The 57,671-nt window shown below is 70.4% G+C and carries 43 protein-coding genes, 1 tRNA gene and 1 pseudogene (2 of these 45 cut by a window edge); 17 read left to right on the top strand and 28 right to left on the bottom strand.

Annotated features, from left to right (window positions below):
* Positions 1-55: the beginning of a LacI family DNA-binding transcriptional regulator gene (locus ACFYWS_RS19065; protein WP_389277545.1), read on the bottom strand. The gene continues 974 nt to the left of window position 1, outside the view; 55 of the gene's 1,029 nt are visible here — the first part of the coding sequence; it begins with the start codon at positions 53-55; its stop codon lies off the left edge, out of view.
* 427 nt (positions 56-482) lie between these two features.
* On the opposite strand from ACFYWS_RS19065, the gene ACFYWS_RS19070 reads away from it, so the two are divergent.
* Positions 483-1,061 carry a hypothetical protein gene (locus ACFYWS_RS19070; protein WP_389277548.1) on the top strand — a complete coding sequence of 193 codons (579 nt, stop codon included), beginning with the start codon at positions 483-485 and terminating at the stop codon, positions 1,059-1,061.
* Positions 1,062-1,064: 3 nt separating this feature from the next.
* Here ACFYWS_RS19070 and ACFYWS_RS19075 read toward each other — a convergent pair whose 3' ends face one another.
* Positions 1,065-1,274, bottom strand: a complete 210-nt coding sequence (locus ACFYWS_RS19075; RefSeq protein WP_389277551.1) for a DUF4287 domain-containing protein — start codon at positions 1,272-1,274, stop codon at positions 1,065-1,067.
* A gap of 175 nt (positions 1,275-1,449) precedes the next feature.
* On the opposite strand from ACFYWS_RS19075, the gene ACFYWS_RS19080 reads away from it, so the two are divergent.
* Together ACFYWS_RS19080 and ACFYWS_RS19085 are read left to right on the top strand one after the other, a co-directional pair.
* The gene (locus tag ACFYWS_RS19080) at positions 1,450-3,702 is read left to right on the top strand and encodes an ATP-dependent RecD-like DNA helicase (RefSeq protein ID WP_389277554.1); all 2,253 of its coding nucleotides are present in this window, start codon (positions 1,450-1,452) and stop codon (positions 3,700-3,702) included.
* Between the two features lie 184 nt (positions 3,703-3,886).
* Positions 3,887-5,197 (top strand): citrate synthase, encoded by a 1,311-nt coding sequence (locus ACFYWS_RS19085; RefSeq protein ID WP_389277557.1) that lies wholly within the window; start codon positions 3,887-3,889, stop codon positions 5,195-5,197.
* A 540-nt stretch (positions 5,198-5,737) separates the two neighbouring features.
* Here ACFYWS_RS19085 and ACFYWS_RS19090 read toward each other — a convergent pair.
* From ACFYWS_RS19090 to ACFYWS_RS19110, 5 genes are all read right to left on the bottom strand, one after another.
* Positions 5,738-8,050: a heavy metal translocating P-type ATPase gene (locus tag ACFYWS_RS19090; protein WP_389277560.1), complete on the bottom strand. Its 2,313-nt coding sequence runs from the start codon at positions 8,048-8,050 to the stop codon at positions 5,738-5,740.
* 60 nt (positions 8,051-8,110) lie between these two features.
* The gene (locus tag ACFYWS_RS19095) at positions 8,111-8,416 is read right to left on the bottom strand and encodes a heavy-metal-associated domain-containing protein (protein WP_389277563.1); all 306 of its coding nucleotides are present in this window, start codon (positions 8,414-8,416) and stop codon (positions 8,111-8,113) included.
* Positions 8,417-8,469: 53 nt separating this feature from the next.
* Complete coding sequence (locus tag ACFYWS_RS19100; protein ID WP_389277566.1) at positions 8,470-9,417, bottom strand: PrsW family intramembrane metalloprotease; 948 nt, start codon at positions 9,415-9,417, stop codon at positions 8,470-8,472.
* Between the two features lie 145 nt (positions 9,418-9,562).
* Positions 9,563-9,760 carry a helix-turn-helix transcriptional regulator gene (locus ACFYWS_RS19105; RefSeq protein ID WP_389277569.1) on the bottom strand — a complete coding sequence of 66 codons (198 nt, stop codon included), beginning with the start codon at positions 9,758-9,760 and terminating at the stop codon, positions 9,563-9,565.
* Positions 9,761-9,997: 237 nt separating this feature from the next.
* Positions 9,998-10,909, bottom strand: a complete 912-nt coding sequence (locus ACFYWS_RS19110; RefSeq protein ID WP_389277572.1) for a sugar phosphate isomerase/epimerase family protein — start codon at positions 10,907-10,909, stop codon at positions 9,998-10,000.
* A gap of 143 nt (positions 10,910-11,052) precedes the next feature.
* On the opposite strand from ACFYWS_RS19110, the gene ACFYWS_RS19115 reads away from it, so the two are divergent.
* The 5 genes from ACFYWS_RS19115 to ACFYWS_RS19135 all read left to right on the top strand — a co-directional run bounded on the left by ACFYWS_RS19115 (position 11,053) and on the right by ACFYWS_RS19135 (position 17,946).
* Positions 11,053-11,991 carry a deoxyribose-phosphate aldolase gene (locus ACFYWS_RS19115; RefSeq protein ID WP_389277575.1) on the top strand — a complete coding sequence of 313 codons (939 nt, stop codon included), beginning with the start codon at positions 11,053-11,055 and terminating at the stop codon, positions 11,989-11,991.
* 15 nt (positions 11,992-12,006) lie between these two features.
* On the top strand, positions 12,007-12,813 hold the full coding sequence (gene iolB / locus ACFYWS_RS19120; RefSeq protein ID WP_389277578.1) for a 5-deoxy-glucuronate isomerase: 807 nt from the start codon (positions 12,007-12,009) through the stop codon (positions 12,811-12,813).
* Positions 12,810-14,693: a 3D-(3,5/4)-trihydroxycyclohexane-1,2-dione acylhydrolase (decyclizing) gene (gene iolD, locus ACFYWS_RS19125; RefSeq protein ID WP_389277581.1), complete on the top strand. Its 1,884-nt coding sequence runs from the start codon at positions 12,810-12,812 to the stop codon at positions 14,691-14,693. Before iolB ends, iolD begins: the two co-directional genes overlap by 4 nt.
* Before the next feature lie 39 nt (positions 14,694-14,732).
* Positions 14,733-16,241: a CoA-acylating methylmalonate-semialdehyde dehydrogenase gene (mmsA, locus tag ACFYWS_RS19130; protein ID WP_389277584.1), complete on the top strand. Its 1,509-nt coding sequence runs from the start codon at positions 14,733-14,735 to the stop codon at positions 16,239-16,241.
* A 313-nt stretch (positions 16,242-16,554) separates the two neighbouring features.
* Positions 16,555-17,946 (top strand): APC family permease, encoded by a 1,392-nt coding sequence (locus ACFYWS_RS19135; RefSeq protein WP_389277587.1) that lies wholly within the window; start codon positions 16,555-16,557, stop codon positions 17,944-17,946.
* 76 nt (positions 17,947-18,022) lie between these two features.
* Here ACFYWS_RS19135 and ACFYWS_RS19140 read toward each other — a convergent pair whose 3' ends face one another.
* From ACFYWS_RS19140 to ACFYWS_RS19165, 6 genes are all read right to left on the bottom strand, one after another.
* Positions 18,023-19,339 (bottom strand): Gfo/Idh/MocA family oxidoreductase, encoded by a 1,317-nt coding sequence (locus ACFYWS_RS19140; RefSeq protein ID WP_389277590.1) that lies wholly within the window; start codon positions 19,337-19,339, stop codon positions 18,023-18,025.
* A 5-nt stretch (positions 19,340-19,344) separates the two neighbouring features.
* Positions 19,345-20,364 (bottom strand): LacI family DNA-binding transcriptional regulator, encoded by a 1,020-nt coding sequence (locus tag ACFYWS_RS19145; protein WP_389277593.1) that lies wholly within the window; start codon positions 20,362-20,364, stop codon positions 19,345-19,347.
* A gap of 113 nt (positions 20,365-20,477) precedes the next feature.
* Positions 20,478-21,068: a hypothetical protein gene (locus tag ACFYWS_RS19150; protein ID WP_389277596.1), complete on the bottom strand. Its 591-nt coding sequence runs from the start codon at positions 21,066-21,068 to the stop codon at positions 20,478-20,480.
* A 5-nt stretch (positions 21,069-21,073) separates the two neighbouring features.
* On the bottom strand, positions 21,074-21,925 hold the full coding sequence (locus ACFYWS_RS19155) for a carbohydrate ABC transporter permease (RefSeq protein ID WP_389277599.1): 852 nt from the start codon (positions 21,923-21,925) through the stop codon (positions 21,074-21,076).
* 2 nt (positions 21,926-21,927) lie between these two features.
* Entirely contained in the window at positions 21,928-22,896 is a 969-nt protein-coding gene (locus ACFYWS_RS19160) for a carbohydrate ABC transporter permease (RefSeq protein ID WP_389277602.1), read from the bottom strand.
* 46 nt (positions 22,897-22,942) lie between these two features.
* On the bottom strand, positions 22,943-24,232 hold the full coding sequence (locus ACFYWS_RS19165; RefSeq protein WP_389277605.1) for an ABC transporter substrate-binding protein: 1,290 nt from the start codon (positions 24,230-24,232) through the stop codon (positions 22,943-22,945).
* Positions 24,233-24,597: 365 nt separating this feature from the next.
* Between ACFYWS_RS19165 and ACFYWS_RS19170 the strand changes: the two genes are divergently transcribed.
* Together ACFYWS_RS19170 and ACFYWS_RS19175 are read left to right on the top strand one after the other, a co-directional pair.
* A complete protein-coding gene (locus tag ACFYWS_RS19170) occupies positions 24,598-27,333 on the top strand; it encodes an alpha/beta fold hydrolase (protein ID WP_389277608.1) in 2,736 nt (911 codons plus the stop codon).
* Entirely contained in the window at positions 27,330-28,223 is an 894-nt protein-coding gene (locus ACFYWS_RS19175; protein ID WP_389277611.1) for an ABC transporter permease, read from the top strand. Before ACFYWS_RS19170 ends, ACFYWS_RS19175 begins: the two co-directional genes overlap by 4 nt.
* 79 nt (positions 28,224-28,302) lie before the next feature.
* Here the strand turns inward: ACFYWS_RS19175 and ACFYWS_RS19180 are convergent, their stop codons facing one another.
* The gene (locus tag ACFYWS_RS19180; RefSeq protein WP_389277614.1) at positions 28,303-28,770 is read right to left on the bottom strand and encodes an SCP2 sterol-binding domain-containing protein; all 468 of its coding nucleotides are present in this window, start codon (positions 28,768-28,770) and stop codon (positions 28,303-28,305) included.
* 141 nt (positions 28,771-28,911) lie between these two features.
* Here ACFYWS_RS19180 and ACFYWS_RS19185 point away from each other — a divergent pair, with 141 nt between their 5' ends.
* The 3 genes and pseudogenes from ACFYWS_RS19185 to ACFYWS_RS19195 all read left to right on the top strand — a co-directional run bounded on the left by ACFYWS_RS19185 (position 28,912) and on the right by ACFYWS_RS19195 (position 32,603).
* Positions 28,912-29,526 carry a TetR/AcrR family transcriptional regulator gene (locus tag ACFYWS_RS19185; protein ID WP_389277617.1) on the top strand — a complete coding sequence of 205 codons (615 nt, stop codon included), beginning with the start codon at positions 28,912-28,914 and terminating at the stop codon, positions 29,524-29,526.
* 127 nt (positions 29,527-29,653) lie between these two features.
* Positions 29,654-31,584: pseudogene (locus tag ACFYWS_RS19190) on the top strand (AMP-dependent synthetase/ligase).
* Positions 31,585-31,694: 110 nt separating this feature from the next.
* The gene (locus tag ACFYWS_RS19195; RefSeq protein ID WP_389277620.1) at positions 31,695-32,603 is read left to right on the top strand and encodes an SPFH domain-containing protein; all 909 of its coding nucleotides are present in this window, start codon (positions 31,695-31,697) and stop codon (positions 32,601-32,603) included.
* Between the two features lie 45 nt (positions 32,604-32,648).
* On the opposite strand, the gene ACFYWS_RS19200 is transcribed toward ACFYWS_RS19195, so the two are convergent.
* The 4 genes from ACFYWS_RS19200 to ACFYWS_RS19215 all read right to left on the bottom strand — a co-directional run bounded on the left by ACFYWS_RS19200 (position 32,649) and on the right by ACFYWS_RS19215 (position 36,019).
* Positions 32,649-33,425, bottom strand: a complete 777-nt coding sequence (locus ACFYWS_RS19200) for an ABC transporter permease (RefSeq protein WP_389277623.1) — start codon at positions 33,423-33,425, stop codon at positions 32,649-32,651.
* On the bottom strand, positions 33,422-34,414 hold the full coding sequence (locus ACFYWS_RS19205) for an ATP-binding cassette domain-containing protein (RefSeq protein WP_389277626.1): 993 nt from the start codon (positions 34,412-34,414) through the stop codon (positions 33,422-33,424). The genes ACFYWS_RS19200 and ACFYWS_RS19205 overlap by 4 nt, the downstream gene beginning before the upstream one ends.
* Before the next feature lie 148 nt (positions 34,415-34,562).
* On the bottom strand, positions 34,563-35,405 hold the full coding sequence (locus ACFYWS_RS19210; RefSeq protein WP_389277629.1) for a DUF4097 domain-containing protein: 843 nt from the start codon (positions 35,403-35,405) through the stop codon (positions 34,563-34,565).
* A 95-nt stretch (positions 35,406-35,500) separates the two neighbouring features.
* Positions 35,501-36,019, bottom strand: a complete 519-nt coding sequence (locus ACFYWS_RS19215; protein ID WP_389277632.1) for a toxin-antitoxin system HicB family antitoxin — start codon at positions 36,017-36,019, stop codon at positions 35,501-35,503.
* A 205-nt stretch (positions 36,020-36,224) separates the two neighbouring features.
* On the opposite strand from ACFYWS_RS19215, the gene ACFYWS_RS19220 reads away from it, so the two are divergent.
* A complete protein-coding gene (locus ACFYWS_RS19220; protein ID WP_389277635.1) occupies positions 36,225-36,998 on the top strand; it encodes a LamG domain-containing protein in 774 nt (257 codons plus the stop codon).
* 146 nt (positions 36,999-37,144) lie between these two features.
* Positions 37,145-37,732 (top strand): sigma-70 family RNA polymerase sigma factor, encoded by a 588-nt coding sequence (locus tag ACFYWS_RS19225; RefSeq protein ID WP_389277638.1) that lies wholly within the window; start codon positions 37,145-37,147, stop codon positions 37,730-37,732.
* Between the two features lie 3 nt (positions 37,733-37,735).
* Here the strand turns inward: ACFYWS_RS19225 and ACFYWS_RS19230 are convergent, their stop codons facing one another.
* The gene (locus ACFYWS_RS19230; RefSeq protein WP_389277641.1) at positions 37,736-38,680 is read right to left on the bottom strand and encodes a hypothetical protein; all 945 of its coding nucleotides are present in this window, start codon (positions 38,678-38,680) and stop codon (positions 37,736-37,738) included.
* Between the two features lie 211 nt (positions 38,681-38,891).
* Here ACFYWS_RS19230 and ACFYWS_RS19235 point away from each other — a divergent pair, with 211 nt between their 5' ends.
* A complete protein-coding gene (locus tag ACFYWS_RS19235; protein WP_389278823.1) occupies positions 38,892-43,283 on the top strand; it encodes an FtsK/SpoIIIE domain-containing protein in 4,392 nt (1,463 codons plus the stop codon).
* 93 nt (positions 43,284-43,376) lie between these two features.
* Here the strand turns inward: ACFYWS_RS19235 and ACFYWS_RS19240 are convergent, their stop codons facing one another.
* The 9 genes from ACFYWS_RS19240 to ACFYWS_RS19280 all read right to left on the bottom strand — a co-directional run bounded on the left by ACFYWS_RS19240 (position 43,377) and on the right by ACFYWS_RS19280 (position 56,613).
* A complete protein-coding gene (locus ACFYWS_RS19240) occupies positions 43,377-44,765 on the bottom strand; it encodes a hypothetical protein (protein WP_389277644.1) in 1,389 nt (462 codons plus the stop codon).
* 39 nt (positions 44,766-44,804) lie between these two features.
* Complete coding sequence (locus tag ACFYWS_RS19245; protein ID WP_389277647.1) at positions 44,805-45,245, bottom strand: SUKH-3 domain-containing protein; 441 nt, start codon at positions 45,243-45,245, stop codon at positions 44,805-44,807.
* A 25-nt stretch (positions 45,246-45,270) separates the two neighbouring features.
* Positions 45,271-49,800 carry a DUF6531 domain-containing protein gene (locus tag ACFYWS_RS19250; RefSeq protein WP_389277650.1) on the bottom strand — a complete coding sequence of 1,510 codons (4,530 nt, stop codon included), beginning with the start codon at positions 49,798-49,800 and terminating at the stop codon, positions 45,271-45,273.
* Positions 49,801-49,858: 58 nt separating this feature from the next.
* Positions 49,859-50,161, bottom strand: a complete 303-nt coding sequence (locus ACFYWS_RS19255) for a hypothetical protein (RefSeq protein ID WP_389277653.1) — start codon at positions 50,159-50,161, stop codon at positions 49,859-49,861.
* An 11-nt stretch (positions 50,162-50,172) separates the two neighbouring features.
* Entirely contained in the window at positions 50,173-54,675 is a 4,503-nt protein-coding gene (locus ACFYWS_RS19260) for a DUF6531 domain-containing protein (RefSeq protein WP_389277656.1), read from the bottom strand.
* 25 nt (positions 54,676-54,700) lie between these two features.
* Positions 54,701-55,426 carry a hypothetical protein gene (locus ACFYWS_RS19265; protein ID WP_389277659.1) on the bottom strand — a complete coding sequence of 242 codons (726 nt, stop codon included), beginning with the start codon at positions 55,424-55,426 and terminating at the stop codon, positions 54,701-54,703.
* 35 nt (positions 55,427-55,461) lie between these two features.
* A complete protein-coding gene (locus ACFYWS_RS19270; protein ID WP_389277662.1) occupies positions 55,462-55,776 on the bottom strand; it encodes a hypothetical protein in 315 nt (104 codons plus the stop codon).
* Between the two features lie 76 nt (positions 55,777-55,852).
* Complete coding sequence (locus ACFYWS_RS19275; protein WP_389277664.1) at positions 55,853-56,152, bottom strand: WXG100 family type VII secretion target; 300 nt, start codon at positions 56,150-56,152, stop codon at positions 55,853-55,855.
* A 388-nt stretch (positions 56,153-56,540) separates the two neighbouring features.
* Positions 56,541-56,613: transfer RNA gene (locus tag ACFYWS_RS19280), tRNA-Arg, on the bottom strand.
* Between the two features lie 333 nt (positions 56,614-56,946).
* Here ACFYWS_RS19280 and ACFYWS_RS19285 point away from each other — a divergent pair.
* Positions 56,947-57,671: the 5' portion of a dynamin family protein gene (locus tag ACFYWS_RS19285; RefSeq protein WP_389277667.1), read on the top strand. 919 nt of this gene lie beyond the right edge of the window; the window shows 725 of its 1,644 coding nt (coding positions 1-725); the start codon lies at positions 56,947-56,949; its stop codon lies off the right edge, out of view.

The following is a 57,671-nucleotide window of genomic DNA, read 5'->3' on the forward strand; positions in this document are numbered from 1 at the left end:
AGACCGTGGCGACGGAGACCCCGGCCGCGGCCGCGACATCCTTGATACTCGCCATCGCCGCCACCTCCTTGTGGCTACGTGGAATCGATTACACGGAGGATTGGAATCGATTACACGGGGCGGGGGCAAGACCCTCCGGGTGGTCGTGACACGATCGTGATGGGGGCGGATGCCGCCCCGCTCACGGGGCTCCGCCCCGGACCCCGCTGCTCAATCGCCGCAGGGGCTTGATTTGTTCACCGGCGGGGCTTGATCTATCAAGCCCCGCCGGCGATTGAGGCGCGGGGTCCGGGGCGGAGCCCCGCGGCCGCAACCACGTCGCGGGGTCCGGGGCGGAGCCCCGCGGCCGCAACCACGTCGCGGGGTCCGGGGCGGAGCCCCGTGGCCGTAACCACGTCGCGGGGTCCGGGGCGGAGCCCCGAGGCCGTAACCACGTCGCCGGGCGACCGGGATTGTCGGTGCCGCGTGCGAAGGTGGTGGGCATGAATCACGCGCAGCTCACCGCACTAGGCCGCGCCCTCCGCGTGCTCGGCGAGCACGGCGAGAAGCTCACCGGCGACACCCCGGACGACGTGCTGCACGAGCTCCGGGGCGACCTGACCCGCGCACTCGCCCAGCTCGACGACGCGGTGTCGGGCGACAAACCCACGACCCGCTGCAAGGAGCACCCGTACGGCCCGGTCGAGGAATCCGCCCCTGACCTGTGCCTGTTCTGCGAGACCCGCCGCCGCAAGGCCCGCCGCTCGCAGGTCTCGGGCGACCCGGGCCCGGCCGCCCGCCCCACGGACGAGCGCCCCGTGCTCTCCCGTTACGGCACGCGCGAGGACCGCCCCCAGCCCCAGCAGCGCTGGATCCCGGAGATGTGGAACGGGCAGGTGTGGCAGCTCTGCGGCACCCCCCGCCACGACCGGCACGAGGCGGACCTCTACCTGGCGGCCCAGCGCCGCCGCCCGGACGCGGCGATGGCGTACCGCCTGGTCCACGAGTTCACGGACTACGAGGTCGTCCGGGTGTGGGGCACGCCGCTGCGGGTGGACCCGGAGCCGATGGGCGGGATCTGAGCGTTACGCCCCGCGGCCCTCGGCCAGCGTGTGTGCCACGAGAGCGTTGGCGTGCCCGTGGCCCAGGCCGTGCTCGGCCTTCAGCCAGTTCACCAGCTCCATGTGCTTGGCGAGGGGTGAGGAGCGGATGAGGTCCTGCCAGTGGGCGACCGGTTCGCCGTACTTCTTCTCGATGGCGGGGAAGTAGGAGGCGGGACCCTTGGTGGCGGGCATGGTGTGCTCCTGTCTGCGGGGTGCCGAGATGTCGCCGATAAGACGTGGCAAGGGCCCGGAAGTCATCGCGGCCGCGAGGTGATCCAGCTCACTGCGCACGGCGGGCCCGGTACGGACCGGGTCAACCCTGACCGGCCCCTCCCGCATTGTCGGACCCTCCCGCTACCGTCGGATCATGTCCAACCAAGCGACGGGGCGGCCGATGGCGGCGCTCGAGGGCGTCCTCGAGCGGATCACGTACGCCAACGACGAGACCGGGTACACGGTCGGCCGGGTCGACACCGGCAGAGGCGCGGGGGATCTGCTGACCGTCGTCGGCTCGCTGCTCGGGGCGCAGGTGGGGGAGTCGCTGCGGATGGAGGGCCGTTGGGGCTCCCACCCGCAGTACGGCAAGCAGTTCACGGTCGAGAACTACACGACCGTCCTCCCGGCCACGATCCAGGGCATCCGCCGCTATCTCGGATCCGGGCTGGTCAAGGGCATCGGACCGGTCTTCGCCGACCGCATCACGCAGCACTTCGGGCTCGACACCCTGGACATCATCGAGCAGGAGCCGAAGCGGCTCATCGAGGTGCCGGGGCTCGGCCCCAAGCGCACGAAGAAGATCGCCGACGCGTGGGAGGAACAGAAGGCCATCAAGGAGGTCATGGTCTTCCTTCAATCGGTCGACGTCTCGACCTCCATCGCCGTGCGCATCTTCAAGAAGTTCGGCGACGCGTCGATCTCCGTCGTGAAGAACCAGCCGTACCGGCTCGCCTCCGACGTCTGGGGCATCGGATTCCTCACCGCCGACCGCATCGCCCAGTCCGTCGGCATCCCGCACGACAGCCCGGAGCGGGTCAAGGCCGGTCTCCAGTACGCCCTTTCGCAGTCCACCGACCAGGGGCACTGCTTCCTGCCCGAGCAGCGGCTCATCGCCGACGCCGTGAAGCTGCTCCAGGTCGACACCGGGCTCGTCATCGAGTGCCTCGCCGAACTGGCCGTGCCCGACGCGGACTCCGGCGAACCCGGCGTGGTCCGCGAGACGGTGCCGGGCGAGGACGGGGAGCCGGTCACCGCGATCTACCTGGTCCCCTTCCACCGGGCCGAACTCGCCCTCTCCGCCCAGCTGCTCAGACTGCTGCGCACGCAGGACGACCGGATGCCCGCCTTCCAGGACGTCGCGTGGGACAAGGCACTCGCGTGGCTCGCCGACCGTACGGGGGCGCAGCTCGCGCCCGAGCAGGAGGAGGCGGTCAAGCTCGCGCTCAGCGAGAAGGTGGCCGTGCTCACCGGCGGCCCCGGCTGCGGAAAGTCGTTCACCGTACGGTCCGTTGTGGAGCTGGCCCGGGCCAAGCGCGCCAAGGTCGTGCTCGCCGCGCCCACCGGCCGCGCCGCCAAGCGGCTCGCCGAGCTGACCGGAGCCGAGGCCTCCACCGTGCACCGCCTCCTGGAGCTGAAGCCGGGCGGGGACGCCGCGTACGACAAGGAGCGGCCGCTCGACGCCGACCTCGTCGTGGTCGACGAGGCCTCCATGCTGGACCTGCTGCTCGCCAACAAGCTGGCGAAGGCGGTGGCGCCCGGGGCGCATCTGCTGTTCGTGGGGGACGTGGATCAGCTGCCGAGCGTCGGGGCGGGGGAGGTGCTGCGCGACATGCTGGCCGAGGAGAGTCCGGTGCCCGCCGTGCGGCTCACCCGGATCTTCCGGCAGGCCCAGGAGTCCGGTGTCGTCACGAACGCCCACCGCATTAACTCCGGTACGCAGCCCATCACTTCGGGCCTCAAGGACTTCTTCCTGTTCGTGGAGGACGACACCGAGGAGGCCGGCCGGCTCACCGTCGACGTCGCGGCCCACCGGATCCCCGCGAAGTTCGGCCTGGACCCGCGGCGCGACGTCCAGGTGCTGGCGCCGATGCACCGCGGCCCGGCGGGGGCGGGCCATCTCAACGGGCTGCTCCAGCAGGCGATCACGCCCGGCCGCCCGGACGTTCCGGAGAAGCGCTTCGGCGGCCGCGTCTTCCGGGTGGGCGACAAGGTCACCCAGATCAGAAACAACTACGAGAAGGGGGAGAACGGCGTGTTCAACGGCACGGTCGGCGTCGTCACGTCCCTGGATTCCGAGGAGCAGAGACTCACTGTCCGCACCGATGAGGACGAGGAGGTTCCCTATGACTTCGACGAGCTGGACGAGCTGGCGCATGCCTACGCTGTGACCATCCACCGCTCCCAGGGGAGCGAGTACCCGTGTGTGGTGATCCCCGTCACGACGGGGGCGTGGATGATGCTCCAGCGCAACCTCCTCTACACGGCGGTCACGCGCGCCAAGAAGCTCGTCGTCCTGGTCGGTTCGCGCAGAGCGATCGGCCAGGCCGTGCGTACGATTTCGGCCGGTAGGCGGTGTACCGCCCTGAATTTCCGGCTGTCAGGTGCTGCCGTTCAAAAGATTTGATCGATCAGACGAGTCGCGAAGGTCACAAGCACTTCCGGAACCGGGGCGAAGGGGGCAGGATGAGCAAGTTGACGGCACTGAGTGCCGTCGGTGAGCCCAATGGGCGACCCCGAGTGCACTCTGCTGGGCCAAGTGGGGGAAGGTAGAGACAGTCAGGGCACCTCGAAGAAGAGGCACTACGTCGGTGAGGGATGACGTGAGCGAGCAGAACGAGAAGGCTGTAGTACTCCAGTACGGCGACGACGAGTACACCTACCCGGTGATCGACAGCACCGTGGGCGACACGGGCTTCGACATCGGGAAGCTGCGGGCCCAGACGGGCCTGGTGACCCTGGACAGCGGATACGGCAATACAGCCGCCTATAAATCCGCGATCACCTATCTCGACGGTGAGCAGGGCATCCTGCGTTACCGCGGCTACCCGATCGAGCAGCTGGCCGAGAGCTCGACCTTCACCGAGGTCGCCTACCTGCTGATCAACGGCGAGCTCCCGACGGTCGACGAGCTCTCCACCTTCAAGAACGAGATCACCGGGCACACGCTCCTGCACGAGGACGTGAAGCGGTTCTTCGACGGCTTCCCGCGGGACGCCCACCCGATGGCCATGCTGTCCTCCGTGGTCTCCGCGCTGTCCACCTTCTACCAGGACAGCCACAACCCCTTCGACGAGCAGCAGCGTCACCTCTCGACGATCCGTCTCCTCGCGAAGCTGCCGACGATCGCGGCGTACGCCTACAAGAAGTCGATCGGCCACCCGTTCGTCTACCCGCGCAACGACCTCGGCTACGTCGAGAACTTCCTGCGCATGACGTTCTCCGTGCCCGCGCAGGAGTACGTGCCGGACCCGGTCGTCGTCTCGGCCCTCGAGAAGCTGCTCATCCTGCACGCGGACCACGAGCAGAACTGCTCGACGTCCACGGTGCGCCTGGTGGGCTCGTCGCAGGCCAACATGTTCGCGTCGATCTCCGCCGGTATCTCCGCGCTGTGGGGTCCGCTGCACGGTGGCGCCAACGCGTCCGTCCTGGAGATGCTTGAGGGCATCCAGGCCGCGGGCGGCGACGTCGACGAGTTCATCCGCAAGGTGAAGAACAAGGAAGACGGCGTGAAGCTCATGGGCTTCGGGCACCGCGTCTACAAGAACTTCGACCCGCGGGCGAAGATCATCAAGGCGGCGGCGCACGATGTCCTCTCGGCGCTCGGCAAGTCCGACGAGCTGCTCGACATCGCCCTGAAGCTGGAGGAGCACGCGCTGGCCGACGAGTACTTCGTCGAGCGCAAGCTCTACCCGAACGTCGACTTCTACACCGGCCTGATCTACCGGGCCATGGGCTTCCCGACCGAGATGTTCACGGTCCTCTTCGCCCTCGGCCGCCTTCCGGGCTGGATCGCCCAGTGGCACGAGATGATCAAGGAGCCGGGCTCCCGCATCGGCCGCCCGCGCCAGATCTACACGGGCATCGTCGAACGCGACTTCATCCCGGTCGAGCAGCGCTAAGTCTTTCCGCAACGCCGGTTCGGCATATCAAGCCCCTGCGGCGATTGAGCAGCGGGGTCCGGGGCAGCGCCCCGGGTCCGTAACCCCGCCCCACCGCAACAAGCCGGGTCAAGCTGCGCAGCAGAAAGCGCCCCGCTGTCGGTCCCCCCACGGGCCGACAGTCGGGGCGCTTTCCTTTACCCGGGTCGGATTCCCCCCACGGGATCCGGCCTGGGGGTCTGTGGTGCGTCGGCCGCCGGAACACGTACCGCCAGGCGGGCCGCTCAAGGCTCCCGGCGCACGTGCCCCGGCCAACGCTGTCGGGACCGTCCCCCAAGACGGGTCCCTCCGATGCGGAAACGTCCCCCAAGACGTTCCTGCATCGCCTCCTTAGACTCACGAGAGCCGCAAAGGGTTACGTCCAGACCGATGTGATCTGCGTCTCTTGCATATGTCCCGTGCGTGCGCAAGAGGTCCGATATGTGGATATCGGCCTCTGTGGGGGAGTGCTGCAATTGTGCCGTGTTGATTGTGTGGAGGTCCAGGGATCTCTCCGGGTATCTACGTGAATCTGCGCAGCCGCAGGCTGTTCGTCACCACGAAGACGGACGAGAAGGCCATCGCCGCGCCCGCGATCATCGGGTTCAGCAGCCCGGCCGCGGCGAGCGGGATCGCCGCGATGTTGTAGCCGAAGGCCCAGCAGAGGTTGCCCTTGATCGTGGCGAGGGTGCGGCGGGAGAGCCGGATCGCGTCCGCGGCCACCCGCAGGTCGCCGCGGACGAGTGTCAGGTCGCCGGCCTCGATCGCCGCGTCCGTGCCGGTGCCCATGGCCAGGCCCAGGTCGGCGGTGGCGAGCGCGGCGGCGTCGTTGACCCCGTCGCCGACCATCGCGACGCTGCGGCCTCCGGCCTGGAGGCGCTTGATCACCTCGACCTTGTCCTCGGGCATGACCTCCGCGATCACGTCCTCCCCGGCGATGCCCACCGCCGCCGCGACGGAGTCAGCCGCGGCGCGGTTGTCGCCGGTCAGAAGGATCGGGGTGAGGCCCAGGGAGCGGAGCGCGGTCACCGCCTCCGCGCTCGTCTCCTTGACGGCGTCCGTGACCGTGAGGACACCGCGTGCCTCGCCGTCCCAGGCGACCGTGACGGCCGTGCCGCCGGTCGCCTCCGCGGCCGAGAGGGCCCTGGTGAGTTCGGGCGGCAGGGAGATGCCTTGCTCGGTGAGCAGCCGGTCGCGCCCTACGAGGACGGTGTGGCCCTCCACCGTGCCGCGTACGCCCAGGCCGGGGACGTTGGTGAAGTCGGTGGCCGGGGGGAGTTCGCCCGCGCGGCCGGCGGCGCCGGTCGCGATGGCCCGGGCCACCGGGTGCTCGGAGGCGTGTTCCAGGGCGCCCGCCAGGCGGAGCAGGTCCTTTTCGTCGGTGGTGGCGGCCGGGTGCGCGGCGGCGAGTGTCATGTGGCCGGTGGTGACGGTGCCCGTCTTGTCGAGGACGACCGTGTTGACCGCCCGGGTCGATTCCAGGACCTCGGGGCCCTTGATCAGGATGCCCAGGCTCGCGCCGCGGCCCGTGCCGACCATGAGGGCGGTGGGTGTCGCGAGTCCGAGGGCGCACGGGCAGGCGATGATCAGGACCGCCACCGCGGCGGTGAAGGCGGCGGTGGCGTCGCCGGTGGTGAGGAGCCAGGTGAGGAGCGTGCCGAGGGCGATCAGCAGGACCACCGGGACGAAGACCGCGGAGATCCTGTCCGCCAGGCGCTGGACCTGGGCCTTCCCCGTCTGGGCCTCCTCGACGAGCTTCGCCATGCGGGCGAGCTGGGTGTCCGCGCCGACGCGGGTGGCCGCCACGACGATGCGGCCCGCGGCGTTGACGGTGGCGCCGGTGACGGGGTCTCCGACGGTGACGTCGGTGGGGATCGACTCGCCGGTGAGGATCGAGGTGTCCACGGCGCTGCTGCCCTCGGTGACCGTGCCGTCCGTGGCGATCTTCTCGCCGGGGCGTACGACGAAGCGGTCGCCGGGGGTGAGGTCGCCTGCCGGGACGCGTACTTCGGCGCCGTCCGGGGTGAGGAGGGTGACCTCCTTGGCGCCCAGGTCGAGCAGGGCGCGCAGGGCCGCGCCCGCGGCGCGCTTGGCGCGGGCCTCCAGGTAGCGGCCCAGGAGGATGAAGGTGACCACGCCCGAGGCCACTTCCAGGTAGATGGGGGCCGCGCTGTCGGCGAGGAACAGCGCCCACAGGGACCAGCCGAAGGCGGCGAGTGTGCCCAGGGAGACGAGGGTGTCCATGGTGGCCGCGCCGTGCCGCAGGTTGGTCCACGCGGCGCGGTGGAAGGGGAGGCCGCCCCAGACGACGACGGGTGACGCCAGAGTGAGCGTCAGCCATTGCCAGTCGTCGAAGTGCAGCGCCGGGATCATGGACAGGAGGATCACGGGGGCGGTGAGGAGCGCGGAGACCGTGAGCCGTTGACGGAGCGGCGTCTGGCGGTCGACCGTGGGCGCTTCGTTCTTGACCGTGGGTGCGGGGCCGCGTCGGGGTACCTCCACCGGCGGCCGCCCGTTCGGTTCGACCGCTGTTGATTCAGGTGCCGCCGTCGCCTTGGGCAATCTGCCGCCTTGGGCGGCAGGGTGGGCAAGGCGGCCCCCGGTGCCGCCCGAGGGTTCCGGCAACGGCTTCGCCGTGTAGCCCAGTTTGGTGATCGTGGCGATCAGGGACTCGGGGGTCACCCCGGGCGCGTGGGAGACCTTCGCCTGTTCCGTGGCCAGGTTGACCGTCGCTGTCACGCCCTCGATGCGGTTCAGCTTCTTCTCGATGCGGGCGGAGCAGGAGGCGCAGGTCATGCCCCCGATGGCCAGGTCGAGTCGCACGTCGTCCGTCATGGTGCTGCCGAGGGTACGGGCGCGGGGCCGGGCACGTCGGTCCGGCCCCGGCCGTGGGGCTCAGACGAGTTCGTAGCCCGCCTCGTCCACCGCGGCGCGGACCGCTTCCTCGTCGAGCGGGGCGGTGGAGACGACCGTGACCTGGCCGGTGGCGGCGCTCGCCTGGGCCGAGGTGACGCCGTCGAGCTCCGAGATCTCACTGGACACCGCGCCCTCGCAGTGGCCACAGGTCATGCCCTTGACCTCGTACACCGCGGTGAAGGCACCCTCGGTCCCGGCGGTGTCGGTGTCCGTGTGGCAGGCGCCGCCGCAGCAGGAGCCGGCGGACTCGTTGCCGGCCTGGGGGAGCTCGGTGTGGGTGCTCATGGCGTACTCCTTGGTGGTGAGGGACGTCTCTTGATGCGATCGACTCTATACCCCTAGGGGGTACTTTTCCAAGAAGGGTCCCGGCGGGCGAGTGAGCGCACCCAGGTGAGTGCCAGGAGCGTGATGACGGCCAGTCCGCCGACCGAGAAGAGCGTGAAGAGGTGCTGCTGGGCCTCGGTCGGCTTCGGGATGTAGCCCTCGGCGAAGAGGGAGCGGTCCAGGTTCGAGGTGGTGAGGCGGGCCACCAGCCAGAGCGCGATGCCGTGCATCGAGTCCCAGAGCGCGTGCAGCAGCGAGACGCCGAGGTAGGTGCCGATCACCGGGGCCGCGAAGCGGTAGCGGCCGTTCGGGCGGCGGAAGGAGAGGAGGACCGCTCCCGAGATCGCCGTCCACAGGCCGTGGCCGAAGGGGGCGAGCAGTCCGCGCAGGACCTCCGTCTCCAGGAGGGCCCGCAGGTCGATGCCCTTCATGGTGATCGCCGCGTTGAACGCGTAGCCCGCGCTCTCGAAGGCCGCGAAGCCGAAGCCGACCGTGGCGCCCAGGACGAGTCCCGCGCGCAGTCCGCTGATGCGCGGGTGGCGGTGGAGTACGTAGACGAGGGCGGCCAGCTTGGCCGCCTCCTCGATCAGGCCGACGGCCACGAACATCCAGACCGAGGGGTGGACGAGGTAGTACTCCATGACCGACGCGCCGAGGACGCCGAGGATGCCGCCCACCAGGAAGCAGCCCAGGATCAGGCTCACGCCCAGGTCGCGGCCGTGCCGCTCGTAGGCCCACAGCACGAAGACCGCCGGCGTGAGGAAGCTGCCCAGCAGGATGAGCGTGGGCAGCAGCGTGGTGTTCTGCGTGGCGTACGTGACGATCGCGGTCAGGGCCCACAGGGTCAGGCCGCCCCAGAGGCAGCGCTTCCACAGTCCGGGACGGATCTGCGGCCCCGGCGGGGGCGGCTGCTGGGGGATCCGGGCCTGGGGTGCCCCGAAGGGCGGCTGGGGCTGCGTCACTGCGATCCTTCCGGCCTGCCGGTCACGGCAACTTACGGTCACCTTGAGTGATTTGTCCGAAAGTTTATGGCCGGGCCGGATGTGTCGCAGTGCGGGCGCCGGGCCGTGCGTTCGTACGGCACGGCGCCCGGCATTCACGAACGGTTCAGTTGTCGCGGCCCCGGTTCCTCGGGCGGGAGGCCACCCACGCGCGGACCGTGTCGGCGTACCAGTAGGGCTTGCCCGACTCGACGTGGTCGGGCGGCGGCAGCAGACCGTGCTTGCGGTACGAGCGGACGGTGTCGGGCTGTACGCGGATGTGCGCGGCGATGTCCTTGTACGACCAGAGCCTGCGGTCGTTCATCGATGGCTCCTCCCTGGCGGTGCTCACGGCGGCTCGGGGGTTGCCGCCGTGATCAACTCAGCCTGTGCCCGGAGAACGACGTGAACCGGGGTGAAGGGAGGGCCTGTGGGGCCTCTGTGACGCAGAACTCGCGTAGCCCTGACATGCGTGACGCGATAGGGGCGTTTGTGACGCGAATGAAGCAAAGAGGGCGCGTCGTGGGCGCATGCTCCGGCGCATCAGTGGATAAGAGGGGCGTCAGACCCCGCAGGAGCGCAGGTAGCGGCGTGTGCGGTGCGCGATCGGGAGCGGACGGTCCGGCTCGCACGGATACATGTCCTGCTCGACGATCGCGAACAGGTCGATGTCGAGCTTGCCCGCAGCGGTGAGGACCGGCTCCAACTCCGGTACGCCGCGCGGGGGTTCCACCATGACGCCCTGCGCCACGGCCGGGCCGAAGGGTGTGCCCTGTGCGTGGACCTCGGCGAGGACCGCCGGGTCCACCTGCTTCAGGTGCAGATAGCCGATCCGCTCCCCGTACGTCTCGATGAGCTTGACGCTGTCGCCGCCGCAGTACGCGTAGTGGCCCGTGTCCAGGCACAGCGACACGAGGTCCGGGTCGGTGGCGTCGAGGAGCCGCGTGACGTTCTCCTCCGTGTCGACGTGGGTGTCGGCGTGCGGATGGAAGACCAGCTTCAGGCCGTAACGGTCCCGCACCTCGCGCCCGAGACGCTCGGTCTGCGTGGCGAGATGGCGCCACTGCTCGGCGGCGAGGCTCGACCCCTCAAGCACCTCGCCGGTCTTGTCGTCGCGCCAGAAGGACGGGATGACGACCAGGTGCTCCGCGCCCATCGCCCGGGTGAGTTCGGCGATCGACGAGACGTGGTCCCACGTCTTCTCCCACACCGCCGGGCCGTGGTGCAGCCCCGTGAACACCGTGCCCGCCGACACCTTCAGGCCGCGGCGGCCCGTCTCCTCGGCGAGTACGCGCGGGTCCGACGGCAGATAGCCGTACGGGCCCAGCTCGATCCACTCGTACCCGGCCTCGGCCACCTCGTCGAGAAAGCGCTGGTACGGGACCTGCCGCGGGTCGTCGGGGAACCAGACGCCCCAGGAGTCGGGGGCCGAGCCGATGCGGATGCGCGCGGGCTGTGATGTCGGCGTCGTCATGAGATCAGCCTCAAGCCGCTCGGAGAGGGGTGTCAAGGCGTCGTCCGAATGTCAGGACAAAACATTGACAGGGGGCTCGGGCGGGTCTAGATCTGTCGGGGCGACGGGGATCGCAGGGTCTCGTGCCGAAGGGGATGAAGGGGATGGAGCCGGGCTTGAGTGAGGCAGAGGGCGTGGACCTCCGGTGGCTTGCCCGGGTCCGGGCCGAGGAGCCGGAAGCGGTCGCGGAGGCCGCGGGCCGGAGGGAGCGGCGGCCGTTGCTCGGCGCGGGGCGGCGGCTGATGATCGTGGCCGCCGACCACCCCGCCCGGGGCGCGCTCGGCGTCGGGGAGCGGGCGTTCGCCATGGCCGACCGGGCCGACCTGCTGCGGCGCTTGTGCGTCGCGCTGGCCAGGCCGGGCGTGGACGGGGTGCTGGCCTCCGCCGATGTCGTCGAAGACCTGCTGCTGCTCGGCGTGCTGGACGGCAAGATCGTCATCGGGTCCATGAACCGGGGCGGGCTCGCCGGGGCCTCCTTCGAGCTGGACGACCGGTTCACCGGATACCGGGCCGAGGACCTGGAGCGGTTCGGCCTCGACGCGGGCAAGCTGCTGCTGCGCCTCGACTACGACGATCCGGGCTCCGGGTCCGTCCGCACCCTGGAGGCCGCCGCCCGCGCCGTAGACGCCATGGCGGCGCGCCGGCTGCCGCTGTTCGTCGAGCCGTTCCTCAGCCGCCGCGACCCCGAAACCGGCCTGCTGCGCGCCGACTTGAGCCCGCACGGCGTCATCACGTCGATCGCCGTCGCCTCCGGCCTCGGCGGCACCTCCGCGTACACCTGGCTGAAGCTCCCGGTCACCGACGACCCCGACGACATGGCCCGGGTCATGGAGACCTCCGCGCTGCCCGCCGTACTGCTCGGCGGCGACATCAAGGACGGCGACCAGGACGCCACGTACGAGAAGTGGCGTGCCGCGCTGCGACTGCCCACAGTTCAGGGGCTCGTGGTGGGGCGCTCGCTGCTCTACCCGGCCGACGGGAACGTCGCGGCCGCCGTCGACACGGCCGTGGGCCTGCTGCGCACCACGCGCGCGGACACCTAGGAGGAGAGTAGAGGGATGACGCACCTTCCACGCGGCAGCGCAGCGAGAGGGCCCTACGCCCTGTCCGTCGATCCGGACAAGGTGGGCTGGGCCCGCGCCGGGCTGCGGATCATCGAACTCGGGGCCGGGCGGACGCACACCTTCGACACCGGGGAGAGCGAGTGGATCGTGCTGCCGCTGTCCGGTGGATGTTCAGTTCGTGCGGATGGGGTGAACATTGAACTGGCGGGCAGGGGCAGCGTATTCAGTGGAGTGAGTGACTTCGCCTACGTGCCGCGCGACGTCGGCGTGGAGATCTCCTCCGGTGCGGGAGGCCGGTTCGCCCTGGCAGGAGCGAAATGCGGTCGACGACTCCCCGTCCGCTACGGCCCCGCGCCGGAGGTTTCCGTCGAGGACAGGGGCGGCGGCATCAGCGCACGCCAGGTGCGCAACTTCGCCGCCGCCGACGCCTTCGACTGCGACCAGCTCATCGCCGTAGAGGTGATCACCCCCGGCGGGAACTGGTCCTCGTACCCGCCGCACAAGCACGACGAGCACCGGCCGGGCGTCGAGACGCTGCTCGAGGAGATCTACTACTTCGAGATCGAGGGGCCTGGCGGATACGGGTACCAGCGCGTGTCCCCGTCCAGGCCCGGCGGCACCGACCTCCTCGCCGAGGTCCGCTCCGGTGACACCGTGCTCGTGCCCGACGGCTGGCACGGCCCGTCGATCGCCCAGCCGGAGCACGCCATGTACTACCTGAACGTCATGGCGGGACCGGGGGACGAGCGGGAGTGGAAGATCTGCTTCCATCCCGATCACGTGACGGAGGGATACCGATGAAGACGAGCACCGTCCGCCTCACCGTCGCCCAGGCCCTCGTCCGCTTCCTCAGCCGCCAGTACACGGAGCGCGACGGCGCCCGGCAGCGGCTGATCGGCGCCACCTGGGGCATCTTCGGCCACGGCAACGTGGCGGGGCTCGGGCAGGCGCTCCTTCAGTACGGCGACGACATGCCCTTCCACCAGGGCCGCAACGAGCAGGCGATGGTGCACGCCGCCGTCGGGTACGCGCGCCAGTGCGACCGCCTGTCCACGCACGCCGTCACCACCTCCATCGGCCCCGGCGCCACCAACCTCGTCACCGGCGCCGCCCTCGCCACCATCAACCACGTGCCCGTCCTGCTTCTCCCCGGCGACGTGTTCGCGACCCGGCCCGCCGACCCGGTGCTCCAGCAGCTCGAAGTCCCGTACGCGGGCGACGTGTCGGTCAACGACTGTCTGCGGCCCGTCTCGAAGTTCTTCGACCGGATCGAGCGGCCCGAGCGGCTCATCCCGGCCGCGCTCCAGGCCATGCGTGTGCTCACCGACCCCGTCGACACCGGCGCCGTCACGCTCGCGCTGCCGCAGGACGTACAGGCGGAAGCCTTCGACTGGCCCGAGGAGTTCTTCCGTGAGCGGGTCTGGACCGTGCGCCGCCCCGCGCCGGATCCCCAGGAACTGGCCGATGCCGTACGGGAGTTGAAGCGCGCCCGGCGTCCGCTCCTCGTCGCCGGCGGCGGGGTGCACCACAGCGGCGCCGAGGACGCACTCAAGGAGTTCGCCGACGCCACCCGGATCCCCGTCGCCGCCACCCAGGCGGGCAAGGGCTCGCTGCTGCACGACCACCCCGCCGACGTCGGCGGCATCGGCCACACCGGCACCGCCACCGCCAATGAACTCGCCCGCACCGCCGACCTGGTGATCGGTGTCGGCACCCGGTACACGGATTTCACGACGGCCTCCGCCACCCTCTTCGCGAACCCCGACGTCCGCTTCCTCAACTTGAACGTCGCCGCCTTCGACGCCCACAAGCTGGCCGCGCGACCGCTCGTCGCCGACGCCCGCGCGGGCCTCACCGCACTGCGTGAGGCGCTCGGCGGGACGTACCGCGCCGAGCCCGCGTACGTCGCCGAGTACACCGAGGACAAGGAGCGCTGGGAGGAGCGCGTCGACGCCTGCTTCGCCGCCGAGGACGAACTCGTACGCCCCACGCAGGCCCAAGTCCTCGGTGCACTCGACGAGTTGGCCACCGGCGACGACATTCTCATCAACGCCGCCGGCTCGCTCCCCGGCGATCTGCACAAGCTGTGGCGGACCCGCTCCCGCGACCAGTACCACGTCGAGTACGGCTACTCCTGCATGGGCTACGAGATCCCGGCCGCGCTCGGCGTCGCGCTCGCCGCGCCCGGCCGGCCCGTGTGGGCGCTCGTCGGCGACGGCACGTATCTGATGCTGCCCACCGAGATCGTCACCGCGGTCCAGGAAGGCGTCCCCGTCAAGGTCGTCATCCTCCAGAACCACGGGTACGCGTCCATCGGCGGGCTCTCCGCGTCCGTCGGGGCCGAGGGCTTCGCCACGCAGTACCGGTTCGCGGGGGAGCGGGGGGCGTACGCGGGCGCGCCGCTGCCCGTCGACCTCGCCGCCAACGCGGCCAGCCTCGGGATGACGGTGCACCGCGCCAAGACCGTCCGTGACCTGCGCGAAGCGCTCGCCGCCGCGCGCGACGCGACCCGCCCCACATGTGTCTACGTGGAGACCGAAACGTCAGACACAGTGTCGGGCCCGCCTCCCGCGCAGGCGTGGTGGGATGTTCCTGTGGCCGAGACGGCGGAGCGCAGCGCCGCGGTCGAGGCCCGCGAGGAGTACGACCGGCACGCCGCCGGTCGACGCCGCCACCTCTGAGAAGTACGTAGCCGTGTAGCCGTCACAGGAGTTGCCCGTATGTCTGACACGAAGTTGGTCCACCACTGGATCGGCGGCAAGACCGTCGAGGGTGCGTCGGGCAATCACGGCCCGGTGACCGACCCGGCGACCGGCGCCGTCACCACGCACGTCGACTTCGCCTCGGTCGAGGAGGTGGACGCGGCCGTCGCCGCCGCCAAGGACGCGTACAAGTCCTGGGGCCAGTCCTCGCTCGCCAAGCGCACCGAGATCCTCTTCCGGTTCCGCGCGCTGCTCGACGCCAACCGTGACGCGATCGCCGAGCTGATCACCGCCGAGCACGGCAAGGTGCACTCCGACGCGCTCGGCGAGGTCGCCCGCGGCCTGGAGATCGTCGACCTGGCCTGCGGCATCAACGTGCAGCTGAAGGGCGAGCTGTCCACGCAGGTCGCGAGCCGCGTCGACGTGGCGTCGATCCGGCAGCCGCTGGGCGTCGTCGCGGGCATCACGCCGTTCAACTTCCCGGCCATGGTGCCGATGTGGATGTTCCCGATCGCCATCGCGACCGGCAACACCTTCATCCTGAAGCCGTCCGAGAAGGACCCCTCGGCCTCCGTCAAGATCGCCGAGCTGCTCACCGAGGCCGGTCTGCCCGACGGCGTCTTCAACGTCCTGCACGGGGACAAGGTCGCCGTCGACCGCCTCCTGGAGCACCCGGACGTCGCCGCCGTCTCCTTCGTGGGCTCGACGCCGATCGCCCGCCACATCCACGCCACGGCCTCCGTCAACGGCAAGCGCGTACAGGCCCTCGGCGGTGCCAAGAACCACATGCTGGTGCTGCCCGACGCGGACCTGGACGCGGCCGCCGACGCCGCGGTCTCGGCCGCGTACGGCTCGGCCGGTGAGCGTTGCATGGCGATCTCCGCCGTCGTCGCCGTCGCCTCGATCGCCGACGAGCTCGTCGCGAAGATCAAGGAGCGCGCCGAGAAGATCAAGATCGGTCCCGGCAACGACCCGACGTCCGAGATGGGCCCGCTCATCACGGCCGCCCACCGCGACAAGGTCGCCTCGTACGTGAAGGGCGCGGCGGCCGAGGGCTGCGAGGTCGTCCTCGACGGCAGCGACCACACGGTGCCCGGCTTCGAGAACGGCCACTGGATCGGCCTGTCGCTCCTCGACAACGTCCCCACGACCGCCAAGGCGTACCAGGACGAGATCTTCGGCCCGGTCCTGACCGTGCTGCGCGTCGACACGTACGACGAGGGCGTGGCCCTCATGAACGCGTCCCCGTTCGGCAACGGCACCGCGATCTTCACCCGTGACGGCGGCGCGGCCCGCCGCTTCCAGCTGGAGATCGAGGCCGGCATGGTCGGCGTCAACGTGCCGATCCCGGTGCCGGTCGGCTACCACAGCTTCGGCGGCTGGAAGGACAGCCTCTTCGGCGACCACCACATCTACGGCAACGACGGCACGCACTTCTACACCCGCGGCAAGGTCGTCACGACCCGCTGGCCGGACCCGGCCGACGCCCCCGCGGGCGTGGACCTGGGCTTCCCCAGCAACCACTGAGGCCCCTGCCTGAACCCCCGCGCCGTCCGGAGTACGGACAGTTCGCTGTGAACTTCCGCGCTCCGGCTGCGGTTCCCGTACGTAGGGGATGAACCGGGCGACGTAAGCCGACTCCCGTGGAGACCTTGGATATCAAGGTCATTCACGGGAGTCGCCGTATCTATCCCGGGCAACTTTGCGAACACCTGAAGAATCGCGTGCGGTTGGCGGAAGTGATGGTGCGGATTCCGCAGGCGAACAGGCGTTGACGTTCGGATATCGGCGAGGTTGCATGACGCGCTCCCTGTCGCACGAGTCGATCGGAACCCGCTTGATGACCGACACGCTCCGCACCGCCGCCGCTCCGTCCCCACCGGAGGCGGCCCCCCAGGCCCAGAAGCTCAAGCGTTCCATCGGAGTCGTCGGAGGCACCCTGCTCACGCTGTCCTGCGTGACGCCCGCCTCCTCGCTCTTCGTCGTCGTCCCCGACCTGTTCGGCAGCCTCGGCACCGCCACCGCGCTCACCATCGCCGTCGGCTCACTGATCTGTATCGGCGTCGCGTTCCTCTACTCGGAGCTGGGCACCCTCATCCCCAGCGCGGGCGGCGAGTACGCCATGGTCTCGACGCTGGCCGGACGCCTGGCTGGCTGGCTGGTCTTCGTCCTGTCCCTGCTGGTCGTGTTCATCGTGCCGCCGGTGATCGCGATGGGCACGGCCGACTACCTGGAGCCGCTGATCCACCTCGACCCGGCGATGGCGGGCGCCGGCGTCATGCTGCTCTCCACCCTCGCGGGCCTGCTCGACCTGCGCGCCAACGCCTGGATCACCGGCATCTTCCTCGTCCTGGAGGTCATCGCGGCGGCCCTCGTCGCTGTCCTCGGCTTCGCGCACGCCGAGCGCGGTGTCAGCTCGCTCGGCTCGATGCAGGTCGCGGGCGGGGACGGCCACGCGGACGCGGTGACGGGCATGCTCGTGATCTCGGGCCTGGCCATCGCCCTCTTCGTCACCCAGGGCTTCTCCACCGCTGTCTACCTCTCCGAGGAGTTGGAGAACCCGCGCAAGTCCGTGGCCCGCACGGTCCTCGCGACGCTCGCCATCTCCTCCGTCGTCATCCTCGTCCCGGTCGTCGCGATCACGATGGGCGCGAAGGACCTCTCGGCACTCACCTCGGGCGACATCAGCAGCATGGTCGTGGCCTGGTCGAACTCGGCGGTCGGCACGTTCGTCTCGCTCTGCGTCGCGCTCGCCATCATCAACGCGGGCATCGTCATGGTCATCCAGAACTCCCGCGTCCTGTTCGCCTCGGCCCGCGACAAGGCCTGGCCGGGACCCGTCAACAGCGCGCTGTCCCGGCTCGGCCGCTTCGGCTCGCCGTGGGTCGCGACGCTGGCCGTCGGCGTCCCCGGCGCGGCGCTCTGCTTCGTCAACCTCGACACCCTGTACGGCGTGACGGGCGTCTCCGTCACCGGCATGTACCTGCTGGTCGCGGTCGCCGCCCTGTTCGCCCGCCGCGGCGCCCACAAGGACCAGCCGGCCTGGCGGATGCCGCTGTGGCCGGGGATCCCCGTGGTCCTGATCGCGCTGATGCTCTACATCCTGATCGAGCAGGAGGTCGAGTACCTGCTGTGGACGGGCGGCATCATGGCGGTGGCGACGCTGTACTGGGCGTTGTACCTCAGGCCGCGCCAGGAGACGCGGTGGCTGGTGTCGGTCCCGACGGATTGAGCCAGATCAAGCCCCGCATTTCAAGCCCCGCCGTCGGACGAGAGCCAGCGGGGTCCGGGGCAGAGCCCCGCGACCGTCACCACAACTGACCGGTCTCCACAGGGAGGCCGGAAACCAACGACTCGTTCCCGGCCACGCCAACCGCGAGGGCAAGCGCCCCGTCCCTCGCGGTGGCCCCCTTCCCCGCCGCCGGCGCCGCCCCCTCGTCACTCCCGTCCCCGAGGGGACCGAAAAGCTCCTTCAGCATCCGCAGATCCCCGCCCCCGTGCGACCCGGCCGACCACTCGTACGGAATCTCCCGCGGTGCCTCCCACAACGGCCGCAACAGAATCGACGTACGGCCGGGGCGGTCCATGACCACCCCGCCGTGCGACGCGGCCTCCCCGCCCACGGCGACCTTCGGCGGCTGCCACGTGTTCTCTTCCACCTCCAACTCAAGCCGCCCACCGGTGCCGTTGAACATCACCCGGTAGCCCTCCCAGGGCGAGTACGCCGTGAGGTGGTACGTCATCGTCGCCCCGGAGTCGTAGCGGACCAGGACCGACAGGTCGTCCTCTACGTCGATGGCGTCACCGAAGACGTTCCGGTCGCGCACATAGCCGTCGCCGGCCGCCTCCGCGTCGACGTACAGGGACTTGAGGTGCGGGTCGTCGGCGAGGTGGATCGCGTACGGGTCCTCGGCGGCCGCGGTGGAGCCGTGGGCGCGGACGTAGTCGCGGCGCAGGCCCGTGCGCTCGCCGTTGTCGCGGCCGTAGAAGACGAGGCCGCCCTCCGCGTGGACGCGGGAAGGGGCCGCGCCCAGCCACCAGTTGACGAGGTCGAAGTGGTGGCCCGACTTGTGCACGAGCAGCCCGCCGCTGTGCTGCTTCTCGCGGTGCCAGCGGCGGAAGTAGTCGGCGCCGTGCCGGACGTCGAGCAGCCACTCGAAGTGCACGGAGCGGATCTCGCCGATCGCGCCGTCGTGGAGCAGCTGCCAGACCTTCTCGTGGGCCGGGTTGTAGCGGTAGTTGAACCCGACGGACAGCTCGCCGCCGGTCCGCTCGACCGTCTCCAGGATGGCGCGGCACTTCTCCGCGTCCGTGGTCATCGGCTTCTCCGTCACCACCCGGCAGCCCGCTTCGAGCGCCGTGTTGATGTACGTGTGGTGGGTCGCGTCGACCGTGGTGACGATGACCTCGTCGATGCGGTGGTCCCGGAGGGCGGTCGCGAAGTCGGCCGGGTCGCAGGTGGCCGCCTCCGCACGGCCGAGCGAGCCGAGCAGCCGGTTGTGGTGGGCGATACGGGTCGGGCTCGGGTCCGCGAGGAGGGCCACGTCGTAGTGGGGGCGGGCCGCCAGGGCCTTGGTGTACATCTGGGCGCGGTGGCCGGTACCGATGATCGCTGCGCGCTTCATGGCGGTCAGGATTCCTTTCGGGGGGCTGGTCCTGTGGAACGGCGGACTATCAACTCGCTGTCCAGGGAGATCTGTTCGGGGGCGCGGCCCGGGTCGTCGAGGCGGCGCAGCATCAGGTCGACGGCGCGTTCGCCGAGTGCGTCGAGCGGGATGCGGACCGAGGTGAGGGCAGGGGTGGCCGTGGTGGCGAGGAGGGTGTCGTCGGCGCCGACGACACTGACGTCGTCGGGGACCCGCACCCCCCGGTCGGCGAGGCGGGAGAGCACGCCGAGCGCCATCAGGTCGTTGTGCGCGACGATCGCGGTGGCGCCCGCGGCCAGCGCCAGGTCGGCGACCTGCGCACCCGTGTGGAACTTGGGTTCGTGCGGGCCGAACTCGGTCACCTTCAGCTCCAGTTGCTCCGCGGCGTACCGGACGGCGTGGCCGCGCTGCTCGCTCGACCAGGAGTTGCGGGCCCCCAGGATCAGGGCGAGGTGGCGGTGGCCGAGCGCGTGCAGATGCGCCACGGCCTGACGCAGTCCGTCCTCGCTGGGCGCGACCACGGACGGTACGCCGGACACGCTCCGATTCACGGCGACGCTCGGCACCTGCCGGACGACCTCGCCGAGCCGGGCGCCGTCCATTCTCGGGGCGACGAGCAGCAGCCCGTCGACCTGGCGGGCCAGCGTGAGCGCCAACTCGTACTCGTCGTCGGGGTGTTCGTCGGTGTCCGCGAGGAACACGGCGTAGTCCTTGCGGCGGGCGCGGGCCTGCACGGCCTTCACGATCACCGCGAAGAACGGATTGGCGATGTCGGGCACGATGAGCCCGAGCGTGCGGGTGCGTCCCTCGGCGAGCGAGCGGGCGATCCGGCTGGGCCGGTACCCGAGCCGTTCCGCTGCCGCGAGGACCCGGGCGCGGGTCTCGGGCCGCACCTGGTGCGGGGAGGCGAAACACCGGCTGACGGTGGAGGGCGAGACACCGGCCGCCTCGGCGACGTCCTCGGCACCGGGGGCTGCGCCGCTTGACCGGTCGCTATTACGCATGACGTCCCCTCACGTGGTCGTTTTCGCGGGTGTGGTGTGCGTGGCCGGGTTTTCGTCGGCGGGTGCGGTCGCGTCGTGGGTTTGCGCAGTTCCCCGCGCCCCTGAAAACCAAATCAAGCCCCGCCGGCGTTTGAGGCGTGACGCCGGTCGACCGCGACCGCCGCCAAAGCGAGCACACCCATCACCAGCGGCGCCAGGATCGTCAACTGCCAGACGCACACCGCCGAGACCAGCACCGCTCCGGCGAGCATCGCCGACCCTCGCGGATCCCGCTGAGGACGCGCCCAGCGAGACGTGAGAGACCAGGCCGCCGCCATCCGCACCTGGTACACGACCACCGCCCCTGCCGCCCCCGCGATCACCAGTGCGAGCAGCCAGAACAACGGCAGGTCACCCGCGGCGGCAGCCAACCGCAGGTCCGCGCCCAGGAAGCCGAGGGCCGCGAGGCCACCCGCCCCCACCACCGCCCCGCCGGGAAGCGCCGCCCGCCAGTCCGCCGTGAACCGCCGGGCCGTGCCGGGCGAGGGGCCGTCCGGCACACAGCGACGTACCGCCGCGCACCCTGCCGCCATCGCCGCCGGCCACGTGACCAGCAGCAACGAACCCGCCGCCACCAGCACCCCGATCCACAGCACCTCCGCGAAGAGGGTGAACCGCTCGCCGTACGGGGTGTCGCGCCGCGCCACCCCGGCCGTGTCGCTCATCTCGCTCATCCCTTCATACCGGAGGTCGCCGCCCCCTCGATCAACAGCCGCTGGAACGCCACGAAGAACGCGATCACCGGAAGCAGCGAGAGGACCGACATGCCGAGCATCGCCCCGTAGTCCTGGCTGCTCGTCGAGTCCACGAACAGCCGCAACGCCACCGGCAGCGGGTACTTCTCCGGCGACTGGAGGTAGATCAGCGGCGCGAAGAAGTCGTTCCAGGACCAGATGAACGTGAAGATCGCCGTGGTGATCAGGGCGGGCCGCAGCAGCGGAAGCACGATGTGGCCGAAGATCCGGAAGTGCCCGCAGCCGTCGATCAGCGCCGCCTCGTCGAGGCTGCTCGGCAGGTTGCGTACGAACTGCACCATCAGGAACACGAAGAAGGCGTCCGTGGCGAGGAACTTGCCGAGGAGCAGCGGTACGTAGGTGTCGACCAGGCCGACCTTCTGGAACATCGTGTACTGCGGGATGAGCAGCAGATGCGTCGGCAGCAGGATCGTGCCGATCATCACGGTGAACATCGCGCCGCGCCCCCGGAACCGCAGCCGCGCGAAGGCGTAGGCGGCGATCGAGCACGACAGTACGTTGCCGATCACCGAACCCACGGCCAGCAGCAGGGAGTTGCCGAAGAAGCGCCAGGCCGGGACCTCGGCGATCCCTTCGAGCGCCGTGCCGAAGCCGCTCCAACTCACCGTGGAGGGCAGCAGGTTGAAGCTGGAGATGATCTCGTCGGCGGGCTTCACGGACGCCGTGAACACCCAGAACACGGGGTAGAGGAGGACCAGGAGCAGGGCGACCGCGCCCACGTGCCACAAAGTCGAACGTGTGGTGGTCGTGGTGGTAGTCGAGGTCATCGTCACTTCTCCTCGCCCGCGTAGTGGACCCAGCGGCCCGAAGTCTTGAAGAGCAGCGCGGTGATCACACCGACGACCAGGAGCAGCACCCAGGTCAGGGCCGCCGCGTAGCCCATCCGGAAGTCGTTGAAGCCGAGTTCGTACAGGTACATCGAGTAGACGTGGGTGGAGCCCGCGGGTCCGCCGGTGCCGTTGGAGAGCACGAACGCCGAGTTGAACATCTGGAAGGCGTGCACCATCTCCAGGACCAGATTGAAGAAGATCACCGGGGAGAGCATCGGGACCGTGACCGAGATGAAGCGGCGCCAGGGGCCCGCCCCGTCGATCTCCGCAGCCTCGAACAGTTCCTGCGGAATCTGCTGCAGCGCCGCCAGGAAGATCACCATGGGTGCGCCGAACTGCCAGACGGAGAGCGCGACCAGGGACATCAACGACCAGTCGGGATTGGAGATCCAGCCGCCCGTGTGGATCCCGAAGGCGCCGAGGAACTGGTCGACGACGCTGCCGGTGGAGAACAGCAGCCGCCACACGATGGCCGCGCCGACGCTCGCGCCGATCAGGGACGGCATGTAGAAGGCGGCCCGGTAGAAGTTGCGGCCCTTGCGGCGGGTGTGGAGCAGCAGCGCCACGCCGAGTGCCGCGATCAGCTTCAGGGGCGTCGCCACGACTACGTAGAGCAGCGTCACGCCTACGGTGTCGCGGACCTCGGGATCGTCGAACAGGATCCGCTTGTAGTTGTCGAGGCCGATCCAGCGCGGGGCGTCGAACAGGTTGTAGTCCGTGAACGACATGTACAGCGAGAACAGCATCGGGCCGAGCGTCAGAACGGCCGCGCCGAGCATCCACGGGGTGAGGAAGACGTACGCGGAGCGGTCGTTCGTGCCCCGGCGGCGCTTCTTCGGAGCGGGCGAGGGGGAGTCGCCGCGGCGTGCGCGGGGTATCGCGGCGTCGGTCGTCGTCGTAGAGGCCATCAGGACTCCGTACGTTTGCGGGGAGGGGGGCGGAGGCGGCCGTGCGTCAGGCGAGGGTGGCCTTGGACTGGTCGAAGTAGAGGTCCACGGCCTGGTCCACGGAGATGCGGTCGTAGAACAGCTTCTCGGCGACGCGCATCAGATAGACGTTGAGCGAGGCGCCGCCGTCGGCCGGGGGCGGCGGGGTCGACGCGAGCGTCTTCTCGACCTGCTTCTCGTACGTCTGGACCTGGCGCACCTTCGGGTCGCTGATCTCGGCGGCGCCCTCCTGGCTCGTCGTGGGTGGCATGCCGATGTTGGTGCCGAGGATCTTGGCCACGCGCCGGTCGTTGATCATGAAGTTGATGAACTGCGCGGCCTCGCTGAGGTGTTGGCTCTTCGCGGCGGCCCCCATGAACATGCCCGGCTTGGAGTAGATGCCGGACTTGCTGGTGTCGCTCGGTACGTAACCGAGGCTGAGCTTGCTGCCGCGCATGTCGCTGCGGCCGCCGACCTGGTTGTCCCACTCCAGGTTGGAGGCGACGCGGCGAGTGGTGATGGGGTAGCCGGGCAGCGACTCCAGGACGACGTCGGGCCCGCCGAGCGCGCCCTCCTTGCGCCACTCGTTGACCTTGGTGAAGTAGCGGCGCATGTCGTCGGGGGAGAAGCCGAGTTCGCCGTTCTCCGTCCACATCTGCAGGCCCTGCTGCCGCATCCAGATCTCGACGCCCAGATAGTTCTGGCCGGGGTTGTCCATGCCGAACTGCTGGTGTCTGCCGTACTTGGTCACCTTCAGGCTCTGCTCCATGAAGGTGTCCCAGTCCATCCGCTTCGTCGGCGGGCGGGCCCCGGCCTTGGCCCAGACCTCGGCGTCGTAGTGCAGCGCGACGCTGTTGTGGGAGAGCGGCAGGCCGACGCGACGGTCGTCCACCAGGCCCGCCGTGCGCACCGATTCGACCACGGTCGAGGTGTCGATCTCCTTGCCGTCGCCGGCGAGGTCGTTCAGGTCGGCGAGCACGCCGTGCTCACCGAGGGTGCGAATCCAGGCGTAGTCGATGTGCATCACGTCGGGCGGGTTGCCGCCCGCGGCCGCGGTGCTGAGCTTCGGCCAGAAGGAGTCGAACGCGGCGAAGCTCGACTTCACCTTGATCTTGGGGTGCTCGCGTTCGAAGACCGCGATGCACTTGTTGATCAGGTCGGCCCGACCGCTGTCGCCCCAGAAGAAATAGCGCAGTGTCACGGTGCCACCGGCGCCGACGGAGCGCGCGGGCCCGCTGCAGGCGGTCAGCGCGGCACCGAGGCCGGAGGCGAGCAGGGCGGACAGGGTGGTGCGACGGGAGGGGGCGGCACTGCCCATAGGGGGCCTCCACGAGCGGCTCGGTGGTGGGCGCTGTCGAGGAGGGACGCTTGCATGCGCTCGCAGGCCGGTCAATGGGTTGCGCAGCGATTTCCGGAGGCGACTATTCCCGCCAACTCCTGTGGCTGCGCGCCCTCTTGACGGCCGCTGCGAGCGCTTGCAGGATGTTGCGGCACCACATCAAGCCCCGCCGGCGTTTGAGGCGCGGGGTCCGGGGCGGAGCCCCGTGGCGTGGGGCCGGACCGGTGCGACGGGCGACGTACCACGCCCGCGGTACGGCCGGAGGCGACCGTACGCCCAGGGGAGGTCAGAGGCTCCGACCACCGGATGCGGTGGTTGTCAGCGGTGGCGCATACCGTTGACGCATGTCTTTTGGACGGCGCCTGTGGCGCGAGCGGGTACGCGGGTGGCCGCGGCGGTGGATCGCCGTCGCGGCGGCCCTTGTGGTGCTCGCGGGGGCGGGTACGTGGACGGGCCTTTCGGCGGCGGCATCGGACTCCGGTGGAGCGTCCGCCGTACACCGGCAGGACCGGATGATGCCGATGGGCGGCGGGGTGCGCGTCGACACCTCGTACTTCACCGCGGGTGATCCGTCCCACAAGCGGCCCGCGGTGCTGCTCACGCACGGCTTCGGCGGCAGCAAGGCCGACGTCCGCGCCCAGGCGGAGAAGCTCGCCGCCCACGGGTACGCGGTCATGACCTGGTCGTCCCGCGGCTTCGGCCGGTCCGGCGGCAAGATCGGCCTGAACGACCCGAAGCACGAAGTGGCCGACGTCTCACGCATGATCGACCGGCTCGCCGAGCGCCCCGAGGTGGAACTCGACAAACCGGGCGACCCGCGCGTGGGCGTCACCGGAGCCTCGTACGGCGGAGCGGTCTCGCTGCTCGCCGCGGGCCACGACAAGCGGGTCGACGCGATCGCCCCGCAGATCACGTACTGGAACCTCGCGGACGCGCTGTTCCCCAACAACGTCTTCAAGAAGCTGTGGGCGGGCGCCTTCTTCACCTCCGGCTCCGCGCCGGCGGGCACGCGCACCAGCGATGCCGGGCTCGCCTGCGGCCGCTTCGAGAAGAAGCTGTGCGACATGTACCAGCGCGTCGCCGTCTCCGGAGAGCCGGACGACGCGGCGCGCAAGCTCCTGGAGGAGCGCAGCCCCTCCGCCGTCGGCGACCGCATCAAGGTCCCCACGTTCATCGCCCAGGGCCAGACGGACTCGCTCTTCCCCCTCGGCCAGGCGGACGAGATAGCGCGCCACGTCAAGGCGAACGGAGCGCCGGTCGAGGTCGACTGGCTGAACGGCGGGCACGACGGCGGCGACATGGAGGTCGACCGGCTGCAAGGCCGTGTGACGTCCTGGTTCGACCGCTACCTGAAGGACGAGAACGTCGACACGGGCCCCGCGTTCCGCGTCACCCGCACCGGCGGCGTCGACTCCACGGACGGCGCGGCCACGCTGCGCGGCGCGAGCGGCGACCTGTACCCCGGCCTGCGCGGCGAGCGGCGCACGGCGGTACCGCTGAAGTCGGCCACCGAGACGTTCCAGAACCCGCCGGGCGGCGGACCGCCGTCGATCTCCTCGGTGCCGGGCCTCGGCAGCGTGTCGAACCTGTCGACATCGCTCGGCGCGGGCTTCTCCCTCGAATACCCCGGCCAGTTCGCGCGCTTCGACTCGGCGCCGCTCAAGGACTCGGTGCGCATCACCGGCTCCCCGTCGGTCACCGCGCACGTGAAGTCCTCCACCGGCACGGCCGTGCTGTTCGCGAAGGTGTACGACTCCGGGCCCGGCGGGACGCGTGAGGTGCTGCCCTCGCAGCTGGTGACGCCGGTCAAGGTGACCGGCGCGGACGGCGCGGGCAAGGACGTGCGGATCGCGCTCCCCGCCATCGACCACGAGGTGCAGAAGGGCCACAAGCTGCGGCTCGTGCTCTCCGCGACCGACCTCGGCTTCGCGTCGCCGAACGAGCCCGCGGCGTACGAGGTCTCCGTGCGCGACAGCCTGAGCGTGCCCACGGCCCCCGACGTACGGACCCAGGCCGACTCGCTGCCCTCCTGGGTGTGGTGGCTGCCCGCCGGGGCGCTCGTACTGGCGGCGGGACTGCTGGTGACGGCCCGGCGCCGCACATCGGCGCCCGCGCCCGACCCGGCGCTCGCCGAGGTCCCGCTCCAGATCACGGACCTCAGTAAGAAGTACGCGGGCTCCACGGACCGGTACGCGGTGCGCGACCTGTCCTTCCGCGTCGAACAGGGCCAGGTCCTCGGCCTCCTCGGGCCGAACGGCGCGGGAAAGACCACGACGCTGCGCATGCTCATGGGCCTCATCCGTCCCGACGAGGGCGAGATCCGGGTCTTCGGCCGCGCCATCAGGCCCGGCTCCCCGGTCCTGTCCCGCGTCGGCGCCTTCGTCGAAGGGGCGGGCTTCCTCCCGCACCTCTCGGGCCGGGAGAACCTGGAGCTGTACTGGAAGGCGACCGGCCGCCCGGCCGGGGACGCGCACCTCGCAGAGGCACTGGAGATCGCGGGCCTCGGCGACGCCCTCGCGCGCGCGGTGCGCACGTACTCGCAGGGCATGCGCCAGCGCCTCGCGATCGCCCAGGCCATGCTCGGCCTCCCCGACCTGCTCATCCTCGACGAGCCGACGAACGGGCTCGACCCGCCGCAGATCCGCGAGATGCGCGAGGTGATGATCCGCTACGCCCGCGAAGGACGCACGGTCATCGTCTCCAGCCACCTCCTCGCCGAGGTCGAGCAGACCTGCACGCACCTCGTGGTGATGGACCGCGGCCGGCTCGTCCAGGCGGGCCCCGTCGCGGACATCGTCGGCTCCGGCGACACGCTGCTCGTCGGCATCGCGGGCGAGGTCTCCGACGCGGTCGTGGAGAAGGTGGGCGGCCTCGGAGGCGTGGAATCGGTGCTCCGTGTCGACGACGGCCTGCTGGTCCGCCTCGACCCGGACGCGGACCCGGACCCGGCCACCGGATCCGACCCGGCCGCCCGGCTGGTCGCGGAGCTGGTGCGGCTCGACATACCGGTGCGCTCCCTCGGCCCGCACCGCCGCCTGGAGGACGCGTTCCTGACCCTGATCGGAGGGACCCCGGCATGACGACGACCGGAGTCGAGACCGGGGCGCACGACGTGCCCGAACTCGCCCACGGCTACCGCCCGGGCCGCACGCTCCCGCTGCGCGTGGAGCTCGTACGCCAGGTGAAGCGGCGGCGCACGCTCGTCATGGGCGCCGTCCTCGCCCTGCTCCCGTTCGTGCTCGTCGCCGCGTTCGCGATCGGCGGGGAGCCGGGCGGCGGCGGGGACGACGGCGGCGGGCGCGTGAACCTGATGGACACGGCCACGGCATCGGCGGCGAACTTCGCGGCGACGAACCTGTTCGTGTCCGCCGGGTTCCTGCTGGTCATCCCGGTGGCCCTGTTCTTCGGCGACACGATCGCCTCCGAGGCGAACTGGTCGAGCCTGCGCTATCTGCTGGCGGCGCCGGTGCCGCGGGCCCGCCTCCTGTGGTCCAAGCTGGCCGTCGCGTTCGGCCTCAGCCTCGCCGCGATGCTGCTGCTCCCGCTGGTCGCGCTGGGGGTCGGAGCGGTGGCGTACGGCTGGGGGCCGCTCGACATCCCGACCGGCGGTGCGCTGCCGGCGGGCACGGCGGTGCAGCGCCTGCTGGCCGTGGTCGCGTTCATCTTCGTGTCCCAACTGGTCACGGCGGGGCTCGCGTTCTGGCTCTCCACCAAGACGGACAACCCGCTGGGCGCGGTCGGCGGCGCGGTCTTCCTGACCATTGTCGGCAACGTCCTCGACGCGGTCACCGCGCTCGGCGACTGGCGCGACTTCCTGCCCGCGCACTGGCAGTTCGCCTGGGCGGACGCGATCCAGGCGCAGCCCGAATGGGGCGGGATGATCCAGGGGGCGTCGGTGTCGGTGGCGTACGCGGTGGTGCTGTTCGCGCTGGCGTTCCGGGGGTTCGCGCGCAAGGACGTGGTGTCGTAAGGGACTGTGGCGTAGGACTACGGCGAGGTCGTAGTCCTACGCCACAGTCCCAAGCCGCGCACCCCCGCACCCGCTCCCCTCACGCCTTGGGGATCGCGAAGTAGCGGGTCAGGCGGGCGGCGAGCGCCACGTCGCCCGCGATTTTGACCTTGCGCGTCATGAACAGCGTGACGGGCGAGGAGTTGCCCGAGACCAGCTTGAGGAAGTCGGCGTCGCCCATGACGAGGGTGAGGCGCGGTTCCGCGTCCGAGCGGCCCTCGGTGACCGTGCAGGTGCCGTTCGCGATCTTCGTTTCGTAGACCGCCTCGGGGATCTCGCCCTGGCCGGTGACCTTCCAGCGGATGAGCGCTTCGAGCGAGCCCGCGGCGTCGGGCCTGAACTGCCGTTCCACGCGCCCGAAGACCTCCTTGAGGACGCGGGTGCGCAGGGTCTCGTCCCGCGCGATCCGGTTGATCTCCTTCGCGGGAAGCCCCTTCACGAGCCGCGCGAACTCCTCGGGCGTGACGCTCGCGAAGTCGAGCGCCGCGATCTCCTCGGCACCGCTCATGGGCTCACTCTCCTCGTTCCATGGCCCTGTTCCGTTCCGAGCTCTATGGCCCCTGTTGCGACCTTACTGTTTAGTAGGCTGGGCAGAGTGACGGGCACATCGGGAGTGGCTCAAGGGCGTACGGCGGCGCGAAGGAAGCGCATGCCGCGCGAGATGCGTGAGCAGCAGATCATCGACGTGGGCGTGCGGGTCTTCGCCAAGCGTGGCTACCACGCCGCGTCCGTGGATGAGATCGCCGAACTCGCCGGGATCTCCAAGCCGATGGTGTATCTGTACCTGGATTCCAAGGAGGGGCTGTTTCTGGCCTGTCTGAGGCGGGAGGCCGGGCGGCTCGTCGGCGCCTTCCAGGAGGCCGCGCGGGGCGCGGGGGCCGCGCCCGAACTGCGGCTGCACGCCGGGCTATCGGCGTTCTTCGCGTTCGTCGCCGAGCACCGCGACAGCTGGGTGGTGCAGCACCGGCAGGCCTCCGAGCTGAGCGAGGCGATCGCCGCGGCCGTGGCCGACGCGCGGCGCGCGATCATGGCCGAGGTGGCAGGGCTCATCAGTGACGGCATCTCGGACAGCGGCCGCGGCTCCCAACTGGGCGACGGGGACGCCGACTTCGTCGCGCACGCCCTCGTGGGCGCCGCCGACTCGCTCACCGACTGGATGGAGCGCAACCCGGGCCAGTCGCCGGAGGGCATCACACTGCGGCTGATGAACATGGTGTGGGTGGGGATGCGGGACGTGCTCGACGGGGAGGTCTGGGCGCCGTAGGGCCTGCGCACGGTGCCGGGAAGTCGCCCCGTCACCGATTCGTACCTCTCCATTGAATTTTCCCTACGCGTAGGTAAGTTGACTCCCCAGTAAGTACGAGTCGGGCAGCCGCGCAACGGGAGCCGTCATGGGCGTACGGAAAGATCTGAAGCGGGCCGGGAAGCGTGGCGACCTCGCCGATCGCGCCAAGGTCGAACTGGTCAGGGGCGAGGACGGCGCCGTGCGCGAGGCGCGCGTCGCGGCGCTCGCCGAGCCGCCGAAGGACGGTTCCACGCCCGCTGACATCCCGTTCGTGAACGCCGAGGACGAGCCGCACTCCGTCGTCGTACGGCGCAAGGAGGGGGACCAGTGGCGGCCGGTCACCGCCGCCGCGTTCGCCCGTGAAGTGACCGCCACCGCCAAGGGGTTGATCGCGGCGGGCCTTGAGGCAGGCGGGCGAGTCGCGCTCATGTCGCGCACCCGCTACGAGTGGCAGGTCCTCGATTTCGCGATCTGGGCCGCGGGCGGGCAGACCGTGCCCATCTACGCGACGTCATCCCCGAGCAGATCGAGTGGATCGTGCGGGACTCCGGCGCGACGATGATGATCGTCGAGACGCCGGAGAACGCCGCAGCGGCCGAGGAGGCTGTCGCCGGACTGCCCGAGGGCGACCGTCCCGGCATTCGGCAAATCGATGCGGGTGCTGTGCTCGAACTCGCCGCCCTGGGGGCCGGCGTGGCCGACGAGGAGGTCGTCAAGCGGCGGGCCGCGCTCACCCCCGACACCATCGCGACCGTCTGCTACACCTCCGGCACCACCGGCCGGCCCAAGGGCTGCGTCCTCACGCACGGCAACCTGTACGCCGAAGCCGCGAACACCGTCGAGCTGCTCCATCCGATCTTCAAGGCGATCACCGGGCAGTCCGCGTCGACGCTGCTGTTCCTGCCCCTCGCGCACATCCTGGGGCGGACGATCCAGGTGGCGTGCATGCTCGCCCGGATCGAGCTCGGACACTGCCCGAGCATCAAGCCCGACGAGCTGCGGCCCGAACTGCGGTCGTTCCGGCCGACGTTCGTGGTCGGCGTGCCGTATCTCTTCGAGAAGATCCACGACACCGGGCGCGCGACGGCGGAGAAGCTCGGGCGCGGCTCGTCCTTCGACCGTGCCGACCGGATCGCGGTGCGGTTCGGTGAGCAGCACTTGGAGCGGTTCCTGGATGGGGGGAAGGGGCCGGGCCTCGGTCTGACTCTTGCCGCCGGGCTCTACGACCTGCTCGTCTACCGGCGCGTGCGCAAGGAGCTCGGCGGACGGCTCCGGTACGCGATCAGCGGCGGCTCGCCGCTCGACCGCAATCTGAATCTGTTCTTCTACGCCGCCGGGGTCATGATCTACGAGGGCTACGGCCTCACCGAGACCACGGCCGCCGCCACCATCACCCCGCCGCTCCGGCCCCGCCCCGGCACCGTGGGCCTGCCCGTGCCCGGCAGCGCCATCCGGATCGCGGACGACGGCGAAGTGCTCATCAAGGGCGGCATCGTCTTCGGCGCGTACTGGAACAACCAGGCCGCGACCGACCAAGTCCTGGACGGGGACGGGTGGTTCGCGACCGGCGACCTCGGAGAGCTGGACGGCGACGGCTATCTGAGGATCACCGGGCGCAAGAAGGACATCATCGTCACCAGCGGCGGCAAGAACGTCTCGCCCGCCGTCCTGGAGGACCGGCTGCGCAGCCGCTCGCCCATCGGCCAGTGCATCGTCGTCGGCGACAACCGCTCCTACATCGGCGCCGTGATCACCCTGGATCCGGAGTCCGTCGCGCACTGGCTGGGCGTCCGCAAGATGCCCGCCGACACCCCGATGTCCGAGGTGATCCGCGACCCGAGGATCGTCGCGGACGTCCAGAAGGCCGTCGACTACGCCAACGAGGCCGTCTCCCGCGCCGAGTCGATCCGTAAATTCACGCTGGTGGAGGGCGAGTTCAGCGAGGAGAACGGAATGCTCACGCCCTCCCTGAAAATCAAGCGGCGGGCCGTCCTGAGTGCGTACGAGCGGGAGATCGGGGAGCTCTACGGCGATTGAGGCCCCGGCCCTGGAGTGAACCCGCGCCCTGTTTGAATTCCGGCATTTTCTGCCTATTGCCGCATAACGTGAGTGTGGCGAGGTCGTGTTCACGGGATTCGGGAGGGCCGATGGGGCAGCGGGACGAAGTCGTCGAGCGGGCGGGGTGGTCGCTGCCCGGCTGGCTGGGCGCGGCGGCAGGGGCGCTGGCGCTCGCGGGCGCGCTGTACGGGTGCCGGCTGCTCGGCTGGATCCCGGACACGGTCACCGACTTCCTCGGGCCCGGCGCGCAGGCGCGGGGCGACGACACCGTCCGCGCGGCGCGGGGCGCGTACGTCGCGGGCTGCGCGGTGCTCGCCGTCCTGGCCTTCGGCGGCCTGACCCGGTGCAGGTCGGGCGACGCGCTGGGGCTGAGCCTCTTCGGCCGCTACCGCGGCACCGTGCGGCGCACCGGACTGCGCTGGGTCAACCCGCTCGTGCTGCGCCGCCGGATCGACGTACGGCTGCGGCACTGGCGCAGCGAGCCGCTGCCCGCGGTCGACGCGGAGGGGATGGCGCTGCGCGTCGAGGCGCTGGTGGTGTGGCGGGTGCGGGACACCGCGCGGGCCCTGTTCGCGGTGCAGGACCACGACGCGTATCTGCGGGGACAGATCGAGGTGGCGCTCGCCCGGGTGTTCTCGCGGCTGCCGCCAGGGGCCTTCCACGAGTCCGCGCCGACCCTGCGCGATCCCGAGGCTGTCGGCGCCGAGTTGGCCCAGGTGCTGTCCGAGGAGTGCGCGGCGATCGGCGTCGAGGTGCTCGCCGTGCGCCCGACGCGCATCGAGTACGCGCCGGAGGTCGCCGACGCGATGCACCGCCGCCGGATCGCGGCGCTCGACGCGCGGCAGCGGGCGGGCGTGCTCACCAGCGTCGTCGACTCGGTGGAGGACACGCTCGAACGGCTCACGGGGCGCGGCATCGTGGAGCTGGACGAGTACGAACGCAACGCGCTGGTGAGGGACTTGACGGTGGCGTTCGCGCGCGGCGACGCGAACACGTGAGTGGGGGCTCCGCGATGGGCGGAGCCCCCACTGTGAACCATGCGGTCAGCGTTCGGTGTTGACGTTGTACAGCTTGCGCGACCAGACGTAGCCGAGAACGGTGATCGCGGCGCACCAGGCGAGCGAGACCCACCCGTCGTTCCCGATCGCGGAACCGGTGAGCAGTCCGCGCAGCGTCTCGATCATCGGTGTGAAGGGCTGGTACTCGGCGAACCAGCGCAGGCCCGGCGCCATCGAGTCGGCCGGCACGAAGGCGGAGCCGAGGAACGGCAGGAACTGGATGAGCAGCGGCTTGTTGCTCGCCGACTCGACCGTCTTGGACTTCAGCCCGAGCGCCGCCGCCAGCCAGGTGATCGCGAACGTGATGGCGACGAGCAGCCCCGCCGCGGCCAGCCACTCGGCCGGGTTCGCGTCCGGCCGGAAGCCGAGCGCGATGGCCACGGCGACGACCAGTACCAGGCTCACCATCGTCGTGAGGAGGCTGCCGATGACATGGCCGGTCATGAACGAGGAGCGCGTGATGTTCATGGTGCGGAAGCGGTTGATGATGCCCTCGGTCATGTCCTGGCAGACCGCGATCGAGGTCGACATGGCCCCGGAGGCGACTCCCATGACCACGATCCCGGGCGTCAGGTACTCCAGATACGCGTCCCGTCCCGCGCCCCCCGACATCGAGTCCCCGAAGGCGAACACGAAGAGCACCAGCATCAGGATCGGCATCATGGACGCGCCGAGCGAGACCATGGGATAGCGCAGGGCGTGCTTGATGTTGCGCCGCGTCATCGTCATCGAGTCGTGCACGGCGTACGTGAGGGTGCTCATCGCAGGGTCTCCTTGACGTGAAGCGGGTTGGCGTCGGTGCCGTCGCCGGTCAGGGCGAGGAACACGTCGTCGAGGTCGGGGGTGTGCACGGAGAAGTCGGCGGCCTGCACGCCGGTGGCGTCCAGCCGGTCGAACAGAGTGCGCAGCGCGGCGAGGTCGCCGTCGCCCGCGATCCGCAGCGCGAGCTCCTCGTCGTCACGGGCCGAACCGGGGAAGGCCTCGGCCGCCCGCTCGTACTCGGACCAGTCGTTGAACCGCAGCCGCACGTGACTGCCGGGGATCTGCGCCTTGAGCTCGTCGGCGGTGCCCTCGGCGACGATCCGGCCACCGTCGAGCACGGCGATCCGGTCGGCCAACTGGTCGGCCTCCTCGAGGTATTGCGTGGTCAGGAAGACGGTGACGCCGCCGGCGACCAGGGTCCGCACGGTCTCCCACATGGTGCGGCGGCTGCGCGGGTCGAGCCCGGTCGTCGGCTCGTCGAGGAAGATCACCTGCGGGTCGCCGACGAGCGTCATGGCGAGGTCGAGGCGCCTGCGCATGCCACCGGAGAAGGTGGCAGCGCGGTTGCCCGCGACATCCGCGATGCCGAACCGTTCGAGGAGTTCCTTCGCCCGCTCTCTGCCCTCGCGCTTGCCGAGCCGCAGCAGGTCGGCCATGAGGAGCAGGTTCTCCTCGGCGGTGAGCATGTTGTCGAGCGCGGCGAACTGCCCGGTGACACCGATCGCGGCGCGCACGCCGTCCGGCGATCCGGCGACGTCGTGCCCGGCGACCTGCGCCTGCCCGCCGTCGGCGTCGACGAGCGTGGACAGGATCCGCACGGTCGTCGTCTTCCCGGCCCCGTTCGGACCGAGCAGGGCGAAGACGGAACCGGCGGGGATGCTCAGGTCGATGCCGTCGAGCACGGTCTTGTCGCCGTAGGACTTGCGCAGGCCGACGGTGGAGACGGCGAGCGGGACCTGTCCGGTCTCGCCGTGGGTGGATGTGGACATGACAGATGAAGGCATGGGGCCCTCCGGTGTGAGGGTGCGGGGTGATGGGTGTCGGCGAAGGTGCCGGTGGAGGTGCTGGCGGAGGTGCTGGTGAAGTGCCGCGTTGCGTACGGGAGTTGGGTCCGTGCGGTTGCGGTTGCGGTTGCGGTCAGGCCTTGGCGCGGCGGATGTCGATGTTGCCCCACTTGGTGCGGGCGCGGACCTTGACGGAGTCCTCGGACTCCGCGGGCGCCTCGGAGGCGGTGAGGTTGTTGCGGACCTGGCCGTTGTCGGCGTCGGCGTCGAGCCAGGCGGCGGTGCCCTCGCGGATGCCGACCTCGATGGCGCCGAAGTTGGTCTCCAGCTGGACGGTGCCGCGGGCGACATCGCCGATGCGCAGTGCGCCGTGGGCGGTGGTGGCGGCGACCGAGCTCTCGGCGCGGCCGACCTCGATGTCGCCGTGGGCGCCGTTCACCCGCAGGTCGCCGGTCACGGCGTCGAGGAAGGTGGTGCCGTGCGAGTTCTTCAGTACGGCGTGACCGTCGATGAGGCCGACCCGTACGTTGCTGGAGCTGGCGGTGATCTCGGCCATGCCCTCGACCCGGTCCACGCGGATGGACCCGTGCGACGACTTGAGGCGCAGCGGCCCCGTGGTGTCGAGGCGGAAGTCGCCGCCCGAGGTCTTCACGTCGACCTTGCCGAGCCGGCCCTCGCCGGTCACATGGGTCCAGGAGCCGGTGAGGTCGACGGCCGAGCCGGTGGGCAGCTCGACCGTGACGTTCACGATTCCGCTGGGGCCGATCATGCGGCGCTCCGTCGTCCTGACGGTGAGGACGCCGTGCGCGTAGGAGACCTCGGTCTGCTCGGCGGCCTTGACGTCCTTGCCGCGCTTCGGGTTGCCGGGCCGCACCTCGACGACGGTGTCGGGGCGCTCGCTCGCGGTGAACTGGATGGAACCGGCGCCCACGTGGGCGTTGACCGAAATGGCCTCGGGGGTCTCGTAAGTAGGCATGGCTGTCCCGTCCTCCTGGCTCGTTGGGGCGTCCCCGCTGGTGGGACGTGGTGTGCCGTTCTGTTGGCTGTGGTGCGGGCGGTACGGGCGTGCGGCTAGCGCACCCATCCCGTGAAGCTCTGTCCGACGGTGCGGGTCTTCTCTGTCGTACGGGGCGCCGCGCCGCCGTCGACCGATGCGGACACGGCGCGCACCAGCCACGCGTTGACCGAGAGGCCTTCGCGGCTCGCGGCCTCCTCGGCGCGGGCCTTGAGGTGGGCGGGCAGGCGCAGGTTGACGCGGGCGGTGCCGCCTTCGTCGGTCTCGGGGGCGGGCGGCGCGGCGGGGGCTTGAAGGGGCTCGGCGGGTGCTGCCGGGGTGTCGCGTTCGCGCGGCTGTGGTGTCACCACGAACTCGGGGTCGAGCCCCCGCAGCCGTACGTCGACCGAACCGGGCGCCAGGTCGCGGGTGATCTCGTCCATGGCGGCGGAGAGCACGTTGAGCATCGTGAGCCGGGTCGCCGACTCCAGCGGAGCGGTCAGCCGCTCGGCCAGCTCGCGTGCTTCGTCCCCGCCGGCTTCGGCGGCCACCGCGAGCTCGCGGTGAAGAGTGTCGACGTAGGGCGTGAGGTCCATGACGTCATAGTGGCACCATGGTGGCGCCATGCGCAAGCCCTTTGGCGCCACGTGGTGCCAGATGGCGCCATGCGGTGCCACCCCAGGTGTCGCGGAGGCGTCGCGGCGGTGTCACCGGTCGGCCGCTGCGTGCATGGTGAACCGTTTTTGGCCGGGGTGCGTAGCCAACCAGTGACACGTTTATGCCGCACTTCTGAGGAACTTCATGACGCGCAGATGGGCGCTTATCAGCACGATCGCCGTATTGACCGCCGCGCTGGTCTTCGTCGGCGTCCAACTGGTGCGCGGCCAGGACTCCGGAGACGGGCAGGCCGAGGCGAAGCCGGCCGCGTCGCCGAGCCCGAGCGGCAGCGCGAAGACCCTTGACGGCCTCGGATGGTGGCCGCTGCACCGGTCCGGCACCGCGAAGGTCGGCGAGCACGACGCCGTGTTCGGCGACGGCGTCAAGTGGACCAAGGGCCCCGAGGGCGGCGCCCTTCAACTGAACGGCACCAGCGGATACGCCAACACCAACACCCGCCTCGACACCGCGGGCAAGGACTACTCCGTCGCCGCGCGCGTGCGCCTCGCCGACGAGAACCTGAAGGGCATGCACACCGCGCTGTCCCAGGACGGCGACCGCAACAGCGCGTTCTTCCTCCAGTACTCGGGCCAGGACCAGAACTTCGCCTTCAGTTTCCCCGGCGCCCGTACCGTCGCCGAGTCGTCCGAGGAGCCCCAGCCCGACCGTTGGTACCACCTGACCGGCACGTACAGTCAGAAGGACCACCGGATGCGGATCTACGTGGATGGCAAGCCCGCTGGAACCAGGGTCGCTTCCAGCGGCGTCAAGCCCACGGGCAGCGTGATGATCGGACGCGGCAAGTTCGGCGGCAAGGCCACCGACTACTGGAACGGTGACATCGCCGACGTGCATGTCTACGACCGCGAGTTGACGACCCGTGAGGTGAGTGAGCTCTCCTCTCACGAACCGGGCTGACCGGCACCGACGCGCCGAACGTCACCGCCGCCGCGGGCCGCCGCGCGCCACACGGGCGCACGGCGGCCCGCGGCAGTGCCTGTCGGTTCTCCCCGCACCCGGCGGAACCCGTCTTCCCCCACAGACGATCCGGAGAGGAAAGGCCCTTGTCGGCCAGCGCTTCGCCCGAAGACCGGATACCCGGCCCCCACGCCGCGGACCTCCAGCCCGAAGAATTCCTCAGAGCGCTCTACGAATTCCACGGCACCGCGCTGCTGCAGTTCGCCGCGCGGCGCCTGGAGGGCGACTGGCACCGCGCCGAGGACATTCTGCAAGAAGTCGCCATACGCGCCTGGCGGCATGCCGCGGAACTCGACCCGACCGCGGACTCGGCGCGGCCCTGGCTGTTCACCGCGCTGCGCAACCTCGTCATCGACGGCCACCGGGCCCGCCAGGCCAGACCGCCGGAGACCGGCGACCCCGAACTCGCCCACCTGCCGGTGTCCGACAACGTGGACCACATCCTCACCACCCAGGTCCTCGTCGAGGCACTGGGAGACCTGCGGCCGTCCCAGCGCGAGGTCCTGCTGCACGTCCACTACCTCGGACACACCGTCAACCAGACGGCCAAGGTGCTCGGCGTGCCACCAGGCACCGTCAAGTCCCGCACGTACTACGCCGCCCGCGCCATGCGCGAGGCACTGAACAGACGCGGGCTGTACGCGCACGGCGTCGCGGACAACGAGGCCGCATGACACTCAGTCGGCCAGCCGTCCCGCATGACGAGTGATCTTCAGGCCGAGCGGTCCCGTGTCGAGCGAGCCGTCCGCGCCGGCGCGCCAGCGCCACCCCGTGGGCGCCTCGCCGAGCACGAGCAGGGCGTCCGTGCGCCGCAGGCCCGCGAGCACCCCTTCCCGGCGCGGGAGTTGAGTGGCGTCCACGACGAACAGGTGGGGCACCTCGCCCTGTACGGCGAGCCGACTGGTGCCCTCGATCAGCCGGAACACCTGCGTGACATCGGCCGAACCGGGAGCCGGTACACCCGCGTTCGCCGACGCCGCGCCGGCGAAGGCCTCCTCCAGGCTGGCCGCGCTGTGCAGCCGCGAGCTGCGCGTCTCGTCGCCGACGAGGAGCCGGCCGTCGGCCACCGAGCCCACCAGCGTGACCTGGGCGAGCGCCCCCACAGGACCGGCGATCGCCTCCAGGACGAGGGCCCGCGCCATCCGGCGCACCTCGTCGTCCGGGCCCGTCACCGAGACGGGGCCCGCCGCGCGGGACAGGTCGACGAGCACACGGTCGGGCCCTTCCAGGCCCACCGTCACCGTCAGCGCGTACGGCAGGGCCGGCTCACCGTCGGGGCCCGGCCGGTGCAGATCATCGGGAGAGATCGTCCAGCGCTCGCCGTCCTGCTCGGCCTTCCAGGGCGCCGGCGCGTCCTCCCGGGCCCCGGCGAGCAGCAGCCCGAGCCGCCGCTCCGAGTAGACGACGGCGTACAGATCGGGCAACGACCTGCCGGAGCGCAGGCATTCGCCCGTCAGCCGGCGCAGGCCCGCGTCGACCACGTCGAGCGCCGCCCGGCCCGTGACGGCCGCCGAGGCCTTGACCGGCTTCGGCGGGCGGCCCCGCAGCTCCGTGACGACCAGCACCACCACCGCCGCGATCAGCGCAAGACCCAGCACCGCGGCCAGGACGTACCAGATCATCCACTGACTCCTTGTCACAGAACGGGAGCGGCACGGTCGCTGCGCCGTGCACCCGATGGCGACTACGGCGCCGGTCGGCGGATGGTTCACAGGAAGTGCCCGTGAACCGTCCGCCGGTCGGCCCCGTAGTCACGTCAGTGGTACGGGAGCCGTCGACCGCGGCTGCCCAGGCCCCCATTCACCCTGGCTGGAGGACGTTTTCGTGTCGTTGATGTTGACCGTGGTCGAGGTGGGCGGTGACGCGTTCGACGTCCATCTCGACGCCGATCCCGACACGCCCATGAGCGCTGTCGCGGAGGCGCTGGCCGGGGCGGGAGGCGTCCACCGGCCCCCGGAGGGCCTCGGCCTGTACGCCGACGACCGGCTGCTGCCCGCGGACCTGCGGCTGCGGGACGCGCCGCTGCAACACGCCTCCATCGTGGGCCTGGGCCGCCCGGCCGGCACCGCGGCCACCGAACCGGACGGCCTGGTGGAGGTCCGGGTGGCAGGCGGCCCCGGAGCGGGCTCCGTGCACCGGATCGACATGGGGGAGTACCGGATCGGCCTCGGCCACGACGGCTCCGCCCAAGTGCTGCGCGCCGTCCCCGACCGCCCGGCCGCCGTGCTCACGGTCGGCCCCGGCGGACGCTGCCGGGTCGCGCCCGACGCCTCCGCGACGGGCGGCGGCTCCCTGCAACTGGACCGCGAGGACGTCACCGAGGCCGCCACCTGGCCGGTCGGCGCCCAACTCCTCGTCGGGGACTGCCTGCTCGAACTCGCCCTGCCGCAGAAGCCGGACGCGGCCGTACAGCCCTCCGAGGACGGCACCGGCTGGGACTACAACCGGCCGCCGCGCCTTCGCCCCGCCGAGCGGACCACCCGCTTCACGCTGCCATCGCCGCCCGCCCCGCTCGCCGCCCGCCCGCTCCCGTGGATCACCGCGGCGGCCCCGCTGGTGATGGCCGTCGTGGGCGCGATGGTCTTCGAGCGCATGACCATGCTGCTGTTCGGGCTGCTCTCCCCGGTCGTGGTCATCGGCAACTACGTGATGAGCCGGCGCACCGGCCGTCAGTCCCACTCCGACAACGTCGCCGAGTACGAGGAGAAGAAGGCGCGCATCGAGGGCGACGCGACGGAGGCCCTCGTCTCCGAACGCACCGCCCGGCGCCGCGGCTTCCCTGACCCGGCCGAGGTCGTCCTGACCGCCGTCGGCCCCCGGCGCCGCCTGTGGGAGCGCCGGATGAACGACGCCGACTTCCTCGAACTGCGCGTCGGAACCGCCGACATGGACTCCGATGTCGTGCTCCAGGACCCGACGAAGGACGAGCACCGCCGCCAGGACCCGTGGACCGCGTACGACGTCCCCGTGACGGTCCCGCTGCGCGAGCACAACGTCCTCGGCATCGCGGGACAGGGGCCCGCCGCGCGCGCCGTGGCCCGCTGGACGGTCGCCCAGGCGGCCGTCCTGCACAGCCCCCGCGACCTCCAGATCCACCTCCTGACCACCGGCGAGCAGGGCCGCGACGGCTGGTCCTGGCTGCGCTGGCTGCCGCACGTGCGCAAGAAGTCCGGCGACACCCCGGCCAGCATCGGCTACGGCACGGAGACCTGCGCCCGCCGCGTCGCCGAACTCACCGCGCTGATCACCGAGCGCGCCACGGCGACGGCGGCCGAACGGCGCGGCAAGCCTGCGGGACCCGACGTGCTCGTCATCCTCGACGGCGCCCGCAGGCTGCGCTCGCTGCCCGGCGTGACGCAGATCCTGCGCGACGGACCGGCCGTCGGCGTCCGCGCGATCTGCCTGGACGCCGAGGAGCGGCTGCTGCCCGAGGAGTGCCAGGCCGTCGTCGCCGAGGAGCCCGGCGGCAGCATCCGGGTCGGCCGCTCCGGCCGCGGCACCGTCACGGGCATCAGGCCCGACACGGTCTCCGCGGACTACTGCCGTTCGCTGGCCCGCGCGATGGGCCCGCTGCGCGACCCGGGCGGCGGCGACGAGGAGGCCGCGGTGCTGCCCGGCTCCGCGCGACTGCTCGACGTCCTCTCCCTCGACCCGCCGCAGGCCGCCGGCATCCGGGCCCGCTGGCTGGCCGGGGGCCGCTCGACCCGGGCGGCCGTCGGCGTCTCCCTCGACGGCCCGTTCCACCTCGACCTGAAGCGCGACGGACCGCACGGCCTCGTCGCGGGCACCACCGGTTCCGGCAAGTCCGAACTCCTCCAGACCATCGTCGCCTCGCTCGCCGTGGCGAACCGCCCCGACGCGATGACCTTCGTACTGGTCGACTACAAGGGCGGCTCCGCGTTCAAGGACTGCGTCGACCTGCCGCACACCGTCGGCATGGTCACCGACCTCGACGCCCACCTCGTGGAGCGCGCCCTGGTCTCCCTGACCGCCGAACTCACCCGCCGCGAGCACATCCTCGCCGCGGTCGGCGCCAAGGACATCGAGGACTACATCGACCTCCTGGAGCGCGAGCCGGGAGCGGGCCGCGACCCGATGCCCCGACTCCTCATCGTCATCGACGAGTTCGCCTCGATGGTCCGCGATCTGCCGGACTTCGTGAAGGGCCTGGTCAACATCGCCCAGCGGGGCCGTTCGCTGGGCATCCACCTGATCCTCGCGACACAGCGCCCCAGCGGCGTCGTCTCCTCGGAGATCCGCGCCAACACCAACCTGCGCATCGCGCTGCGGGTCACCGACTCCGGCGAGAGCCAGGACGTCCTCAACTCCGGTGAGGCCGCCGGGATCTCGCAGAGCAACCCGGGCCGCGCCTACGTCCGCCTCGGCCAGAACTCCCTCGTCCCGTTCCAGTCCGGACGCGTCGGCGGCCGCAGGCCCGGCGCCACGACGGCCTCGCTGCCCGCGCCCTGGGCGGTGGCGGTCGGCTGGGAACGCCTCGGCGAACCGCTCCCGGCGCGGCCCCGCGCCGCGGCCGCGCCCGCGGAGGTCGAGACGGACCTCACCGGGCTCGTCACGGCGATCCGGGAAGCGGACCAGCAGATGGGCATCCCCGCCCAGCACAGCCCGTGGCTCCCGCCGCTGCCCGAGGTCCTCGTCACCGGCGAACTCCCGCCGCCCACCCCCTCGGACTACGACCTGGCGCCCGTCGCGTACGGCGTCGTGGACCTGCCCGCACAACAGGCCCGGCAGGCCCTGGTCATCGACCCGGCGACGCTCGGCCACCTGCACATCATCGGCTCGCCCCGCCAGGGCAGGTCCCAGACGCTGCGCACCATCGCCGGCTCCATGGCCCTCGCCCACTCCGCCGACAAGCTGCACATGTACGGCATCGACTGCGGCAACGGCGCGCTGCTGCCCATCGAGGGCCTGCCGCACTGCGGAGCCATCACCCAGCGCACCCAGCCCGACCGGGTGGCCCGGCTGCTCGCCCGCTTGACCGACGAGCTGGGCCGCCGCCAGGAGATGCTCGCCGCCCGCGGCAGCGCCGACCTGGCGGAACTGCGCCGCGCACTGCCGGAGACCGAACGCCCGCCGCACATCGTGCTGTTCATCGACCGCTGGGAGGTCTTCGACAAGCAGCTCGGCGAGTACGACTCCGGGAACCTGCTGACCTCCGTGCTGACCCTGCTCCGGGACGGCGCGAGCGCCGGCATCCACCTGCTGATGACCGGCGACCGGGCGCTGTTCTCCAGCCGCGTCAACGGCTCCACCGAGGACAAGCTCGTCCTCAAGCTGAACGAGAAGTCCGAGTACGGGCAGATCGGCATCACCCAGCGCGCCGTGCCCGACGAGATCCCGCCGGGCCGCGCCTTCCGCGCCGCCGACAAGGCGGAGGTGCAGATCGCGCTCCTCACACAGAACCCCGAGGGCCAGGCACAGGCCGGAGCACTCCAGCAGATCGCCGCACACTGCCGCGAACAGGCAGCCCATCTCCCGGCCACCACACGCCCGTTCCGCGTCGACACCCTCCCGGACCGGCTCACCTGGGAGCAGGCGATCCAGTACGTGCCGCGGCCACTGCCGTCGCCGCGCTGGGCCCTGTCCGGCGTCGGCGGTGACGAACTCGCGGCGCTCGGCCCCGACTTCTCCGTCACGCCGACGTTCATCGTCTCCGGCCCCGCCCGCTCGGGCCGCAGCACGGTCCTGTCGACACTGGCCATGTCACTGCTCTCGGTCAGGACCCCCCTCGTCATCGGCGCGCCCGTCAGGTCACCACTGCGCCGGCTCGCCGGACGGCCCGGGGTCCTCGCGGTGTTCGACGAGTCCGACATCGACCCCGCCGCCCTCGAACAGGCCCTGGCCTCCGCGCCGAAGGGCGCCGTGGTGATCCTGGACGACGCCGACCTGCTGCTGAAGTCGAAGGCGGAGTCGGTCCTCACGCCGATCGCCAAGTCCGGCGCCGAGACCGGCCGCGGCCTGGTCCTCGCGGGCCAGACCGACCGCCTCTCCTCCGGCTTCTCCGGCTGGCACACGGAGGCCCGCCGCAACCGCTGCGGCCTGCTCCTGAAGCCGCAGAACATGAGCGACGGCGAACTGATCGGCGTCAAGATCCCCCGCAGCCGCCTGGGCGCGAGCCGCCCGGGCCGGGCGATCCTGCATCTGGGGGACGGGGTGCTGAGGACGGTGCAGGTTCCGGAGACGGTGCTGCCGTCGGCCGGCAGCTGACCCGACGGGCACGGCACGCGCGAGGGCCCCGCACCGGCTTCGGCCGGTGCGGGGCCCTCGCGTTGTGTCCGGGCGCCCGTGCACGCCTCCCGGTCAGGGAGTGCCGGGCAGGTAGCTGTCGTCGTGCACCGGCGGGGTGGTGTGACCGGTGTAGGCCAGCGGCCCGTAGCCCAGACCGACCACGCCCAGGGCGAAGCCGGCCACGTCCGTGCGGGTCCAGGCGTGGGTGAGGCCGCGCAGGCCGTCCAAGGTCGGCAGCTTCAGGGACGACGCGGGGAACCGGAACCCGTTCGCCAGAACGTTCCGCAGCACCGAGCTCACCGCACTGGTCGGGTTCCGCGCCGCCCTGGCCAGGAACGCGAGATCGTCGATCTTGGATCCGATCCCCTTCACCGCGTTGGCGATGTCGGTGGGGAGCTTCCTGAAGTCCTTGCCGGAGATCCAGATGTTCCTGGGCACCTTCCCCATGGCCTCGGGAATCTGCTTGAACTCGCCCCGGAACTGGTTGAGCCCACTGCTCACCTTGCTGATGCCGCCACTCGCCCCGCCCACCTTCACCGCGGACGTGACCGACTTGGCGATCGAACCGACGCCCTTGAGCACGGCGCCGCCGCCGAGGAAAAGACCGATGCTGCTCAGCACGATGCCGAGGACGTTGAACTCGCCCTTCTCCGCGCTCATGGACATGTTGATCCCGAACGCCGTCGCGCCGGTCACGAAACTGGCGATGGACAGGGCGAGTCCGACGCCCTGCAGACCGGGCACCAGCATGGCCAGCACCCCCAGCACACCGCTGATGATGCCCAGGACGAAGCTGAACACCTTCCGGATCCGCTCCCAGAGGCTGTAGCCATCGACGGACTCCTCCCTGGCGTCGTCCAGCGCACGGGCCGCGGCGGCGGCGTCCTCCTCGCGCACCTGCCGCGCGTCCTCCGCGAGCGCCCGGGCGGCATCAAGTTCCCCCTGCGCGTCGTCCGACCGCCGCTGCGCCGAGGACTGCTCGCCGCGCGCCTCGTCCAGCGCGCGGCGGATGCTCGCGCGGGCCTCGGGGTCGTCCGGCGGATGGTGCGCGGCGTCCAGCCGGCCGATGTCCGCGCCGGCGGCCTTCACCACCTCGGCGGCCGACTCCAGCCGCTCCTTGGCCTCCCGGCCGTCCTCCAGCGCCTTGTCGGCCTTGTGCTGCATGTCGAGCAGCGAGTGCGCGTACGTGTCGAGCGCGCCGGCCGCCCGGTCGTAGGAGCTGTGCAACTTGCGGACCTGCTCGGTCAGATCACCGAGCTTGTCCCGGAGCTTGTCCATGGCCCGGCCCTCGCCGACCTGGTCGTTCTCAAGACCGGAGAGCAGGGGCAGGGCGTCCCCCGCGTCGTCGGCCACCGAGCGGTAGCCGCGCGCGAGTCTGCCGAGCATCTCCGCGTCGCCCGGGGTCGGGTCGTCGGAGAACCCGAATATGTCCTGCCAGTCGGACAACGGTGGACGCGCCATGGACGTCACCTCACTTTCCGTCGGTCACGGTCCCACCGGTCAGACGGCGATCTCTTCCGGCTTCACGCCTCGGACCAGCATGTCGATTGCCTCCGGCCACGGTCCGTAACGGGCGATCCAGTTGATGACCAGGTAGATGACGCCGTTCTCGTCCATGCCGAGGAAGAAGTGCCCGTTCTCGAGCTCGCCGAGCGGGAACATCGCGACCCCCAGGTCCGCTCCGTACCCGAGGAACCGGTCCTCCTCGCCGACGCACAGCAGCGGGTCGATCTCGAACGGTGCCCGCGCGACGTTGATCCCGGTCCCCGTGACGTTGAAGCGCAGCCCGCCGAACCGGGAAAGGAATTCCCGGACGACCGGAGGCGCATCCAGTCCCTCTTCCTCGAAGGGCTCGATCCACTCCGAGGGGTCCACCCGTCGATCCGGCGACCAGCCGAAGGAGATGAGGGCGTCGGCCACCTCTGGTGAAAACTCTTGCACGGTCGCTCTCCTCAGGTGCTGAAGTTCACTGGTAACGGGTGATGAAGTTCATTTCGTAGTAGGACACCAAGTTCGCGCAACTGTCGCACGGGCTGGCCGGCGCTCCGTACTTCTTGTTGGTCTGGGAACGCACCATGATCGCAGCGCCCTTGGCGCCCGTCGGTTCCCGGCCGTCGTTGAGCGCCTTGGTCAGTGCCTGGGGAAGCCCGCACTTGCCGTGCCCGTTTCCGCGCGTCCCCGGAAGAACCGGCACCCTGTCCAGCACCGCCTGGACGTCCGGGTGCAGCGGGGGGTACTCGCCCTGCTTGCTCACCCCGGTGACGATGCCCCTGCCGTCCTGCAGACTGATCGCTTCCGCCATGCCGCCCCGTTCTGCCTTGGGCCCCGCCCAGTTCTCGTCGGCTGTCTTCTGGGTCACCGCCAGCAGCTCATCGTCGGAGCAGGGGGCGAGGCCCAGCGGGTCGGCCCAGGTGAGGGGCGAGTCGACGTACGCGACCGGGTTGGGTGCCGGTGTCAGGCCCAGCGGGTCGGGGCTGGCGAACCGGGCGGTCTCGGGGTCGTAGTGGCGGAAGAAGTTGTAGTACAGCCCGGTTTCGTGGTCGGCGTACTGACCGGGGAAGCGGAGCGGGGTGTAGGCGGTGGCGTCGCGGTTCCAGGAGGTGGTGCCCCAGACCGTCGACCGCGTGTGCCAGGCGATCTCGCCCTGCTCGTCGACCAGTTCCGTCGGAGTGCCGACCAGGTCGGTGACCATCGCGAAGAAACGGGAGTCGACCTCGTCCTGCGGGAGGGACTGCCCGTCGGCACGCGTGAGGCGGCGCTCGTACTGCGTGAGCGGCCGGTTGCCGTCGTGGTCCCAGGTGACGGTGACGCCCGTACGCGACGTGGACTCCTCCGCGAGGCTGGTGCCGTCCCAGCTGAAGTGGACCGCCTCGACCGGCACTCCCTCCTCGCCGGTGCGGTACTTGGCGGTGCGGCGGCCCATCGGGTCGTAGGTGTAGGTCCAGCGGGTGCCGTCGGGGGTGGTGCAGGCGGTGAGGCGGTCCTCGGCGTTCCACTCGTAGCGCCAGGTGTCCGGCTTGCGGGACAGCCGCGTTTTCTGACGGAGCGTCATGCGACCCGCGGCGTCGTGCTCGTAGCGCACGTTGCCCGCCGACAACACCTTCGTGCCCTGGTAGGCGCGCTCGCCGCGCGCGCCCTCGTCCTCGACGCGGCTGCCGGGCCACTGGGCGGCGGTCTGGTTGCCGGCCGTGTCGTAGGCGTAGGACTCGTTCCAGCCCTCCGCGCTCACCGTCAGCGGCCGGCCCGCCGGATCGAGGTCGAAGCGGCGCTGCTCGCCGGTGACCTCCTCGGTCAGGGAGGTGAGGTAGCTGTCGGGGCGGTAGCCGTACGACCGGGCACGGCGCAGCTCATGACCGGACGTCAGCGACTGTCGGGTGAGGCGGCCCAGGCCGTCCCGGGTGGAGGAGATCCGCACCCCGGCGCCGAAGAAGCGCTCGGTCTCGCTGCCCAGCGCATCGTGCTCGAAGGTCAGCTCGTGGCCGCCGGTGGACACCCGCGTGCGGTTGCCCACCGCGTCGTAGGCGTAGGAGGAGACGGCGCCGGTGGGGGTGGTGCGCGAGACGCGCTGCCCGGCGGTGTCGTAGCCGTAGCGCATGGTGCGCCCGTCCACGGTCTCCGACAGCAGCCGCCCGCCGGAGTCGTAGGCCAGTTCCACCCCGGACTGCGGGCTCTCGGCCCGGGTCAGACGTCCCAGCGCGTCGTGGGTGTAGCGGGTGACGGCTCCCGAGACGTCCTTCGCCGAGACCCGGCCGCCCACATCCCGCTCGAAGCGGATCTCCTCGCCGGAGCGGGTGGTGTGGGACGTCAGCAGGCCGGCCGCGTCGTAAACGTAGGTGACGGTGCGGTCGTCGAAGTCCGTCTCGGCGACCGGCCGTCCGGCCCGGTCGTAAGTGTAATTCCAGGTCAGTCCCTGCGGGTTGGTGACCTGGGTCAGCCGCAGCTCGGTGTCGTAGCCGAAGGCGTGGGTGACGCCGTCCGGGGTGGTGCGCTCGGCCAGCAGGTCGAAGTGGGTGTAGCGCATGGCGGTGGTGCCGCCGTTGCGGTCGGTGTGGGACAGGCAGTTGCCCTCCCCGTCCCACCGCCACTCCTCGACGCTGCCGTCCGCAGTGGTGCGCCGCGACAGCAGGCCTTCCACCGTCCACTCCAGCCGCGTCACACCGCCCAGCGCGTCGGTGACCGTCGTCGTACGGCCGAAGGCGTCGCGCGTGCAGGCCGTCTCCGCGCCGAGCGCGTCGACGATGCGGACGGGCAGACCGGCCGCGTCGGTGTCGATGCGCCGCTGCGCGCCGTCGGCCCCGGTGAGGGTCGCGACGGCGCCGCTGGGCGCGTGGGTGAAGCGGGTGACGGTGCCGTCGGGGGAGGTGGCCGCCGTGCGGTTGCCGCGGGCGTCGTACTCCAGCCGCTGCACCGCCCCGTCGGGCAGCACGATCTCGGTGGGCTGGTGCAGCGCGTTGTAGGCGACCTGGGTGCGGCTGGCGTCGGGCTGCTCGATGAGGGTCAGGTCCTCCCAACGGCCCCACTCGTAGCGGGTGGTGCGCCCCAGTGGGTCGGTCCGGGACAGGAGCTTGTCGTAGCGGTCCCACTCGGAGGTGGTGGTGTTGCCGAGAGGGTCCGTTTCGCCGATGACCTGGTACAGGTCGTTCAGCTGGAAGACGGTGGTGGCGCCGGTGGAGTCCGTGAAATGGGTGCGCTGCGCGGCCGGGTCGTAGGACCACTGCGAGGACAGGCGCCCGTCGGGGCCGATGGTCTCGGTGACGCGGTGGTGCTCGTCGTAGACGTACCGGTACGTGGAGTCGTTCCGGTCGGTCCAGGAGGTGATGCGGGAGTGCTCGTCGTAGCCGAACACCAGCGCCTTGCCGGAGGAGTTGATGACGTGGCTGAGGTTGCCGTCCGCATCGCGCTCGTAGGACATCACCTTGGCCGGGCCCTCGGGCGTGACCACGGAGGCGTCGAGTAGAAGTCCAGCGACGCAGTTCAACTCCACGCGGTAGCCGCCGGAGTGGACCAGCGCGGTCGGGGAGCCGTCGGCCTCCCGCTCGATCCGCACCTCGTTGTCGTTGCGGTCGTGCCAGCGGACCAGCCAGTGCACGCGGGTCTCGTCGTCGGCGCCATCTGTGGCGCGGTCCGCGAAGTGGTGCACGATCCCGGTGCGCGACTCGCGGACGACGTAGGCGACCTCGCCCTCGGCCGTCTCCTCGGCCGCCAGCGGCAGGCGGGGGCCTTCGTCGGGCCATACCAGGCCGTCCACCGAGCCGGCCTCGGGGAGCCCCGGATAGGTCAGGACGGAGCCGTCCTCGCGGGCCCACCACACCCGCCCCCGGTCGTCGACCTCAAGGCGTTCGTCCAGCGTGGAGGCCCAGGACGGGCCGAAGAACTGCCCGTAGCGGTAGGTCGACAGATGCGTCCGCGCGAGAGCCAGCGGCAGCACGCCCGGCAGTTCCAGGTCGGTCTGCATCAACAGCATCTCGCCGGTGGCCACGTCGACCGGGTCGGTCGCGCACTTCTTGCCGGTTCCCTCCCGGCTGACGGAACGGGCGCCGCCGGACCCGATGTTCTTCATCGCGCCGGGCTTGAGGCCCTTGAGCGCCGAGCCGACGCTTCCGAGTCCCTTGAACAGTGCACCGCCGCCCGCGACGAGTCCCACGAAACCGAGGACGATCTCGGCGATGTTCCAGTCGCCGGTCTCGGCCATGATCGAGATATTGATGCCGAGTGAGGCGGCACCGGCGACGACGGCGCCGATGGTGAGCGCGATGCCGAGCCCCTGGAGGCCGGGTATCAGCAGCGCCAGCACACCGAGGACGGCGCTGATGATGGCGAGGGCCTTGCTGAACGCCTTCTTGATCTTGTCCCAGAGGCTGTAGCCCGCGACCGACTCGTCTCTGGCGTCATCCAGCTTCTGGGCTGCTACGGAGGCGTCCTCTTCGCGTACTTGGCGGGCGTCCTCGGCGAGCATCCGGGCCGCATCCAGGTCCGCCTGGGCGTCGTCGGCCTGCGCCTGGGCGCCGGACTGCTTGGTGTGGGCCTCGTCGAGGGCGCGCCGGGTGCTGGCGCGGGCTTCCTTGTCGTCCGGCGGATGCTTCTGGCCGTCGAGGTGGCTGATGTCGGCGCCGGCCGCCTTGACGACATCGGTGGCGGATTCGAGCCGGTCCTTGGCCTCGCGCCCCTTCTCCAGGGCGTTGTCGGCGTTGCGCTGCTGATCACGCAATGAGTTGACGTACGTGTCGAGGGCGCCTGCTGCCTGGTCGTAGGAACTGTGCAGCTTGCGCACCTGGTTGGCCAGGTCGCCCAGCTTGTCCCGGAGTTTGTCCATCGTCTTGCCCTCGCCGACCTGGTCGTTCTCCAGGCCGGAGACGAGAGGAAGAGCGTCGCCCGCGTTGTCGGCCACGGAGCGGTACTGGCGGGCGAGATCGCCGAGCATGTCCGCATCACCGGGGGTCGGGTCGTCCGAGAACCCGAAGACGTCTTCCCAATCGGACACTGCTGGACGCGCCATGGCCATTACCTCAATTTTGTCGGAGTTTTCCGGGCGTCCCCCCGCGCCGGTCGGGGAACTAACCGAGAGTCCAGTACTTGGTTCCTGCTTCAGGCTTGGGGGCAGGCGTCCATGAAGAGCGGTCCGCGGAGGGAGTCCAGTCCGGCACTTCTCCGTCGTAGTAGATGAAGAGAGCCCAGTAATAGGCGTCCTCGTGCAGGATGATGTCGCTGTCTTCCAGGAATTTCTGCTCCGGCCACTGGGCGTTGACACGCGCCACGGCCTCCGCCTCCGAGAGGGAGAACAGGGAGACCATCTTGCTCGCGACCTCGTCCAGCAACTCCAGCACCTCGATCGATGCGTTCGCCAAGAATTTGCTCATTACGACACCTTTCATCGCTGGAGGCTATTGGTGAGGAGCTTCCCTGCGTCGTCCCCGAAGAACACCACCTGGTTCCCGAACCACTTGCCGGGATAAAAGTTCATGAAATCCTTCACGTTCCCCAGCATCGGCCCTTCCACCATCTCGTAGGGGAGGTCCTTCTTGCCGTTGCGGTACTCATAGACGAACCAGTCGAGTTCCTCGCTCTTGCCCTTGAACGTCTTCGAATTGAGGGCATCGAACTTGTCCTTGGGGACACGGAAGTGGAGGACCTCGGCGTTCTTGCCGCTCCTCGATGCCCAATCCGTTGCTTGCTGGGCGTTCCGCGTGGTGTAGAAACCGTTCCCGAAGTCCATGGGGCGAGTACTGATGCTGGTGTTCACGCCGTCCCGTCGGATACTCGCGGCGGCATTCTTGTTGGTCCCGTGGAACAGATCCACATAACAGTTGGGAGCCAGGCCCAGGACGTCGGTCGCCGTATGAGGGTTGTCGACATAGGTGACCGGGTTGGGAGCCGGGTCCAGACCCAGCGGGTCCGGTGAGGTGTACCGGCCCGTTTCGGGGTCGTAGTGACGGAAGTAGTTGTAGTAGAGCCCGGTTTCCGGGTCCTCGTACTGGCCGGGGAACCGGAGCGGGGTGACGGCCGTGGCGTCCCGGTTGCGGGCGGTGGTGCCCCAGAGGGTGGTGCGGGAGTGCCAGGCGATGTCGCCGTGCTCGTCGACGAGTTCGGTGGGGGTGCCGACGAGGTCGGTGACGATGGCGAAGAAGCGGGAGTCGTACTCCTCCTGCGTTCTCGGCCTGCGCTCCAGCTGTGTCAGGGGCCGGTGGCCGTCGTGGTCCCAGGTGAGCGTGACACCGGTGGCGGAGTCGGTCTGCTCGGCGAGCCTGGTGCCGTCCCAGCTGAAGCGGACAGCCTCGGCCACCGAACCGTCTTCCGCCATGCGGTACTTGGCGGTGCGGCGACCCATCGGGTCGTACGTGTAGTGCCAGCGGGTGCCGTCGGGGATGACACAGGCGGTGAGGCGGTCCTCGGCGTCCCATTCGTAGCGCCAGGTGTCGGGCTTCTGCGACAGCCTGCGCTTCTGGCGCAGTACCAGGCGGCCGGCGGCGTCGTACTCGTAGCGCACGCTTCCCGCAGTCTCGACGCGGGTGCCGTTGTAGGCGCGTTCGCCGCGGGCCTCGGCGCGGCCTGCCTTCTCCGGCCAGGTCGCCTCGGTCTGGTTGCCGGCCTGGTCGTAGGCGTACGACTCGGTCCAGCCGTCGGCGGTGACCGCCAACGGGCGGCCGACCGGGTCCAGTTCCAGCTGCCGACTGATGCCGGTCGCCTCGTCGGTGACTGAGGTCAGGTGGTTGTCGGGACGGTAGCCGTACCTGCGGGCACGCAGTGTTTCGCCCCGACTCGTCAGGCCGTGGGCCACCGGGCGGCCGGCCACGTCCCACGAGGTGGACATCGTCACCGGCGCGGCGCTGGAACGCAGGACCCGGGTCAGCTCACGACCCGCCGCGTCGTACGCGAACTCCAGTCGGCGGCCGTCCGTCGTCAGCGCACTGCGACGGCCCGCCTCGTCGTACGTGAGCTCGCTGAACGCGCCCGTCGGAGTCGTGCGGGAGACGCGCCGTCCCAGGAGGTCGTACGCATAACCGGTGGTGCGGCCGTCGACCGTCTCCGACAGCAGGCGGCCCATCGGGTCCCGCTCGAAGGCGAGAGCCGAGGTGGGGGTGGCCACGCGGACGAGGTCGCCTGTCGCGTCGTAGGTGTAGTCGGTCCGCACCCCGGCCGCGTCCTTGGCCGTCAACCTGCCGATGGCGTCGTACGCGTACGTGATCTCCTCGCCCAGCGGAGTCCTGCGGCCGGCCAGACGGCCCGACGCGTCGTGGCTGTACGAGATCTCGCGGCCGTCGAAGTCGGACTCCGCTATCAGGTTGCCTGCGAGGTCGTAGGTGTAGTCCCAGGTCAGCCCCTGCGGGTTGGTGACTCGGGTGAGGCGGAGTTCGGGGTCGTAGGCGAAGGTGTGGCGGACACCGTCCGGCGTGGTCCGGGCGGCCACCTTGTCGAAGTGGTTGTACTCGTAGCGGGTGGTGCCGCCCGCGGGGTCGGTGCTGGTGAGGCAGTTGCCCTCGCCGTCCCAGATCATCTGCTCGCTTCGGCCGTCGGTGCCGGTGCGCCGCGCGGGCAGCCCCTCGACGGTCCACGCCGAGCTGCTGCTCGCACCCAGCGGGTCGGTGACGGTCGTGGGACGGCCGAACGCGTCCCGTTCCACCGATGCGGTGCGTCCGGACGGATCGGTGACGGACACCGGCAGTCCCGCGCCGTCGACCTCGTAGGTCACCGTCGCCCCGGACACGTCCGTGCTGGTGGCGACCGCCCCGGTGGGGTGGTGGGTGAACCGGTTCGTGACGCCTTCCGGGCCGATGACGGCGGTCAGGTTGCCACGCTCGTCGAACTCCTGCTGCCAGGTCACCCCGTCGTGGCCCGTCGACGAGACGGGGAGATGCAACCCGTTGAAGGCCGCTGTGGACCGGCTGCCGTCCGCACGCTCGACGACAGTGAGGTCGCCGGCCGTGTCGTACTCGTAGCGGGTGGTGTTGCCGAGGGCGTCGGTGCGGGCGAGGAGGTGGTCGTAGCGATCCCACTCGGAGGTGGTGGTGTGGCCCAGGGGGTCCGTCTCGCCGACGACCTGGCAGAGGTCGTTGAGCTGGTACACGGTCGTGGCGCCGCAGGCGTCGGTGTAGTGGGTGCGGAGCTCGTTGGGGTCGTAGGTCCAGCGGGAGGAGAGGTAGCCGTCGGGGCCGATGGTCTCGGTGATGCGGTGGGCGTCGTCGTAGACGTAGCGGTAGGTGGAGTTGTTCCGGTCGGTCCAGGACGTGATGCGGGACTGCTCGTCGTAGCCGAACACCAGTGGTTGGCCGGAGGAGTTGACGACGTGGGTGAGGTTGCCGTCGGCGTCGTGCTCGTAGGACATGACCTCGACGGGACCGTCCGGAGTGGTCACCGAGAGGCCGGTGATCAGGCCGGCGATGCAGCGGACGTCGACGTGGTAGCCGCCGGAGTGGAGCAGCTCGGTCGGGGTGCCGTCCGCGAGACGGGAGACGACGACCTCGTTGTCATTGCGGTCGTGCCAACGGGTCAGCCAGTACAGGCCGTTCTCGTCGTCGGGATGGTCCGCGAAGGTCTGGACGAGACCGGTGTGCGGGTCGGTGACGCGGTAGGTGGCGCGGCCCGTGGCGTCGTCCGTTCCCGCGCGGGTCAGCGGCAGGCGGTCGCCTTCCTCAGGCCACACCGGCTCGTCGGATTCGGCGTTGGGGAGGCTCGGGTAGGTGAGGATCGACCCGTCCTCGCGGGTCCACCACACGCGCTCCCGGTCGTCGATCTCCAGGCGCTCGTCGAGGGCGGAGGCCCAGGAGGGGCCGAAGAACTGGCCGTAGCGGTAGGTCGACAGATACGTCCGTGAGATCGTCAGCGGCAGCACGCCCGGCAGCGTCAGATCGGTCTGCTGCAGCAGCATTTCACCGCTGGCGACGTCGACCGGGTCGGTCTTGCAGGTACGGCTGTTCAGGCCCCGGCTGCTGGTACGGATGTTGGACGGTTTGACGGTTGAGGGCTTGACTCCCTTGAGGGCCGAGCCGATTCCCTTGATGCCCTTGAGGAGCGCACCGCCGCCCGCGACGAGTCCTACGAAGCCGAGGACGATCTCGGCGATGTCCCAGTCGCCGGTCTCGGCCATGATCGACATATTGATGCCGAGTGAGGCGGCACCGGCGACGACGGCACCGATGGTGAGGGCGATGCCGAGCCCCTGGAGGCCGGGGATGAGCAGCGCCAGCACACCGAGGACGGCGCTGATGATGGCGAGGGCTTTGCTGAACGCCTTCTTGATCTTGTCCCAGAGGCTGTACCCGGCGACGGACTCGTCGCGGGCGTCGTCCAGCTTCTGGGCGGCGACGGAGGCGTCTTCCTCGCGTACTTGGCGGGCGTCCTCGGCGAGCATGCGGGCGGCGTCGAGGTCGGCCTGGGCGTCGTCGGCCTGTGCCTGGGCGCCGGACTGTTTGCTGTGGGCCTCGTCGAGGGCGCGGCGGGTGCTGGCGCGGGCTTCCTTGTCGTCCGGCGGATGCTTCTGGCCGTCGAGGTGGCTGATGTCGGCGCCGGCCGCCTTGACGACATCGGTGGCGGATTCGAGCCGGTCCTTGGCCTCGCGCCCCTTCTCCAGGGCGTTGTCGGCGTTGCGCTGCTGATCACGCAACGAGTTGACGTACGTGTCGAGGGCGCCTGCTGCCTGGTCGTAGGAACTGTGCAGCTTGCGCACCTGGTTGGCCAGGTCGCCCAGCTTGTCCCGGAGTTTGTCCATCGTCTTGCCCTCGCCGACCTGGTCGTTCTCCAGGCCGGAGACGAGGGGCAGGGCATCGCCCGCGTTGTCCGCTACGGAGCGGTACTGGCGGGCGAGATCGCCGAGCATGTCCGCATCACCGGGGGTCGGGTCGTCCGAGAACCCGAAGACGTCTTCCCAATCGGACACTGCTGGACGCGCCATGGCCGCGACCTCACTTTCCCTGTGCTGCGTCGGTCGTATCGGCTGCGTCGGTCGTATCGGCCTGGCCGTCGAAACGGAGCGACTCCGCGATCGCGTCGAAGACCTCGTAGAACTGTTCCGCCAGATCCACGTTGGGAGTTGAGCTGGCGATCACCAGGTAGTCGTGGGTGTTGGGCACCGGAACGAGCGTGTGCCGCACCGCGGTGGGAACCCGCTTCCCCTGGTAGTCGATGTCCTCGATACGGGAGATCCGCCCGGCCGCCCCGGCGTGGGGCAGCTCCACCAACTCCACCTCGCCGGGCGGCAGTCCGCTGCCCTCCGCGTCGGTGCCGAGCTGTACGCCGGCGGCCATGACGAGGTCCGCCAGATCCTCCGACTCCCCCTCGGGAACGGAGATCCGCAGCACGACCGTCGTCGCGCTGAGCACCAGCGGACCGCTGCCCGCGCGCAGGATCCTGATCATCCCCGACGCCCGCAGCGCACCCTTCGAGTGCGCCTCGCGGGCGATGCGCCGCGTACTGCGGATCAGCCCGTCCAACTGCTCGCGGGTCAGCTGCGGGGCCTTCTCCACCTGTGCCTCGATACGGCGGCGGATCGACGCGTCCCGGGTGCTCGGGTCGAGGTCGAGCTGCCACCACGAATCGGGGAACCTCAGGCTGTACTCAGCGGGCGCGGCGGCCTCGGTGGCCTCGGCCGGCTCGACCGCCTCCGGTCGCTCCGTGGTCGGTTCCGTCATGGCGCTTTTCCCTTCGGCGGGACGTTCTTCCGTCGTCACGCTTCCTGCTTGTCTTCTTCGAGCGATTTGACGGTCTCGTTGTCCGTCTGCGTGAAGTTCTCGGCGATCGTGTCCGTGTTGTCGGCGAACGTCTTCACGTTGTCGTGAACCCGCTCGTGACCCGCCACCCACGCCTTGTCGAACGCGTCGAGGGCGTCCGCGAGCGTGCTGTCGCCGGCCAGACTCTTGAAGTCCCCCGAGCCGCCGGTGGCGTTGTAGAGCGTCGCGGAATTCCCGATCAGATCCCCGATGTTCTGAAGCTCCTTGACGGTGTCCTTCAGGTCCTGCACAGGCACGCTGATGTTGCCCATCGGTGTCCCCTCTCCTGTCCCAGCCGCCCGGCCCCGCCCTCACAGGGAGGGCGGGGCCGGGCGATGCGGGGGAGCTTCAGCCGATGGAGCCGGCGGTCTGGTCGTCGGTGTCGACGAACGCGTCGGCGACCTGCTGGATGAACTCGCTGACACCCTGCAGACCCTCGATGGCCTTCTCGGTGCCGTTCTTGTACTCCTCCCAGTACGGGCGGAACTTGCTCTCCGAGCCGGGCGTCGCGTAGGCCGCCTCGACCATCTCGTCCATCTTGGTGTTGGCCTCGTGCAGGCTCTGCTGCATGAGTTCCTTCTGGTTCTGCAGCCAGGTGGACGCCTCGCGCATCTCTTCGGGGCTGATCTTGATGTTGCCGCCGGCCATCTCGGTTCCTTCTCTCGTCTCGATTCGCCCGCGGTCCTAGATCCGCGCACACCGGGGTCTACGGGGCACTCGGCGAGGCGGTTCATGGCTGTTGCGGAACGGTGACGAAAGGGGGAGGGAGGTGCGGACCTGGGGGAAGGTTCGGGGTGCGGGGCCTGCGGCCGCGAACAACACTGTGACGCCGGACCACGAACACGTCGTGGCTAGGCGTCACAGACTCCCTGCCGACACGAGGGCGCGACCGACGGACACGCTTACGGAGCCGGAGGCGGCCTGCCAGCCACGCATCCGGTGCGGCGGCTGGTCTGTCACGGGTGCGGCGGGCCGGCTTGCCCCGACACCCGCCGGACCAGCAAAAAGGCCCCGCCGAAGCGGAGCCTTGGAGAGGCGCCCCCGGCAGGACTCGAACCTGCGGCCAAGCGCTTAGAAGGCGCCTGCTCTATCCACTGAGCTACGGGGGCCGGTGTGTGGCCGGTGGCTTGGTCGGGGGATGTGGGGTGATCCATGACCTTGCCGGGGACAAGGATAGGGCTCCCGGGTCCCTGTCCCTGCTGCTTCGCCTCCGCGGAACGATGTGGAGGTTCGGTGAAGCGGTCCCGATAATCGCAGGTAGGTACGAATCCTGCAGCGCTTTTGGCGTCATACGCCTCGGGTGTTGTGCACTCGTTATGCCTGCGCCCCCAGTCGCCCCTTCCGTCCCGCTGTGTGCTTCCTGTGCCGTATCGCGTAACTTATCGGCGCGCAGAGGTGGTCATATGCTTCATAAAGCAGCCAAAATTGGGCATTCTTCACGTGTGGTGACCTTGGACGTTCAGCCTCAGCTGCTCAACGCAATTACCGCGCTGCGCGATCGTGTCGCCGCCGCGCGCTTTCCGCTCCCGCTCGCGGGGGCGCCACGCGCGCGTGCCAACCGCGGCGAGCTGCTCGCACAACTCGACGACTATTTGGTGCCCCGCCTGCAGGCTCCCGAAGCGCCCCTGCTCGCCGTGGTGGGCGGCTCCACGGGTGCCGGTAAGTCGACCCTGGTGAACTCCCTCGTGGGGCGTGTTGTGAGCGAGGCCGGGGTGCTGCGGCCCACCACGCGTACTCCCGTCCTTGTATGCCACCCGGACGACCACCACTGGTTCTCAGGAATGCGGGTGCTGCCCGACCTCACGCGCGTGTGGATGCCCAAGCAGGCCGACGGCGGCCTGGAGGGGGCGGGCGAGGGGGAGGACGACCTGGAGCCCGTTCCCGACGCGGAGGAGCGTGTGCTGCGCGTGGAGACCTCGGGGGTCCTGCCGCGCGGGCTCGCGCTGCTCGACGCTCCTGACATCGACTCCCTCGTCGCCGAGAACCGGGTGCTCGCCGCGCGGCTGATCAGTGCCGCCGACGTGTGGGTCATGGTCACCACCGCCTCCCGGTACGCCGACGCCGTGCCGTGGCGGCTGCTGCGTACCGCCAAGGAGTACGACGCGTCCCTCGTCACCGTGCTCGACCGGGTGCCCCACCAGGTCGTCACCGAGGTCTCCCGGCAGTA

It is taken from the genome of Streptomyces sp. NPDC002795, assembly GCF_042888725.1.
In the GTDB taxonomy this organism is placed as follows: Bacteria; Actinomycetota; Actinomycetes; order Streptomycetales; family Streptomycetaceae; genus Streptomyces.

Excerpts from the sequence above, each read along its gene's own strand:
- ACFYWS_RS19195 (WP_389277620.1), top strand. The coding sequence starts at position 31,695 with ATGGGGCAGCGGGACGAAGTCGTCGAGCGGGCGGGGTGGTCGCTGCCC.
- ACFYWS_RS19075 (WP_389277551.1), bottom strand. The coding sequence starts at position 1,274 with ATGCCCGCCACCAAGGGTCCCGCCTCCTACTTCCCCGCCATCGAGAAG.
- ACFYWS_RS19220 (WP_389277635.1), top strand. The coding sequence starts at position 36,225 with ATGACGCGCAGATGGGCGCTTATCAGCACGATCGCCGTATTGACCGCC.
- ACFYWS_RS19235 (WP_389278823.1), top strand. The coding sequence starts at position 38,892 with ATGTTGACCGTGGTCGAGGTGGGCGGTGACGCGTTCGACGTCCATCTC.
- ACFYWS_RS19175 (WP_389277611.1), top strand. The coding sequence starts at position 27,330 with ATGACGACGACCGGAGTCGAGACCGGGGCGCACGACGTGCCCGAACTC.
- ACFYWS_RS19160 (WP_389277602.1), bottom strand. The coding sequence starts at position 22,896 with ATGGCCTCTACGACGACGACCGACGCCGCGATACCCCGCGCACGCCGC.
- ACFYWS_RS19250 (WP_389277650.1), bottom strand. The coding sequence starts at position 49,800 with ATGGCGCGTCCAGCAGTGTCCGATTGGGAAGACGTCTTCGGGTTCTCG.
- ACFYWS_RS19200 (WP_389277623.1), bottom strand. The coding sequence starts at position 33,425 with ATGAGCACCCTCACGTACGCCGTGCACGACTCGATGACGATGACGCGG.
- ACFYWS_RS19255 (WP_389277653.1), bottom strand. The coding sequence starts at position 50,161 with ATGAGCAAATTCTTGGCGAACGCATCGATCGAGGTGCTGGAGTTGCTG.
- ACFYWS_RS19135 (WP_389277587.1), top strand. The coding sequence starts at position 16,555 with ATGACCGACACGCTCCGCACCGCCGCCGCTCCGTCCCCACCGGAGGCG.
- ACFYWS_RS19115 (WP_389277575.1), top strand. The coding sequence starts at position 11,053 with ATGGAGCCGGGCTTGAGTGAGGCAGAGGGCGTGGACCTCCGGTGGCTT.
- ACFYWS_RS19205 (WP_389277626.1), bottom strand. The coding sequence starts at position 34,414 with ATGTCCACATCCACCCACGGCGAGACCGGACAGGTCCCGCTCGCCGTC.
- ACFYWS_RS19210 (WP_389277629.1), bottom strand. The coding sequence starts at position 35,405 with ATGCCTACTTACGAGACCCCCGAGGCCATTTCGGTCAACGCCCACGTG.
- ACFYWS_RS19140 (WP_389277590.1), bottom strand. The coding sequence starts at position 19,339 with ATGAAGCGCGCAGCGATCATCGGTACCGGCCACCGCGCCCAGATGTAC.
- ACFYWS_RS19080 (WP_389277554.1), top strand. The coding sequence starts at position 1,450 with ATGTCCAACCAAGCGACGGGGCGGCCGATGGCGGCGCTCGAGGGCGTC.
- ACFYWS_RS19180 (WP_389277614.1), bottom strand. The coding sequence starts at position 28,770 with ATGAGCGGTGCCGAGGAGATCGCGGCGCTCGACTTCGCGAGCGTCACG.
- ACFYWS_RS19090 (WP_389277560.1), bottom strand. The coding sequence starts at position 8,050 with ATGACGGACGACGTGCGACTCGACCTGGCCATCGGGGGCATGACCTGC.
- ACFYWS_RS19240 (WP_389277644.1), bottom strand. The coding sequence starts at position 44,765 with ATGGCGCGTCCACCGTTGTCCGACTGGCAGGACATATTCGGGTTCTCC.
- ACFYWS_RS19110 (WP_389277572.1), bottom strand. The coding sequence starts at position 10,909 with ATGACGACGCCGACATCACAGCCCGCGCGCATCCGCATCGGCTCGGCC.
- ACFYWS_RS19070 (WP_389277548.1), top strand. The coding sequence starts at position 483 with ATGAATCACGCGCAGCTCACCGCACTAGGCCGCGCCCTCCGCGTGCTC.
- ACFYWS_RS19275 (WP_389277664.1), bottom strand. The coding sequence starts at position 56,152 with ATGGCCGGCGGCAACATCAAGATCAGCCCCGAAGAGATGCGCGAGGCG.
- ACFYWS_RS19270 (WP_389277662.1), bottom strand. The coding sequence starts at position 55,776 with ATGGGCAACATCAGCGTGCCTGTGCAGGACCTGAAGGACACCGTCAAG.
- ACFYWS_RS19185 (WP_389277617.1), top strand. The coding sequence starts at position 28,912 with ATGCCGCGCGAGATGCGTGAGCAGCAGATCATCGACGTGGGCGTGCGG.
- ACFYWS_RS19265 (WP_389277659.1), bottom strand. The coding sequence starts at position 55,426 with ATGACGGAACCGACCACGGAGCGACCGGAGGCGGTCGAGCCGGCCGAG.
- ACFYWS_RS19170 (WP_389277608.1), top strand. The coding sequence starts at position 24,598 with ATGTCTTTTGGACGGCGCCTGTGGCGCGAGCGGGTACGCGGGTGGCCG.
- ACFYWS_RS19105 (WP_389277569.1), bottom strand. The coding sequence starts at position 9,760 with ATGAACGACCGCAGGCTCTGGTCGTACAAGGACATCGCCGCGCACATC.
- iolB (WP_389277578.1), top strand. The coding sequence starts at position 12,007 with ATGACGCACCTTCCACGCGGCAGCGCAGCGAGAGGGCCCTACGCCCTG.
- iolD (WP_389277581.1), top strand. The coding sequence starts at position 12,810 with ATGAAGACGAGCACCGTCCGCCTCACCGTCGCCCAGGCCCTCGTCCGC.
- ACFYWS_RS19155 (WP_389277599.1), bottom strand. The coding sequence starts at position 21,925 with ATGACCTCGACTACCACCACGACCACCACACGTTCGACTTTGTGGCAC.
- ACFYWS_RS19230 (WP_389277641.1), bottom strand. The coding sequence starts at position 38,680 with ATGATCTGGTACGTCCTGGCCGCGGTGCTGGGTCTTGCGCTGATCGCG.
- ACFYWS_RS19145 (WP_389277593.1), bottom strand. The coding sequence starts at position 20,364 with ATGCGTAATAGCGACCGGTCAAGCGGCGCAGCCCCCGGTGCCGAGGAC.
- ACFYWS_RS19215 (WP_389277632.1), bottom strand. The coding sequence starts at position 36,019 with ATGGACCTCACGCCCTACGTCGACACTCTTCACCGCGAGCTCGCGGTG.
- ACFYWS_RS19095 (WP_389277563.1), bottom strand. The coding sequence starts at position 8,416 with ATGAGCACCCACACCGAGCTCCCCCAGGCCGGCAACGAGTCCGCCGGC.
- ACFYWS_RS19165 (WP_389277605.1), bottom strand. The coding sequence starts at position 24,232 with ATGGGCAGTGCCGCCCCCTCCCGTCGCACCACCCTGTCCGCCCTGCTC.
- mmsA (WP_389277584.1), top strand. The coding sequence starts at position 14,733 with ATGTCTGACACGAAGTTGGTCCACCACTGGATCGGCGGCAAGACCGTC.
- ACFYWS_RS19150 (WP_389277596.1), bottom strand. The coding sequence starts at position 21,068 with ATGAGCGACACGGCCGGGGTGGCGCGGCGCGACACCCCGTACGGCGAG.